This window comes from Cognatiluteimonas telluris (assembly GCF_011320095.1).
Classification (GTDB): domain Bacteria; phylum Pseudomonadota; class Gammaproteobacteria; order Xanthomonadales; family Xanthomonadaceae; genus Cognatiluteimonas; species Cognatiluteimonas telluris.
In genome coordinates, this window is the sequence record NZ_JAANOY010000006.1 from 57,672 (window position 1) to 101,365 (window position 43,694).

The 43,694-nt window shown below is 69.0% G+C and carries 32 protein-coding genes; 24 read left to right on the forward strand and 8 right to left on the reverse strand.

What is annotated here, in order from left to right:
* Positions 1-35 precede the first annotated feature (35 nt).
* From G7B67_RS05800 to G7B67_RS05835, 8 genes are all read left to right on the forward strand, one after another.
* A complete protein-coding gene (locus G7B67_RS05800; RefSeq protein ID WP_166209325.1) occupies positions 36-896 on the forward strand; it encodes a YicC/YloC family endoribonuclease in 861 nt (286 codons plus the stop codon).
* A 125-nt stretch (positions 897-1,021) separates the two neighbouring features.
* Positions 1,022-1,633: a guanylate kinase gene (gene gmk / locus G7B67_RS05805; RefSeq protein WP_166209328.1), complete on the forward strand. Its 612-nt coding sequence runs from the start codon at positions 1,022-1,024 to the stop codon at positions 1,631-1,633.
* Between the two features lie 257 nt (positions 1,634-1,890).
* The gene (rpoZ, locus tag G7B67_RS05810) at positions 1,891-2,190 is read left to right on the forward strand and encodes a DNA-directed RNA polymerase subunit omega (RefSeq protein ID WP_166209331.1); all 300 of its coding nucleotides are present in this window, start codon (positions 1,891-1,893) and stop codon (positions 2,188-2,190) included.
* A 190-nt stretch (positions 2,191-2,380) separates the two neighbouring features.
* Positions 2,381-4,555: a RelA/SpoT family protein gene (locus G7B67_RS05815; protein WP_166209334.1), complete on the forward strand. Its 2,175-nt coding sequence runs from the start codon at positions 2,381-2,383 to the stop codon at positions 4,553-4,555.
* A 145-nt stretch (positions 4,556-4,700) separates the two neighbouring features.
* Positions 4,701-5,081, forward strand: a complete 381-nt coding sequence (locus tag G7B67_RS05820) for a RidA family protein (protein WP_166209337.1) — start codon at positions 4,701-4,703, stop codon at positions 5,079-5,081.
* 3 nt (positions 5,082-5,084) lie between these two features.
* Positions 5,085-7,193 (forward strand): ATP-dependent DNA helicase RecG, encoded by a 2,109-nt coding sequence (recG, locus tag G7B67_RS05825; protein ID WP_166209340.1) that lies wholly within the window; start codon positions 5,085-5,087, stop codon positions 7,191-7,193.
* An 80-nt stretch (positions 7,194-7,273) separates the two neighbouring features.
* Positions 7,274-7,516 carry a type B 50S ribosomal protein L31 gene (locus tag G7B67_RS05830; protein WP_166209343.1) on the forward strand — a complete coding sequence of 81 codons (243 nt, stop codon included), beginning with the start codon at positions 7,274-7,276 and terminating at the stop codon, positions 7,514-7,516.
* 191 nt (positions 7,517-7,707) lie between these two features.
* On the forward strand, positions 7,708-9,024 hold the full coding sequence (locus G7B67_RS05835; protein ID WP_166209346.1) for a citrate synthase: 1,317 nt from the start codon (positions 7,708-7,710) through the stop codon (positions 9,022-9,024).
* 249 nt (positions 9,025-9,273) lie between these two features.
* Here G7B67_RS05835 and G7B67_RS05840 read toward each other — a convergent pair whose 3' ends face one another.
* Both G7B67_RS05840 and G7B67_RS05845 read right to left on the reverse strand, forming a co-directional pair.
* A complete protein-coding gene (locus G7B67_RS05840; protein WP_166209349.1) occupies positions 9,274-9,924 on the reverse strand; it encodes a hypothetical protein in 651 nt (216 codons plus the stop codon).
* A 205-nt stretch (positions 9,925-10,129) separates the two neighbouring features.
* A complete protein-coding gene (locus G7B67_RS05845; RefSeq protein ID WP_166209352.1) occupies positions 10,130-12,667 on the reverse strand; it encodes a penicillin-binding protein 1A in 2,538 nt (845 codons plus the stop codon).
* A gap of 244 nt (positions 12,668-12,911) precedes the next feature.
* Here G7B67_RS05845 and G7B67_RS05850 point away from each other — a divergent pair, with 244 nt between their 5' ends.
* The 11 genes from G7B67_RS05850 to G7B67_RS05900 all read left to right on the forward strand — a co-directional run bounded on the left by G7B67_RS05850 (position 12,912) and on the right by G7B67_RS05900 (position 25,077).
* Positions 12,912-13,970: a pilus assembly protein PilM gene (locus G7B67_RS05850; RefSeq protein WP_166209355.1), complete on the forward strand. Its 1,059-nt coding sequence runs from the start codon at positions 12,912-12,914 to the stop codon at positions 13,968-13,970.
* A 1-nt stretch (position 13,971) separates the two neighbouring features.
* Positions 13,972-14,715, forward strand: a complete 744-nt coding sequence (locus tag G7B67_RS05855) for a PilN domain-containing protein (protein WP_166209358.1) — start codon at positions 13,972-13,974, stop codon at positions 14,713-14,715.
* 5 nt (positions 14,716-14,720) lie between these two features.
* Entirely contained in the window at positions 14,721-15,371 is a 651-nt protein-coding gene (locus G7B67_RS05860; protein WP_166209419.1) for a type IV pilus inner membrane component PilO, read from the forward strand.
* A 7-nt stretch (positions 15,372-15,378) separates the two neighbouring features.
* Positions 15,379-15,933 carry a pilus assembly protein PilP gene (locus tag G7B67_RS05865; RefSeq protein ID WP_166209422.1) on the forward strand — a complete coding sequence of 185 codons (555 nt, stop codon included), beginning with the start codon at positions 15,379-15,381 and terminating at the stop codon, positions 15,931-15,933.
* Between the two features lie 14 nt (positions 15,934-15,947).
* Entirely contained in the window at positions 15,948-17,894 is a 1,947-nt protein-coding gene (locus G7B67_RS05870) for a type IV pilus secretin PilQ (protein ID WP_166209361.1), read from the forward strand.
* 147 nt (positions 17,895-18,041) lie between these two features.
* On the forward strand, positions 18,042-19,034 hold the full coding sequence (locus tag G7B67_RS05875) for an AAA family ATPase (RefSeq protein ID WP_166209365.1): 993 nt from the start codon (positions 18,042-18,044) through the stop codon (positions 19,032-19,034).
* A gap of 65 nt (positions 19,035-19,099) precedes the next feature.
* Complete coding sequence (locus G7B67_RS05880) at positions 19,100-20,032, forward strand: DUF58 domain-containing protein (protein WP_166209367.1); 933 nt, start codon at positions 19,100-19,102, stop codon at positions 20,030-20,032.
* Complete coding sequence (locus G7B67_RS05885; RefSeq protein WP_166209370.1) at positions 20,029-20,499, forward strand: DUF4381 domain-containing protein; 471 nt, start codon at positions 20,029-20,031, stop codon at positions 20,497-20,499. The genes G7B67_RS05880 and G7B67_RS05885 overlap by 4 nt, the downstream gene beginning before the upstream one ends.
* On the forward strand, positions 20,496-21,521 hold the full coding sequence (locus G7B67_RS05890; RefSeq protein WP_166209373.1) for a vWA domain-containing protein: 1,026 nt from the start codon (positions 20,496-20,498) through the stop codon (positions 21,519-21,521). Before G7B67_RS05885 ends, G7B67_RS05890 begins: the two co-directional genes overlap by 4 nt.
* Positions 21,518-23,401, forward strand: coding sequence for a VWA domain-containing protein (locus G7B67_RS05895; protein ID WP_166209376.1), 1,884 nt, complete (start codon positions 21,518-21,520; stop codon positions 23,399-23,401). The genes G7B67_RS05890 and G7B67_RS05895 overlap by 4 nt, the downstream gene beginning before the upstream one ends.
* The gene (locus tag G7B67_RS05900; protein WP_166209379.1) at positions 23,401-25,077 is read left to right on the forward strand and encodes a BatD family protein; all 1,677 of its coding nucleotides are present in this window, start codon (positions 23,401-23,403) and stop codon (positions 25,075-25,077) included. The genes G7B67_RS05895 and G7B67_RS05900 overlap by 1 nt, the downstream gene beginning before the upstream one ends.
* A 135-nt stretch (positions 25,078-25,212) precedes the next feature.
* Here G7B67_RS05900 and G7B67_RS05905 read toward each other — a convergent pair whose 3' ends face one another.
* The 3 genes from G7B67_RS05905 to G7B67_RS05915 are packed head-to-tail and all read right to left on the reverse strand — an operon-like array spanning position 25,213 to position 33,433.
* On the reverse strand, positions 25,213-25,839 hold the full coding sequence (locus G7B67_RS05905) for a sensor histidine kinase (protein WP_166209382.1): 627 nt from the start codon (positions 25,837-25,839) through the stop codon (positions 25,213-25,215).
* A gap of 17 nt (positions 25,840-25,856) precedes the next feature.
* A complete protein-coding gene (locus G7B67_RS05910) occupies positions 25,857-27,959 on the reverse strand; it encodes a hybrid sensor histidine kinase/response regulator (RefSeq protein ID WP_166209385.1) in 2,103 nt (700 codons plus the stop codon).
* On the reverse strand, positions 27,956-33,433 hold the full coding sequence (locus G7B67_RS05915) for a HAMP domain-containing protein (RefSeq protein ID WP_243412266.1): 5,478 nt from the start codon (positions 33,431-33,433) through the stop codon (positions 27,956-27,958). The genes G7B67_RS05910 and G7B67_RS05915 overlap by 4 nt, the downstream gene beginning before the upstream one ends.
* Positions 33,434-33,587: 154 nt before the next feature.
* On the opposite strand from G7B67_RS05915, the gene G7B67_RS05920 reads away from it, so the two are divergent.
* Complete coding sequence (locus G7B67_RS05920) at positions 33,588-34,925, forward strand: dicarboxylate/amino acid:cation symporter (protein WP_166209388.1); 1,338 nt, start codon at positions 33,588-33,590, stop codon at positions 34,923-34,925.
* A gap of 30 nt (positions 34,926-34,955) precedes the next feature.
* On the opposite strand, the gene G7B67_RS05925 is transcribed toward G7B67_RS05920, so the two are convergent.
* Genes G7B67_RS05925 through G7B67_RS05935 form a run of 3 tightly spaced genes read right to left on the reverse strand, consistent with a single transcriptional unit; the run spans position 34,956 to position 39,222 of the window.
* Positions 34,956-36,638: a DUF4231 domain-containing protein gene (locus G7B67_RS05925; protein ID WP_166209391.1), complete on the reverse strand. Its 1,683-nt coding sequence runs from the start codon at positions 36,636-36,638 to the stop codon at positions 34,956-34,958.
* A gap of 12 nt (positions 36,639-36,650) precedes the next feature.
* On the reverse strand, positions 36,651-37,067 hold the full coding sequence (locus G7B67_RS05930) for a hypothetical protein (protein WP_166209394.1): 417 nt from the start codon (positions 37,065-37,067) through the stop codon (positions 36,651-36,653).
* Between the two features lie 22 nt (positions 37,068-37,089).
* Positions 37,090-39,222, reverse strand: coding sequence for a toll/interleukin-1 receptor domain-containing protein (locus tag G7B67_RS05935; RefSeq protein WP_166209397.1), 2,133 nt, complete (start codon positions 39,220-39,222; stop codon positions 37,090-37,092).
* Positions 39,223-39,493: 271 nt separating this feature from the next.
* On the opposite strand from G7B67_RS05935, the gene tkt reads away from it, so the two are divergent.
* The 4 genes from tkt to G7B67_RS05955 all read left to right on the forward strand — a co-directional run.
* Positions 39,494-41,500, forward strand: coding sequence for a transketolase (gene tkt, locus G7B67_RS05940; protein WP_166209400.1), 2,007 nt, complete (start codon positions 39,494-39,496; stop codon positions 41,498-41,500).
* A 16-nt stretch (positions 41,501-41,516) separates the two neighbouring features.
* A complete protein-coding gene (locus G7B67_RS05945) occupies positions 41,517-42,116 on the forward strand; it encodes a DNA-3-methyladenine glycosylase (protein ID WP_166209404.1) in 600 nt (199 codons plus the stop codon).
* Positions 42,117-42,291: 175 nt separating this feature from the next.
* Complete coding sequence (locus G7B67_RS05950; RefSeq protein WP_166209407.1) at positions 42,292-42,678, forward strand: BlaI/MecI/CopY family transcriptional regulator; 387 nt, start codon at positions 42,292-42,294, stop codon at positions 42,676-42,678.
* The coding region (locus G7B67_RS05955; protein WP_243412267.1) for a M56 family metallopeptidase at positions 42,671-43,694 on the forward strand (1,024 nt) is incomplete at its 3' end. The genes G7B67_RS05950 and G7B67_RS05955, both read left to right, overlap by 8 nt.

The following is a 43,694-nucleotide window of genomic DNA, read 5'->3' on the forward strand; positions in this document are numbered from 1 at the left end:
ACCATCGCGTCTTCGCCGGCCCCGCAGGAAACCCGATGATCCGCAGCATGACCGCCTTCGCGTCGGGCGAGCGAAGCACCCCCTGGGGCACGCTGGGGTGTGAGCTGCGCGCGGTCAACCATCGCTTCCTGGAACTGGGCGTGCGCCTGCCCGACGAGCTGCGCGTGCTGGAGCCGGCCCTGCGCGAGCGCGTGGCCTCGCGCGTGGCGCGCGGCAAGCTGGACCTGACGATGCGCCTGCGGCCGCCGGAAGGCGGTGACTCGCTGCACCTGGATCCGCGCGTGCTCGACCAGCTTTCCACCCTCGCCGGCGAGCTGCAGGCGCGGTTTCCCTCGCTGCAGGTGCAATTCACCGACCTGCTGCAGTTCCCCGGCGTGTTGCAGAGCGGGGCGACCGATGCCGAGGCCCTGCAGGCGGCGGCGTTGTCGCTGCTGGACCAGGTGCTGGCGGACTTCGTCGCCGCGCGCGAGCGCGAGGGCGCCAACCTGGCGACGGTGATCGGTGAACGGGTCGAGGCGATCGCCCGTCGCGCCTGCGACGTGCGCGCGTTGATGCCGGCGATCCGTGCCGGCCAGCGCGCGAAGCTCGAGGCGCGGCTGGCGGATCTCGCGCAGCCGGCCGATCCGGGCCGCCTGGAGCAGGAGCTGGTGCTGTCGCTGCAGAAGCTCGACGTGGACGAGGAACTCGACCGCCTGGACAGCCACGTCACCGAGATCCGCCGCGTGCTGGTGCAGCAGGAACCGGTCGGCCGCCGCCTGGATTTCCTGCTGCAGGAATTCAATCGCGAGGCGAACACATTGGGTTCCAAGTCCATCGACACCCGCACCTCGCAGGCGGCGGTCGAGCTCAAGGTGCTGATCGACCAGGTGCGCGAACAGATCCAGAACATCGAATAAGCTGCGGCCGCGTCCGGACGCCGGGGTGCGGGGATGCACCGGGGCGATGGCGTTCCGGTGGCTCCTCCCCCGCCCTTCGGGCCCCTTCTCCCGCCGGGAGAAAGATCAGCAACGGCGATACGACCATGCGCGGAACCCTTTACATCGTCGCGGCACCTTCCGGCGCGGGGAAATCGAGCCTGGTCAATGCCTGCCTGGCGCGCGACCCGGCGATCGCGTTGTCGATTTCGTTCACCTCGCGCGCGGCGCGACCGGGTGAGCGGCATGCCGAGCACTACCACTTCGTCAGCGTCGACGCGTTCGAACGCATGGTCGCGGCCGGAGACTTCTTCGAGCATGCGCTGGTGCACGGCGACTGGAAGGGCACGGCGCGGCAGTCGGTCGAGCCGCAACTGGCCGCCGGCAAGGACGTGCTGCTGGAAATCGACTGGCAGGGCGCGCGCCAGGTGCGCGACAAGGTGCCCGAGGCGGTGAGCGTGTTCATCCTGCCGCCGTCGCGCGCGGCCCTGGAGCAGCGCATGCGGGCGCGCGGGCAGGACAGCGAACAGGTGATCGCCCAGCGGCTGGCCGCGGCGCGCGAGGAGATGTCGCACTACGACGAGTTCGACTACGTCGTCTTCAACGAAGACTTCGATACCGCGGTGGATGAGATGTGCAGCATCTTCGCCGCCAGCCGCCTGCGCCGCGAGGTGCAGGTGGCGCGCCACGCGGAGCTGATCGCACACCTTCTGGCGTAGGGCGGGTGCGACGTTCCGCCCGGGGGACCGCCCGGGCGCTCGTCTTGAACGCGTCGCGTGTTGGACCCGGGGGATGCGCCAATCCGGCCGGCGGCGTCGGAGCGCGTCGCAATCCGGCCCGGCGTGACCGCTGTGGCGGCCCCGGTGAGTCATAACTGACTGATTTAAAAGGCGCCTGTTGCGCCAAGGGACGCTGCGCCGCTACAATCCACGCCCCCTCGAACCAGAGCGACGGCCGCCAGGCCGCCGGGAGCCCCATGGCCCGCATTACCGTTGAAGATTGCCTGGAAGTGGTCGATAACCGCTTCGAACTCGTGATGATGGCCGCCAAGCGCGCCCGCCAGCTGGCCAATGGCGTCGAGCCGCAGCTGGACAACAGCGAGTCCAACGACAAGCCGACCGTGCTTGCCCTGCGCGAGATCGCCGCGCGCCGCATTGACCAGCCGTACATCGACGCCGTCGACAAGGCCGAGCGCGAGCGCAAGGAGCGCGAGGCGCTGGAGTGGGCCGCGGCCGAAGTGGTCGCCGACGACGACCTGTCCAAGGGCGACGACTGAGCCCCTGCGTCGTGCATTGCGGGATCCGGCCAGCCGCCGGCATCCCTGGTCAGGACGGCTCCGCCTTGGCGGGGCCGTTTTCGTTCCGGGCATCGGCGATCCCCGGCGGCCGCCACGGCGCTGCCCGGCGCGCGTCGCCCATCACGACGGGCCGCTTTCCGATTCCCGCGTCCCGGCTTAGTCTCGCGCCATGAGCGCCGGAGAACCCGCCTACGCCACGCCCGCGCCCGCACCCGTCGACGCGGCGGTGCCGGACTACGTGCGCGAGCTGCAGCAGGCGGCCGATTACCTGCCCGAGGACCAGCAGCGCCAGTTGCTGCGGGCCTGGTCAGTGGGTGCGGCGGCGCACGCGGGCCAGACCCGGCGCTCGGGCGAGCCCTACATCACCCATCCGATCGCCGTGGCCGCGGTGCTGGCCGAGCAGCGGGTCGACGTCGAAACCCTGATCGCCGCGATCCTGCACGACACCCTCGAGGACACGCCGCTGGCGCGCGAGACCATCGCCGGCGAATTCGGCGAGACGGTCGCCGAGCTCGTCGATGGCGTCACCAAGCTGGACAAACTGCAGTTCCAGGACCGCCAGGAAGCCGCCGCCGAAAGCTTCCGCAAGATGCTGCTGGCGATGGCGCGCGACCTGCGCGTGATCCTGATCAAGCTCGCCGACCGCCTGCACAACATGCGCACGCTCGCCGCGCACACGGCCGAGGCGCGCGGCCGCATCGCCCGCGAGACGCTGGAGATCTACGCGCCCATCGCCCAGCGCCTGGGCATGAACCTGATCAAGTCCGAGCTGCAGGATTTGGGATTCCGCTCGCTGCATCCGTGGCGGCACGCGGTGCTGGAAAAACGCATCCGCACCCAGCCCTTGCTGCGACGCGAGGCGCTGGCCCGGATCGAAGCGCAGGTCGCGCAGCGGCTGACCAAGGAAGGCCTGCAATACCGGCTGATCAGCCGGGTGAAATCACCCTGGAGCATCTATTCGAAGATGCGCGCCGAAGGCAAGTCCTTCGACCAGGTGATGGACGTGTTCGGTTTCCGCATCGTGGTGCGCTCGGTGCCCGAGTGCTACCACGCGCTGGGCATCGTGCATTCTGTGTTCAAGCCGCTGGACGGGCGCTTCCGCGACTTCATCGCGATCCCGAAGGCCAACGGCTACCAGTCGTTGCACACGGTGCTGTTCGGGCCGTACGGATCGCCGATCGAAGTGCAGCTGCGCACCGAGGAGATGGACCTGATCGCCGAGCGCGGCATCGCCGCGCACTGGGCCTACAAGCACGGTGGCGCGGGCAACAGCGCGCAGAGCCGCGCCCATACATGGATCGCCGACCTGCTGGAGAGCCAGCGCGCCACCGGCTCGTCGCTGGAGTTCCTGGAAAACGTCAAGGTCGATCTGTTCCCCGACGAGGTCTATCTCTTCACGCCCAAGGGCGACATCCTTTCCCTGCCGCGCAACGCCACTGCGCTGGACTTCGCCTACGCCGTGCACACGGACGTCGGCAACCACGCGGTGGCCGCGCGCGTGGACAAGAAGCTGGTGCCCCTGCGCAGCAAGCTCGCCAGCGGCCAGAAAGTCGAGATCATCAGCACGAAATCGGCTGCACCCAAGCCACAGTGGCTCGAATTCGTCATCACCGGCAAGGCGCGCACCGCGATCCGCCACCAGCTCAAGAGCCTGGAACACGAGGACGCGGTGCAGCTGGGTCATCGGATGCTGGACCGCGCGCTGGAGCAGCTTGAAACCTCGCTCGACCGGCTGCCGCCCAAGCGCCTGGACGCCTACCTCGCCGAGAACCGCTTCCCGCGCCTGGAAGCGCTGCTGGCCGAGATCGCGCTCGGCAACCGGATGCCGGCGCAGGTCGCGCAGTCGCTGGCGCGCGAGAAGAACGCCGTGCAACCGTTGCGCGTGGCGAAGGACCGCGTCCCCGGCGACCGTATCCTCATCACCGGCCACGAGCGCGGCGTCGTCACCTTCGCCAACTGCTGCCTGCCGATTCCGGGCGACGACATCATGGGCTACCACACCGCCGGGCGCGGCGTGGTGGTGCATCGCATGGACTGTCCCAATGTTGCCGATTACCGCAAGTCGCTCGAACGCTGGGTGGCGATCGGCTGGGACCGCGACATCAGCGGCGACTTCCACAGCGCCTTGCTGATCCAGGTCGACAACCGCCCGGGCGTGCTGGCGCAGGTCGCCGCGGCGATCGCGCAGGCCGAGTCCAACATCGATGGCGTCGAATACGTCGAGCGCGGCAGCAATGTCGCCTCGATCCGGTTCGCGATCGAAGTGCGCGACCGCAAGCACATCGCCGACGTAATCCGCCGCGTGCGGCGGCTGAACGTCGTGCATGGGGTGCAGCGGAGCTAGGCGCTGGACTCCGGCATCCCCGGTTTTCGCGCCGGGCCTGCACGCCGCCGCGGCAATTTCGCTGCATGGCCGCGGACCACGCGACACGCGCGGCCGCGTGCCGTTGCCTTTAGGATTCCATCTCCCGACTTCCGATGATGCCCGCATGCGCCAGCCGATCCATTCCGACAATGCTCCCGCCGCCATCGGCCCCTATTCGCAGGCCATCCGCGCCGGCAACACCGTGTACCTGTCGGGGCAGACCCCGATGGATCCCAAGACCGGCCAGCTGGTCGAAGGCGACATCGCCGTGCAGGCGCGACGCGCACTCGACAACCTGAAGTCAGTGTGCGAGGCGGCGGGCGGCTCCTTCGACCAGGTCGTGCGCATCGGCCTGTACCTGACCGACCTGGGCGATTTCGCGACCGTCAACGCGGTGATGGCCGACTACTTTTCCGCGCCTTATCCGGCGCGCTCGACGATCGAAGTCGCCGGCCTGCCCAAGGGCGCCGACTTCGAGGTCGACGCCATCATGGTGCTCGCCTGACCGATGCCGCGCGTGGCGCGGCCCGCACCTGCCTTCGCGGCGGTGGGTGACACACCGCTCGCCGCGCTGGCGGGCGTCGGCCCGCGGGTGGCGGAGAAACTCGCCGCCCGCGGCCTGCTGACGCTGCAGGACCTGTGGCTGCAACTGCCACGGCAGTACGAGGATCGCACCCGCATCAGCCCGATCCGCAGCCTGCAGCCGGGCGCTGCGGCCCAGGTCGAAGGCGTGGTCGAGGCGGTCGAACGCGGCTTCCGTTACCGGCCGGTGCTGCGCGTGGCGATCAGCGACGAGTCGCGCGCGACGCTGGTGCTGCGCTTCTTCCACTTCCGCGCCACCCAGGTCGCGCAATTCGCGCCCGGCGTGCGCGTGCGTTGCTACGGCACCCTGCGCGCGGGACAGCATGGGCTGGAGATCGTGCATCCCAGCTATCGCGTTCTCGATGCCGACGAACACGCGCTGGGCGAGCAGCTCGATCCGGTGTATCCCGCGATCGAAGGGCTGGGGCCGGTCAGCCTGCGGCGCCTGATCGCGCAGGCGCTGGACCGGCTTCCCGAGGCGGAGGCGCTGGAACTGCTGCCCGCGCCGATGCGTACATCCCTCGCGTTGCCCTCCCTGCGCGAGGCGCTGCTGACCGTGCATCGCCCGCCGCGCGATGCCGATGTCGGCGCGCTGCTCGCCGGCACCCATCCGGCGCAGCAGCGGCTGGCGCTGGAGGAGCTGCTTGCCCACCACCTGAGCCTGCGCCGGCAACGGATCGCGCTGCAACGCGATCGCGCGGCCATGCTCGCTGGTCCCGGCGTGCTCGCCCAGCGCCTGCGCGAGGCCTTGCCATTCGCGCTCACCGGCGCGCAGCAGCGGGTGTTCGCGCAGGTGCGCGCCGACCTGGCCAAGCCGATGCCGATGCTGCGGCTGGTGCAGGGCGACGTCGGCAGCGGCAAGACCGTGGTCGCCGCACTGGCCGCGATGCTGGCGGTGGAGTGCGGCCGCCAGGCGGCGTTGATGGCGCCGACCGAACTGCTGGCCGAGCAGCACCTGGGCAACATGCGCGCCTGGCTCGAGCCGCTCGGGGTGCAGGTGGCGTGGCTGGCGGGCAAGGTGACCGGCAAGGCCCGCGCCAGTGCGCTCGATGCCGTCGCCAGCGGCGCGGCCCAGGTCGTCGTCGGCACCCACGCATTGATGCAGGAAGGCGTGCGCTTCCACGACCTCGCGCTGGCGATCGTCGACGAGCAGCACCGCTTCGGCGTGCACCAGCGCCTCGCGCTGCGCGACAAGGGCGCGCGCAAGGACAGCGTTCCGCACCAGCTGGTGATGACCGCGACCCCAATCCCGCGCACGCTGGCGATGACGGCCTACGCCGATCTCGATGTCTCGTCGATCGATGAACTGCCGCCCGGGCGCACGCCGGTGCAGACCGTCGCGCTCAGTGCAGAACGCCGTCCGGAACTGGTCGAGCGCATCCGCCGCGCCTGTGCCGAAGGCCGCCAGGCGTACTGGGTGTGCACGTTGATCGACGATTCGGACGAAGTCGTCGCGCAGGCGGCGCAGTCGACCTTCGAAGCGCTGTCCGCGGCGCTGCCGGAACTGCGCATCGGCCTCGTGCACGGGCGCATGAAGCCGGCACCGAAGCAGGCGACCATGCGCGCCTTCAAGGACGGCGCGCTCGACCTGCTGGTCGCCACCACGGTGATCGAGGTCGGCGTCGACGTGCCCAACGCGTCGCTGATGATCATCGAGAATGCCGAGCGCCTGGGCCTGGCGCAATTGCACCAGTTGCGCGGGCGGGTCGGGCGCGGGCAGGCGGCGTCGAGCTGCGTGCTGCTGTACCAGCCGCCACTGTCGGGATTGGCCCGCGAGCGGCTGGAAACGATGCGACAGACCCACGACGGCTTCGTCATCGCGGAAAAGGACCTCGAGCTGCGCGGCCCCGGTGAGCTGCTGGGCACCCGACAGACCGGGTTGGCTGCGTTCCGGGTCGCCGACCTCGCCCGCGACGCGGCGCTGCTGCCACAGGTGCGGGCGCTGGCCGACCAGCTGCTCGCGCAATCCCCGGATCTTGCCGACCGCATCGTCGCCCGCTGGGTGGGCGGGGCGGCCCAGTACGCCGGGGCCTGAGCCCGATCCGGCGCCGGCTTGCGCCTCGCTCGGCGGCCGGGCTAAAATGCCGCTCTTTCCCTGCAGAAACTGGCGCCGCGATGAAGGCCGACATCCATCCCGATTACCGCGAAGTCGTGTTCCAGGACATGACCTCGGATTTCAAGTTCCTCACCCGCTCGACGCTCTCCAGCAAGGAGACGATCAAGTGGAAGGACGGCAACGAATACCCGCTGCTGAAGGTCGACATCTCGTCGGCGTCGCACCCGTTCTACACGGGACAGAACAAGATCATGGACACCAGCGGCCGGGTCGACAAGTTCCGCAAGCGCTACGCGAAGTAAGCGCGACGGTGTCTCCGCGACGGCTGCCCCAGGGCAGCCGTTTGCGTTTGCGCGGCCCGCTGGCATGACCTCCGGCGACTGCGGCGCGAGTAGTCGCTATGCGATAATGGCCGCTTGCCGCGCTGCGTTCGCGTGCTGCCCCCTCCGTGCCCGTCGTCACCCGTGGGCGCGCATGACTTGAGGAATGCCCCGTGCCGTCAGACACCCCCTCGTCCGACCAGACCGCCTTCCAGCAGGCCACGCTGACCGCAGGCGGATCGTCCGTCGCCTTGCCGGTGGACCGCGGCACGCTCGGCAATCCCTGCATCGACATCGCGAAGCTGCCCAAGGAAACCGGCTGCTTCACCTACGACCCCGGATTCACCGCGACCGCGGCCTGCAAGTCGGCGATCACCTACATCGACGGCGACGCCGGCGTGCTGATGTACCGCGGCTACCCGATCGAGCAGCTGGCCAAGCAGTCCAGCTTCCTCGAGGTCGCCTACCTGCTGATGCACGGCGAGCTGCCGAGCGCGGCGGAATTTTCCAACTTCGACAACGAAGTCACCCACCACACGATGATGCACGAGGCGTTCCGGACGTTCCTGTTCGGCTTCCGCCACGACGCGCATCCGATGGCGATGCTGGTCGGCATGCTCGGCTCGATGGCGAGCTTCTACCACAACACGCTCGACCTGGATGATCCCGAGCAGCGCCGGCTGGCCGCAGTGCGCCTGATCGCGAAGGTGCCGACGATTGCGGCCGGCTGCTACCGCTATTCGATCGGCTGGCCGATGCGCTATCCGAAGAACAACCTCGAGTACGTCGACCGCTTCCTGCACATGATGTTCGAGGTGCCCAGCGAACCGCTGGCGCTCAAGCCGGTCGCGGCGCGCGCGCTGGATTTGCTGTTCATCCTGCATGCCGACCACGAGCAGAACGCGTCGACCTCGACCGTGCGCCTGGTGGGTTCGACCGGATCCAATCCCTACGCCTGCGTTGCCGCCGGCGTCGCTGCGTTGTGGGGTCCGGCGCACGGCGGCGCCAACGAGGCCGTGCTGAAGATGCTCGGCGAGATCGGCAAGCCCGGCAACGTGCAGTCGGCGATCGACAAGGCCAAGGACAAGGAGTCGGGCTTCCGCCTGATGGGCTTCGGCCACCGCGTCTACAAGAATTTCGATCCGCGCGCGAAGATCATCCGCGAGATGACCCACCAGGTGCTGGGCGAACTGGGCGTCAGCGATCCGATGCTGGAAGTCGCGCTCAAGCTCGAGGAAGCGGCGCTGAAGGACGATTACTTCATCCAGCGCAAGCTGTATCCGAACGTCGATTTCTATTCCGGCATCATCTACAAGGCGCTCGGCATCCCGACCGAGATGTTCACGGTGATGTTCGCGATCGCGCGCACCGCCGGCTGGGTCGCGCACTGGCTGGAGCAGCAGACCGATCCGGACGCCAGGATCGGCCGCCCGCGCCAGATCTATACCGGCTATGCCGAGCGTGACTACGTGGGCATCGACAAGCGTTGACCCGTCGCCACGTGCGCGGCCGATGCCCGCGCAAGCGCCCCTCGTAGGAGCGGCTTCAGCCGCGAGCTTTCAGCCAAACGCCAGCAAGGCGGCAGGATTGCGCGCTGTACCGGGTCGATCCATGACTGGCGCAGGAAGGAGGCCCGGTCGTAGTGACCGCGGGACCAGGTCGTGCGTTAGCTCGCGGCTGAAGCCGCTCCTACGACGAGCCGAATTGTCGCGTCGGGCCGGGCGGAACGTTTCGCGGGCTCAATCCGCCGCCGATTCGTAGCCTTCGATCTCATCGGCCGCCAGCAAGGCGCGCAATTGCGACAACGATGCCCGCGGCATCGGTTTCTCGTCGACGAGCGAGAGGGGCGCCTGCCGCAGCGCAGTCTCGGGCAGCACCGTCAGGTCGAAGCTCAGGTCCTCTGCGCTGAAGACCCACACCGGGAATTCGCCGCTGCGCTCGCGGTCCAGGCGGACGCGCCGGCTGCGCGATTCGCTGGGGATGGCGTGTTCGTCGAGGAAGCGCGCGACGGCATCGGCGTCGTCGCTGTACAGCTGCAATGCCACCGGGGCATTGGCATCGGCGGTGCCGTCGAGCACCGGCCCGACCAGGCGCGCATCGAAAGGCCGGAAGAATTCCAGCGCGCGTAGCGCAGCCTCGCGCCGCGCGCGCAGGCCGGCAAGCTGTGCATCGCCCTGGAACAGCCGTTGGTACTCGCGCAGCGCGTCCTCGATCTCGCGATTGCGGGGCAACGAGGCGTCGTCGACGATCCCCAGGCGCTCGGCGGCCTTGAGCTTGGCTTGGTGGTAATCGCGGATGCCGCCTTCGGCCATCAGCCGCGCGGCTTCATGGGCGAGTCGATGGCGGCGTTCGCGGATGCGGGTCTCGGCGTGCTGGCGGGCGTGGTGCATGTCAGCCTCCCTCTCGGACCCGGCCCGACTGTACCGCAAGCGTGCGATGGCCCGGTGAGCCACACCCGCCATCCGTCCGGCGACGGCATCGCGACCAACCAGCCACTGGCCATCGCGAGGCCCGTCCTGCCGGGAATGCCGACGAGCGCCCCGCCGCCCCGCCATGCATGGGCGGGTCCGGCGCAGCACGGGCCCCGGACCGGCTTCAGAAGATGTCGAAGGCCTGCTCGTCCTGCGATTGCTGCTGCGGGTTGGCGTCGATCTCGCTCTGCATCCGCTCCAGGTCCTCGGCCTTCACCCACTCGGTGATGCCGCCCGTGGACGTGGTGGGGAGCAGCTGGCCACCCGCGCCGACGCTGACCTTGACCATGCCCGGCGGCGGGATGTTCTGTGCAATGGGCTGGTCCTTCAGCGCCACGCGCATGTATTCGATCCAGATCGGCAACGCGGCCTTGCCGCCGTACTCGCGATAGCCCAGCGAGCGGAAGTCATCGCGGCCGACCCAGACGGTGGTGACGTAGTTGCCGCCGTAGCCGGAGAACCAGGCGTCGCGATGGTCGTTGGTCGAGCCGGTCTTGCCGGCGACGTCCTCGCGCCCCAGCACCTTGGCCGCGGTGCCGGTGCCGCGCTGGACCACGTCGCGCATCATGGACACCAGCTGGTAGGCCACGCGGGCGTCGATCGCGCGCGGCGCGAGGACGGTGTCGGCGGACAGGGTTGCCGGCTTCGCGGCAGCTGCGGACGCCGTCGCATCCGGTGCCGCCGCCCGCGTCGAGGTGCTGGCGGCGGCGGGTGACGCCGCCGGGCCACCCGGGCCAAGGTCGAACCCGGCGACCACGTTCGACGCCGGCACGGCGGCACCGTTGACCATCTGCACGCCGCACGACGGGCAGGCCGTTGCCGGCTTCTCCTTGAAGACGAGCTTGCCCGTATGGTCGCGGACTTCATCGATGAACCACGGCGTGATCCGGAAACCGCCATTGGGGAAGGCCGCATAGCCGCGGGCGATCATCATCGGTGCCAGCGAGGCGGTGCCCAGGGACATCGACAGGTTCGGCGGCAGCAGCGACTCGTCGATGCCGAAGTGGCTGATGTAACGGCGTGCGTAATCCACCCCGATCGCATCGAGCAGCCGCACCGAGACGAGGTTGCGCGACTGCACGAGCGCTTCGCGCAGGCGCATGGGACCGGCGAAATTGCCGCTGTCGTTCTGCGGCCGCCACATGTGGCCGCGGCGATCGCGGAACACCACCGGTGCGTCGAGCACGATCGAGGCGGGATTGAAGCCGCGCTCGAACGCCGCCGCATACAGGAACGGCTTGAAGCTCGAGCCGGGTTGCCGTCGCGCCTGGGTGGCGCGGTTGAACTTGTTGCCGGCAAAACTGAAGCCGCCGACCAGGGCGCGCAGGGCGCCGTTGTCCGGCTGCAGCGATACCAACGCCGACTGCGCGCGCGGCAGCTGGTCAAGGAGGTAGCGCGGGGCGGAGTCGGGTGAGGGAACGGCAGGCTTTGCGTCGGCATCAGGCACGACGCGGCGCACGCGCACCAGGTCGCCACGCTGGACCAGGGCCGAGGGGCTGCGGCCGGTCCAGCGGCTGCTGGCGGCATCGAGCGTGAGCGTGCTGCCGTCGGTCAGCACGACATCGGCGGTGCCATCGCCGCTGCGCAGCACGATGGCAGGCATGCGGTCGCCCTGGGTCGGGATCGTCCTCAGCCGCGCCGCGGCGGTGGCGGCGGTTTCGTCGGGAGCCAGATCGAAGTGCTGCTCCACCTTCTTGTTCCAGCCATGGCGATGGTCGTACTCGGTGAGGCCGTCGCGCACGGAGCGGATCGCAGCCTCCTGCAACACCGGGTCGATTGTCGTGGTGACGTGGTAGCCCTTGGTCAGCACGTCGCCGCCGTAGCGGGCGATCATCTCGCGACGGACCATCTCCGCCACGTAGGGAGCATTGACCTCGATCGGACGTTCGTGCGGGGTGGCGTGCATCGGCACCTGTTGCGCGGCATGCTCCTCGTCGCGATTGATGAAGCCCAGTTCGCGCATGCGCTGGAGCACGTAGTCGCGACGGATCCGCGCCCGCTCCGGGTTGCTGATCGGGTTGCCGCTGGAGGGGAACTTCGGGATCGAGGCCAGCGTCGCCATCTCGTCCAGGTCGAGCTGGGCGAGCTTCTTGCCGTAGTAGTACTCGGCGGCGGCGCCGATGCCGTAGGCGCGATTGCCGAAGAAACTCTTGTTGAGGTAGAGCTGGAAGATCTCGTCCTTGCCCAGTTCGCGCTCCATCTTCATCGCCAGCAGCATCTCGGCGAACTTGCGCGTGTAGCTGTATTCGGAACTCAGGAAGAACTGGCGGGCCACCTGCTGGGTGATCGTCGAGCCGCCGGGCACGCGCTTGTCATGGGTGGTGGCGAGCAGCCAGATCGCCCGCGCTACGCCTTGGTAGTCGACGCCGTGGTGCTGGTAGAAGCGGTTGTCCTCGATCGCGATGAAGGCCTGCTTCTGCCGCAGCGGGACCTGGGCGATGTCGATCGGGTAACGCCGGGTCTCCCCGAACAGGGCCATCAGCCGCCCGTCGCGGGCGTAGACGTACATCGGCTCCTGCATCTCGACGTGGCGCAGGGAGTCCACGTCCGGGAGCTTGGAGGAGATCAGGAAGTAGACGGTGCCCAGCGCCAGCAGGCCAAGGATGGAAACGGCGGCAAAGGCAAGCAGCCCCCAGCGCAGCAGGCGACGAAGACGGGGCATCGGGCGGAATCCTTGCAGATGAAGTACTTGCAGTTGAATTGTTGCAGGTGCGCAGGGCCCGGAGTATAGAGGAGGCGCCTTCGGCAGCGCCGACGGCGATCGCAGATCACCCCACGCGGGGCGGGGCGACCGGCAAAACGGGGACTTGGCAGGCCGGGGGGATTGCCATGTAGTGAAAAGTCCGTTATTTAATGCCACGGGGCACGATGTGCGCGTAAGCGCCCGTGACATAAGGGGAGAAATCGTGGGACTGATCACAAAAAGCCAGCCGCCCTTGGTCGGTGTCGATATCAGTTCGACCGCGGTCAAGCTCCTCCAGCTGTCCAGGACGGGCAATCGCTACCGGGTCGAGCACTACGCGGTCGAACCGCTGCCTCCCAATGCCGTGGTCGAGAAGAACATCGTCGAGGTCGAGGCGGTGGGCGAAGCCATCCGCCGGGCCATGGCCCGTTCGGGCAGCCGTGCCAAACACGCGGCCGCCGCGGTCGCCGGTTCGGCGGTCATCACCAAGCTCATTCCGATGCCTGCCGGGCTCGATGAAGAGGACATGGAGTCCCAGATCGAACTCGAGGCGGTCAACTACATCCCGTACCCGATCGAGGAGGTCAACCTCGATTTCGAAGTTCTCGGGCCGATGCCCGGCAACGCCGAGATGATGCAGGTGCTGCTGGCGGCGTCGCGGACCGAGAACGTGGACACGCGCGCTTCGGCCCTGGATCTGGGCGGCCTGACGGCGCGGGTCATGGACGTGGAAGCGTTCGCGATCGAGAACGCGTTCGCGTTGCTGGCCGATTCGCTGAGCGTCGCGCGCGATGGCGTCATCGCGATGGTCGACGTCGGCGCGACCATGACCACGCTCAACATCCTGCGCAACGGTCGCAGCCTGTACAGCCGCGAACAGGTGTTCGGTGGCAAGCAGCTCACCGACGAGGTCATGCGCCGCTACGGGCTGAGCTACGAGGAAGCGGGCCTGGCCAAGCGCCAGGGCGGGCTTCCGGAAAGCTACGAGATCGAAGTGCTCGAGCCCTTCAAGGAGGCGCTGGTCCAGCAGATCAGCCGCCTGCTGCAGTTCTTCTACGCCGGTAGCGAGTTCAACCGCGTGGACCACGTAGTGCTGGCCGGGGGCTGCGCGTCCATTCCCGGCCTGGCCGAAATGGTCGAGGAGCAGCTGGGCGTCCCGACGGTCGTTGCCAATCCGCTGGCACAGATGACGCTCGGGCCCCGGGTCCAGGCGCATGCGCTGGCACAGGATGCGCCGGCGCTGATGATCGCGTGCGGCCTGGCCTTGAGGAGCTTCGACTGATATGGCACGGATCAACCTGCTCCCGTGGCGCGCCGAGCGCCGCAAGCTGCGCCAGAAGGAATTCCTCACCCTGCTCGGCCTGTGCGCCGCGGCCGGCGTTGTGCTGTGGTTCCTGCTCAACAGCTACTACAACGGCCAGATCAGCGGCCAGAACGACCGCAACAACTACCTCAAGGACCAGATCGCCCAGGTCGACAAGCAGATCGCGACGATCGACGAACTGGACAAGAAGAAGGCGAAGTTGCTGGCGCGCAAGGAAGTCATCGAGCAGCTGCAGGCCAACCGCTCGCAGATGGTGCACCTGTTCGATTCGCTGGTGCGGACCATTCCCGACGGCGTGATCCTGACGTCGATCAAGCAGGAAGGCGACAAGCTCACGCTCGAAGGCCGCTCCCAATCGAACGCGCGGGTCAGTACCTACATGCGCAACCTGGAAGGGTCGGGCTGGATGACCAAGCCGGACCTGTCGATCATCGAAGCCAGGGCGGGCGACCCGGCACTGCCTTACGCCTTCACCCTCAGCGTGCTGCTGGCCAACCCCAATGCGCCGAAGGACGAAAACGGCGATGGCGTGCCTGACGCGCCTGCCGCGGACGCCACGGCCGCGCCTGCCGCGACGACGCCCTCCATCGATCCCACGGCAACACCAGTCGCCACGCCAGCCGCCACGGCGCCGGCCGCAGCGGCACCCGCCGCCGACACGCCGGCGCCGGCGACGCCGGCCAGCGGAGGAGCTTCGCTGTGAAGAAAATGTCGCTGAAGGAACTCAACTTCAACAATACCGGCAGCTGGCCGCGCGAATTCAAGGTCGGCTTCGGGATCGTGGTCGGACTGCTGATCTTCGGACTGCTGTGGTGGCTCTTCATCCGTGACAAGGCGACCGAACTCCAGGGCCTCGAACAGACGGAAACGAGCCTGCGCCAGGAATTCGAGACCAAGCAGGGTCGGGCCGCGAACCTGGAGCCGCTGACCCTGCAGCTGGCGCAGATGGAACAGCAGCTGCAACAGATGCTGCGCCAGCTGCCTAGCAAGACTGAAATGCCCGACCTGATCGTCGATGTTTCTCAGACGGCGCTCGCGACCGGCATTTCCAACGAGCTGTTCCAGCCTGGCCCGGAGACGCCCAAGGAGTTCTACGCCGAGAAGCCGATCGCACTTCGGATGGTGGGTACCTACCACCAGTTCGGGGCATTCGTCAGCGGCGTTGCCTCCCTGCCACGCGTGGTGATCCTGACCATGCACGACATTTCGCTCAAGCCGAAAAACCCCGACAAGTCGGGGATCAAGGTCAATACGCCGCTGGAGCTGGCGGGTACGGTGAAGACCTATCGCTATCTCGACGCCGAGGAGGCCGCCGAGCAGGAAAAGGCCACCGCAACGACCGGCAAGGGGAAGGGCTGACATGCAGATGCGAATCTCCCAGCTCGCCCACGGCGGCCCCGGCGTGCGAACCATCCTTCTCGTTGCCCTCGTGGCGTGCGTGTCCGCTTGCGGCCGCGGGGTGACCAGCACGCCGGGTGATGAACCCAACCTGGAAAAGTGGGTGGCGGAGGTCAAGAACCGGCCGGCGCCGCCGCTGGATCCCCTGCCGGTGATGCAGCAGTTCGAGACGTTCGAATACGACGCCCAGAACCTGCGTGATCCCTTCAGCAATGCCTTCAGCGACGATAGCGGCGGGAGCGGCCCACGGCCTGATCCAAACCGGCCGAAGCAGACGCTCGAGCAGTTTCCGCTGGACAGCCTGAACATGGTCGGGACGATCGGCAGCGGCTCGTCGCTGGTCGCCCTGGTGATGGCGCCGGACAAAGTGACGTATCGCGTCCGACCTGGCGTGTACTTGGGACAAAACGATGGCCGCGTGACGGCGGTTCATGAAGACCGGATCGACCTTGTCGAACTGGTGCCGGACGGCGCGGGCGGATGGCTGGAACGCCCGGCATCCGTTGCGCTCGCAGACCAATGATTGGGGATAGGACGATGACCGTATTCGAAGCCACAAGCCTGCGGCCTGCCCGGCGCCCCCTGGCCCTGCGGCCAACCTCCAGGCGCGCGATGCTGGTTGGTTTGGCCACCGGCCTGCTCGCCGCATTCAGCGCGGTCAATGCGGCTCCGCCGGCTGCCATGGCACCGGGGATGCTCGCCACCGCCCAGGTGGCGGCCGCCGCGGGCATGGATCCCGCGAAGCAGGTACCGGGCGCGCTCAGCGTGGCCGACATCGATTTCAAGCGTGGCGATGGCGGCGCCGGTCGCCTGATCGTGCATTTCAGCGGCAACGGAGCGGTTCCCGACCTGCGCAACCAGGGGTCGTCGGTCGTCATCAGCGTCGGCAACGCGCAACTGCCTGCCTCGCTGCAGAAGCCGCTGAACGTGACCGACTTCGCTACCCCGGTCCAGCGCATCGACGCCAGCCCGAGCGGAAACGGCGCCCAGATCGTGCTCAGCACCAGTGGTCCCTATCAGTCGATGGCCTACCAGACCGGCCGGGACTACATCGTCGAGATCGTGCCCAAGGCGGCCGTCGCGGCCGGAACGGGCGCGACGAATGCCACCGCCCCGACGGCAATGGGCGCAACGGCGTCGACGACGACCACCCGCGGCTACACGGGCCATCCGGTCACGTTCAACTTCCAGGACGTGCCGGTCCGCACCGTGCTGCAGCTGATCGCCGAGGAATCCAACCTCAATATCGTGGCCTCGGACACAGTGTCCGGCAACGTGACGCTGCGGCTGATCAATGTCCCCTGGGACCAGGCGCTGGACATCGTCCTGCAGGCGAAGGGACTGGACAAGCGCCGTAGCGGGAATGTGGTGTGGATCGCTCCCCAGGCCGAGATCTCGAAGTACGAGCAGGATCGGGAAGATGCCCGCATCGCGATCGAAAACCGCGCCGAAATGGTGACCGAGTACATCCCGATCAGCTATGGAAACGCCGAGGACCTGGCGAAGCTGCTGACCGAGGAAGCGAAGAACGGTCAGAGCGGCGGTGGCGCATCCACCGGTGGTCAAAGCCGCGGATTCCTGTCGCCGCGCGGCAGCATCAGCTTCGATCGCCGCACCAATACGCTGCTGGTCATCGACATTCCCCAGCGCGTGGCGTCGATCAAGGACCTCGTGCACGAGCTCGACAAGCCGGTCGACCAGGTCGTGATCGAAGCCCGGATCGTCATTGCCAACGAATCCTTCGCACGGGAAATCGGTGCCAAGTTCGGCATCACCGGGACCCAGCAGAACACGCTGTTCAGCAACAGCATCTCCACCAACATCGCAAACCAGAATGCACTGGTGACATCGGCGGTGAACGGCACGATCCCGACCATCACCCGCGGTCTCAACACCAACCTGCCTTCGACCCTCGCGGGCGCCGGATCGCTCGCCCTGTCCATCCTCAATGGTGGCTACGCGCTTGACATGGAGCTCTCCGCGCTCCAGACGGAAGGACGCGGAGAGATCATCTCCAACCCGCGCATCGTCACCAGCAACCAGAAGGAAGCGACGATCACCCAGGGCCAGGAGATCGGCTACCTGACCACCACCGGCGGCGCCAACGCCAATGCGCCGACCGTGCAATTCAAGAACGCCGTGCTGATGCTGAAAGTGACGCCGACGATTACCGCCGACGGCCGCGTGTTCCTCAACATGGACGTCACCAAGGACGACCTGCAGGGTTACATCGATACCGGCGCAGGCCAGGTCCCGACCATCGCCAAGCGCGAAGTCACGACTGCCGTGCTGATGGAGGATGGCCAGACCGTCGTCATTGGTGGCGTGTATGAGTTCAAGAACAGCCAGGACATGTCGAAGGTGCCGTTCCTGGCCGACATCCCGATCCTGGGCAACCTGTTCAAGAAGAAGAACCGGACCAACAGCAAGGCCGAGCTGCTGATCTTCGTGACGCCGAAGGTGCTGCGCGTCGCCCAGCGCTGAGACTCCTGGCGGCAATACAACGAAAGGGCCTTCGGGCCCTTTCGCATTTCACGCGTGCATGAATGCGAAGGGTGCGGGGCTTGAACCAACCGCCGCCGGGTCGGTCAAACTGCGGCCTGCTCCTGGCGCAACGGGACCCGCCCACCGATGGATAGCCGCACCGAAGACGCCACGCGCCTGTTCGACGCCTTCCGCGCTCTGCGTGAAGACCTGTCGACGCAAATCGTCGGCCAGGCCGCCCTGGTCGAGCGATTGCTGATTGCATTGCTGGCCGACGGCCATCTGCTGGTCGAGGGCGCGCCGGGCCTGGCCAAGACCACCGCGATCCGCGCCCTGGCGGCACGGCTGGAAGCCGATTTCGCCCGCGTCCAGTTCACCCCCGATCTGTTGCCTGCCGACCTGACCGGAACCGAGGTATGGCGGCCGCAGGATGGCCGCTTCGAGTTCCAGCCCGGGCCGATCTTCCATCCGGTGCTGCTGGCCGACGAGATCAACCGTGCCCCGGCCAAGGTGCAGTCGGCGCTGCTCGAGGCGATGGGCGAGCGCCAGGTAACCGTGGGCCGGCAGACGTATCCACTGCCACCGCTGTTCCTGGTGATGGCAACCCAGAATCCCATCGAGCAGGAAGGCACGTTCCCGCTGCCCGAGGCCCAGCTGGACCGGTTCCTGATGTACGTGCGCATCGGCTATCCGGAAGCGGCCGCGGAGACCGAAATCCTCCGCCTCGCCCGCGACCGCGCGCGCGCGGCAATGCATCCCGAGCCGGACAAGCATGAGCGCCTGCCACTGGCCGACGTCTTCGCCGCACGCGCGCAGGTGCTCGACCTGCACGTGGCGCCGCAGCTGGAACGCTATCTGGTCGAACTGGTGCTCGCCTCGCGCGACGCCAGCAGGTACGACCAGGCACTCGCGCGCCGCATCGCCTGGGGCGCGAGCCCACGCGGTTCGATCGCACTGGAGCGCTGCGCGCGCGCGCGGGCCTGGTTGAGCGGCCGCGACTACGTCACGCCCGACGACATCCGCGCGGTCGCCCCGGATGTCCTGCGCCACCGCGTCCTGCCCAGTTACGAAGCCACCGCCGAAGGCTGGGATGGCGAACGCCTGGTCGGCGCCTTGCTCGATAAGGTGCCGGTGCCGTGATCCGTGATGGGTGAGCCGTGATCGGCAACCGAAAACGTGGCGTGGCGACAGCCGGATCGGATCGGATGCGCGCGGCCCCTGCATCCTCCGGCGGCGTCGGAGCAGAGCAGGGAATCGCCCCGTCGCTCGCCGAGCTGGTGGCATTGCGCGGTCTCGCCCAGGGCGCGCGGCCGCCGCGACGGGGGCGGCTCGGCGTCAGCGGGCAGGGCCTCTCGCCCTTGCGGGGGCGCGGCATGGAGTACGCGGAGTCGCGCGAGTATGCGATCGGCGATGACGCCCGCCACATCGACTGGCGCCTGACCGCGCGCAGCGGCAAACCGCATACCAAGCTGTTCCAGGCCGAACGCGAGCGCCTGACGCTGGTCATCGCCGACACCGCGCCGTCGCTGTATTTCGGCACGCGCGTGCGCTTCAAGTCGGTGCAGGCCGCGCGCGCGGGCGCGATCGCCGTGTGGGCCGCGATCCGCGACGGAGACCGCGTCGCCGCATTGCGCGGCAGCCATCGTGATCCGCCGGTACCGCCCGCCGCCGGGCCCCGCGGCGCCTTGCGCGTGCTCGACGCCCTGGTGCGCTGGTACTCGGCCCCGCCTGCGGACGACGCCGGCCTGGTCGTGGCGATCGAACACGCGCGCCGCCTGCTGCGCCCCGGCTCGCGCGTCGTCCTGATTGCCGATCCGGCCAGCGTCGCCGCGGTGCCGGCCGAACGCTGGCCGGCTCTTTCGATGCACAACGAAGTCATCGTGCTGCTGCTCACCGATCCGCTGGAACTCGACCCGCCGCAGGCCGCGTTGCCCTTCGTGACCGCGGCACACCGGGTCGAACTCGACCTGGCGACGGCAGCACAGCGCCAGCGCTGGAAACGCACGTTCGTGCTGCCCGTGGACCAGGCCTGCGCGCAGCTTCCAGCACGTGGCGTACGCGTGCACCGGTTGTCCACCGATGCGCCGAGCCAGGCATGGCTGCCGCTGCTCGGGCGGCAGGGTGCGGTGCGGGCATGAGCCGGCTCGCCAGCCCCGGCGCGACGCTGCAGCTGCGCGACATCCACCAGGCGCCGCCGCCGTCCTGGTGGCCACCGGCGCCGGGCTGGTGGCTGCTGGCGGCGATCGTGCTGCTCGTGATCGGCGCGATCGCCTGGCGACTGTGGCGACGGCGCCAGCGCGCACGCGCACTCTCGCGGCTGTTCGACGATGCCCTGGCGCGCGCAGCGACGCCACAGGCGCAGGTTGCCGCGATGTCGGAGCTGCTGCGCCGCGCCGCGCGCAACATCGATCCGGGCGCCGATGCGTTGCCCGGCGACAAGTGGCTTGCCTTCCTCGATCGCAGCCTGCCGTCGCCGGTCTTCGTCGGCCGGCTTGGCGACGTGCTGCTCGAGGGCGGCTTCCGCCGCAGCATTTCGCAAGACGACGCCGACGCCCTGCGCGTGGCAGCGCGCGCACGGTTCCTGGACTGGATGGCGGCGCGATGACGGCCTTGCTCGCGGCGCTGCACCTGGACGGCTTCGCCTGGCCGTGGCTGCTGCTCGCGTTGCCGCTGCCGTGGCTGGCCCGCTGGCTGTTGCCACCGATGCGACGCGCGGATGGCGCGCTGAAGGTTCCCTATGGCGACCGCCTGGATGCGATCGCGATCCGCGGCGGCCATGCCGGCGCGCGCGGCATCGGTGTGCTTGCCTGGGTCGCATGGGCGCTGTTGTGCGTGGCCGCGGCGCGCCCGCAGCAACTGGGCCCGGTGGCCAGGCCGCCGCAATCCGGCCGTGACCTCATGCTCGCGGTCGACCTGTCGGGCAGCATGAGCGAAGAGGACATGTCGCTCGGCAACCAGTCCGTCGATCGCCTGACCGCGGCCAAGGCGGTGCTCGCCGATTTCCTCGACCGGCGCGCGGGCGATCGCGTCGGGCTGCTGGTGTTCGGCGACAAGGCGTACATGCTCACGCCGCTCACCGCGGACCTGGATTCGGTCCGCGCGCAACTGGGCGACAGCGTGGTCGGCCTGGCGGGACGCGCGACCGCCATCGGCGATGCGATCGGCCTGGCGGTGAAGCGACTGAAGGCGCGACCGCACGACCAGCATGGCCCACGCGAACACGTCCTGGTCCTGCTCACCGACGGCGTCAGCAACGCCGGCATGCTCGATCCGCTCAAGGCGGCCGAACTGGCGCGCGACGCCGGCGTGCGCATCCACGCGATCGCGTTCGGCGGCCAGGGCGGGGGCATGTCCGTTTTCGGCATCCCACTGCACATGCCCGGCGCCGATGAAGACGTCGACATGGCCACGCTGCAACGCATCGCCAAGCTGACCGGCGGACAGGCGTTCCGCGCGCGCGATACCGAACAGCTCGCGGGGATCTATGCCGCGATCGACCGCCTCGAACCGGTGGAGCGTGCCGGGCAGGCGGTACGACCGCGCATCGAACGCTATCCCTGGCCGCTGGGCGCGGCGATCGCGTGCGGCCTGCTGGCCCTCGCCTGGCCGCGACGGGGGCGCGCATGATTCCCGCGGACGTTCCTGCGGAGCTGCTGCGGCTGGCATCGCCGCACTGGCTGCGGCCGCAATGGCTCTGGTGCCTGCTCGCGCTGCCGGGCCTGGCGTGGTGGTGGCGAACGCGCCAGCACGTGCGCAGCGCCTGGCGCGCGCATGTCGATCCGCACCTGTTGTCCCGCCTGCTCGAGGAAGCCGGGACGCGTCGCGCAGCAGGCGGATGGCTCGCCCTGCTCGGCGGCGTGCTCGCGATCTGCGCGCTGGCCGGCCCGGCGTGGGAGAAGTCGCCGCAGGCCCTGTGGCAGACCCGCACGCCGCTGGTGGTCGCGCTCGACCTGTCCAGCGCGAGCCTGGCGCCTGATCTTCCGCCCTCGCGGCTGTTGCAGGCGCGGGGCAAGATCGCGCGCCTGCTCGCCACGCGTGCCGGCGGCCAGGTCGGCCTGGTGGCCTTTGCCGACGATGCCTACACGGTCGCGCCGCTGACCGAGGACGCCGCCAACGTCGCGCTGTTCCTGGATGCGCTGTCCCCGGACGTGATGCCGGTCGACGGCAGCCGCGCCGATCGCGCGGTCGCGTGGTCGGCGCGATTGCTCAGGCAGGCGGGATTCGCGCACGGGGACATCCTGTTGCTGACCGACCACGCCGACGGGGACGCGCGCGCGGCGGCGTCGGCGGCGCATCGCGATGGCTATCGCGTCTCGGTGCTCGGCTTGGGCACGCCGTCGGGCGCCGCCTATCGCGACGCCGACGGCCGCATCGGCCAGGCGCACCTGGATGCGCCGTCGCTGCGCGCGCTCGCCGCTGCCGGCGGTGGCGCCTACGCGGCGCTGGAGCCGGGCGCTGGCGATCTCGTCGCGCTCGGCGTGCTCGATCCGCAGCGCGCCGATGCGCAGGCGGGCATGCATGGCGGCGCCGCGCTTTGGCACGACCAGGGCTACTGGCTGCTGTTGCCGTTGCTGGTACTGGCGCTGTTTGCGTTCCGACGTGGCGGCGCGCTTGCGACGTTGCTGCTGCTGGCATGGCTGCCATGGCAACCAGCGCAGGCTGGGCCGATCGACTGGTGGCAGCGTCCGGATCAACGGGCGCATGCGCAATTCGAACGCGGCACGCAGGCGTATCGCCAGCACGATTACGCCGCCGCGGCCGACCGGTGGCGGGCGCTGCCCGGCGCCGATGCCGCCTACAACCTGGGCAATGCGCTCGCCGAACAGGGCGACTACGACGGCGCGATCGCCGCGTACGACCGTGCGCTGCGCCTGCGCCCGCGCATGGCCGACGCCATCACCAATCGCGCGCGTGTCCTGCAGGCGAAGCAGCGCCGGCAGCCATCGCAGCCCGGGCAGGAACAGGATCGACCTTCGTCCGGCCAACCCCGATCCGGGCCATCGCAATCTTCCTCGAAGGGACAGCAGGAGTCGAAGCCGGGCGCGCCGAATGATGCGCACGACGCCTCCGGCGCCCCCTCTCCGCCGCAACCGCAACCGCCGCGTGACGGCGATCCGCAAGCGCAACCCGGATCGCGGGAGACATCGCCGAAAACGTCGTCATCGCCGTCGCAATCCGGGAAACCTCCGGGCGAGCCCAGCCCGGCCGCGCCCGAAACGCCGGCCGATGCAAAAACGCAGCAGCAGGCCGATGCCGCGCAGCGACAGCGGATGGAGCGCGCGCTGCGCGACACGCCCGCCGAACGACCGGGCAAGGAGCAGCCCGGCAAGGACGCGCCGCCTGGCAACGAGCCAACCGCCGAAGCGGTCGAAACCCCGCAACAGCGCGAACGCCGCATCGCCAACGAAGCCTGGCTGCGGCGGGTACCCGATGATCCCGGTGGCCTGCTGCGCGCGAAGTTCCGGCTCGAATACGAACGTCGCCAACACGAGGGAGACGGCCGCTGATGGCTGACCTGCATTCCAATGCCGTTGTCCGCCTGGCGGTCGGCCTGCTGCTGTCCTGCTGCGCATTCGCCGCCTGCGCGCAGGCGCGCGCGTGGCTGGACCGCGACCACATCGCGCTGGGCGAAACCACCACCCTCAACATCCAGACCGACCAGGCCACCGCGGACGCCCCGGAGTACTCGCCGCTGCTCGCCGACTTCACCCTCAGCGGCAATACCAGCCGTCGCGAGTACCAGGTGGTCAATGGCGTTGGCAGCGCGCACGTGCTGTTTGCCGTGGCGCTGCGGCCCCGGCGCGATGGCGTGATCGCGGTCCCGTCGCTGCGCGTGGGCAACCAGCAGACGCCCGCGCTGACGCTGACGGTCGCGCCGCGGTCGTCGGCGCCGGCGCATGACGGCTCGGTCTTCATCGAAACGCAGGTCGATGCGCCATCGCCCTACGTGCAGCAGGCGGTTGGCTACACCGTGCGGCTGTATTCGCAGACGCCGCTCGTCTCCGGGCAATTGGACCAGGCCCCGCCCGCCGGTGGCTCGCTGCAACGCGTCGGCGACGACACCCAGTACGAGCGCGACATCGGCAACCGCAGCTACAACGTGATCGAGCGCCATTACCTGCTGATCCCGGAGCGCAGCGGGCCGATGACCATCCCCGGCGCGCATTTCCAGGGCAATGCCGCGGGCGGATTCTTCGACGACTTCCTCGGCGACGGCAGTGGCGGGATCGATGTCTCAAGCCCGTCGCGCGCGCTGCAGGTGCGCCCGGTGCCGGCCAATGCACCGCAGCCCTGGCTGCCGCTGCGCGGACTGCAACTGCGCTACCTGTCCACCCCGCAGCGCGCGCGTGCCGGCGAAGCGGCGACCGTCACCATCGAGGCCGTCGCCGACGGGGCCACCGCCGCGCAGTTGCCGGAACTGCAGCTTGAGGCCGACGACGGCGCGCAGGTCTTCGCCGATCCGGTGCAGAGCGACGATCGCTTCGACGACGGCCGACCGCACGTGCGCGAGGTACGGAAGTTTTCGATCGTGCCTGCGCATGCAGGCACCCTGCACTTGCAGGGGTCGCGCGTGAGCTGGTGGGATGTGCAGGCGGGCGTGCGACGCACCGCGTCGCTGCCGGATCTCGTGCTGCAGGTCGCGCCCGGTGCCGGCGGCGCCGGGGCGACGGCCGGCGCGACGCCAGGCACGGACTCCGATGACGGCAACCTGGACGGCACCCGGGCCGCGTCGACGGCCGCCACTGGCACGCGGCCCTGGGCGCTGGCGACGGTGGCGTTCGCGGCGCTGTGGCTGGGCACGCTGGCCTGGGCGCTGCAGCGCCGGTCCAGCGTGGGCGATGGCCAGGGAGTCGGCGCGACACCCGTATCGCAGGCGCCCGATGGCGGCGCATCGCCCGCCGACCTGAAGCGGGCACTGGAGCGCGGCTCGCTCGGCGACGTGGCGGAGATCCTGTGCGCGATGGCTGGTCCAGCGGCCGAACTCGACGCCGTGCGGGACCGGCTGGCCGATCCACGCCAGCGCGATGCGGTCGATGCCTTGCAACGGGCGCGCTGGGGCGATGGCGACGGCGGCGCCGCGCGGACCGCGCTGCGCGACGCGTTCAAGGGAGGCCCGCGTTGGCGCGAACGTGGCCCGGCGGCCGCGAAGGAGCCATTGCCGCCCCTGTATCCGCACGGCTGAGTTTGTTCAAACACATTCCCCGTAGAGCGGCTTCAGCCGCGGGCCCTGCCATCATGGCTCGCAGGGACAGCGCTGCCCGCCCCGGGTTTGCCTTCAACCGATGTGCGCCCGCAGGCGCAGGCGAATCGAACCCTCTCAGCCGTGCGCCAGCGGCAGTTCGCAGCGCAGCAGCAGCCGGCCATCGCTGGCCATCGCAAACAGGCTGCCGGCATGGGCCCGGGCAATGGCGCGGGCGATCAGCAACTGCAGGCCGAGGCCTTCGTCGTAGGCATCGGCCTGCGGCAGATCGAACAACGCATCCAGCTGCCTCGGATCCGGCGCAGGCGCCTGGCTGTGGATGTCGATCCGCAATCGCCCATCGACGGCCTGGAGCGTGACCGCGGCCGCGACGCTGGCGCGTGCGGTGGCGAACTCGATCAGCACCCGCAGCAACTGCGTCAAGCGCACCGGATCGCCGGCGACCATCACGCCGTCGACGTGGTTTTCGATCGTGACCAGGGCGCTCGCGCCGCTGTTGGTACGGGCGTAGTCCAGCAGCATCGCCGGATCGCAGGGCTCGGGCGTATTGACGAGGCGATCATTGCTGGCGCGGGTCCAGTCGCCGAGTTCGTCGATCATCCGCACCAGCTGTCGCGTCTGGCGCTCGATCAGGGCGAACAGCTCCTGCTGGCGTTCAGGCGCGACCTGACCGCTGCGCAACAGGTATGCGGCCGTCTGCAACGGCGTCAATGGCCCGCGCAGGTCGTGGGCGATGCGATCCATCCATGGAACGCTGGCGATCACGCAGGCGTACCGCGGGTGTCGAGCAGCGTGCAGATCGACTGGATCGCCGGCAGTTCCGGCGGTTTGACCAAGTGGTGGTCGAAGCCGGCCTCGCGGGTCCGGCGCCGATCCTCCGGCTGGCCCCAGCCGGTGACCGCGACCAGTACCACGTCGTCGCCTCCCGGCGCGGCGCGCAGCGCGCGGGCCACGTCGTAACCGCTGCGGCCGGGCATGCCGACATCCAGGAACACGATCTGCGGCTGGAATTCCGCGAAGCCGGCCTCGAAGCCTGCTGGCTCGTACAGGCAGCGGACTTCCAGCCCGAGCAGTTCCAGCATCATCGCCAGGGTATCGGCCGCGTCGCGGTTGTCGTCGACCACGAGCGCGCGATGGTGGACCGCGTCGGCGCGACCGGTGTCGACCTCGCGTGCGATGGCGGCCTGCGGTGCCGGCACGTGCATCGCCAGTGCATCGCCACCGGCCGTGCGTGGCAGCCGGACCAGGAACTGGCTGCCGCGCCCGAGGCCGTCGCTATGCACGCTGACCTCGCCGCCATGCATCTCCGTCAGCCGGCGCACCAGCGTCAGTCCGATGCCGAGCCCGCCATGCGCGCGTTCGATCGCGGTGTCGGCCTGGGAGAAAAGTTCGAAGATGTCGCGCGTCTGCTCGGCGCTCAAGCCGATGCCGCGGTCGCGTACGGCGACCTCGATGCACTGGTCGTCCAGTTCCGCGACGAGCTCGATCAGGCCGCCGGCATCGGAATACTTCGCCGCGTTGTTGAGCAGGTTGGCGAACACCTGCGACAGGCGCAGGCCGTCGGCGTGCAACGGCACGCGCGTATCGGGCAGCTGCATCCGCAACTCGTGCCGGCCCTGCTCGATGAGCGGCATCGCCGTCTCGACCGCGGACTCGAGCACCGCCTGCAGCGTGGTGGGCGCCTGGCGCAACTCGAGCTTGCCGCGGGTGATGCGCGCTATGTCGAGCAGGTCGTCGATCAACCGGACCAGCAGCGCGAGCTGGCGTTCCATCAGGTCCTGCAGTGGCTCGGGAGTGCCGCCGGGAGCAGCCAGCCGGCGCACGTTGAGGGCATTGAGCAGCGGCGCGAGCGGATTGCGCAACTCGTGGGCGAGGGTGGCGAGGAACTCGTCCTTGCGCTGGTCGGCCTCGCGCAGGCGTTCCATCAACTGCTTGAGCTGGTCGATGCTGGTGGAGATGCCGAACCAGGACACCAGCTTGCCGGCCTCGTTGCGCCATGGCACCGCGCGGGTCATGAACCAGCAGTAGTCGCCTTCCTCGTTGCGATGACGGGCCTCGAACTCGAACTTCTCGCCCGCCGCCAGCGACGCCACCACCAGGTCGTGCACCGCCTGGCTGTCGTCCGGATGCAGCACCAGCCTGGTCAGGTCGCTGGGTCCGTCGCCCTCGGCCGCGTGGCCGTAGTACTCGAACCAGTTGCGGTTGGCGTAGGTGATGGTGCCGTCCGGCGCGCAGGTCCAGACGATCGATGGGATGGTGTCGGCGAGGAAGCGCAGTCGCTGCTCGGCGTTGGCGCGCTCGGCGACTTCCTCGCGCAGTTCGCGGTTGCGCTGTCCCAGCTCGTCGTTGGCGCGGCGCAGCGACTCGTTGAGCTGCTCCAGTTCGCGGGCCTTCTCGGCCTCCAGCGCGAGGTTGGCCTGCTGCAGCTGGCGCCGCTTGCGGAACAGCTCGGCCAGCACCACCACCTTGCTGCGCAGGATCTCCGGGATCACCGGCACCATCACGTAATCGACGGCGCCAAGCTTGTAGCCGCGCAGCCGGTCCATGTCGGTCACGTTGACCGCGGTGACGAAGATGATCGGGGTGTTCTCGAAACGCGGGTGCTGGTGGATCAGGCTCGCGGTCTCGAAGCCGTCCATGCCCGGCATGTTGACGTCGAGCAGGATGACCGCGAACTCCTGGTCCATCAGCCGCTGCAGCGCCTGCATGCCGGAACTGGCGTCGACGAGGTTCTCGCCCAGCGGCTCCAGGATCGCTCGGTACGTCAGCAACCGGCCCGGCTGGTCGTCGACCAGCAGGATGTTCACCGGCGCCAGCGCCTCGTCCGCCGGAGGCGGCGGCGCGGTGTCTTCGCTGTGGCTCAACGATGCAACCACTGTCGCAGCACTCCCAGCAACTGGTCGGTGACGACGGGTTTGGCGAGGTAGTCCGAGGCGCCGGCCTCCAGGCATTTCTCACGATCGCCCTTCATCGCCTTGGCGGTCAGCGCCACGATGGGCAGCGCGCGCGACTCGGGGTCCGAGCGGATCGCGCGCATCGTATCGTAGCCGTCCATGCCTGGCATCATGATGTCCATCAGCACCAGGTCGATGTCGCTGTCGCCGGCGACCTTCTCGATCGCCTCCTGACCGGTCCCGGCGGTGACCACGTCCATGCCGTGGCGCTCGAGCACGCTCGACAGCGCGAAGATGTTGCGCACGTCGTCGTCCACCACCAGCACGCGCTTTTCACGCAGCGCCTCGTCGGATTCATGCAGGCGCTGGACCATGCGGCGCTTGGCGGGCGGCAATTCGGCGACCACGCGGTGCAGGAACAACGCGGTCTCGTCGAGCAGGCGTTCGGGCGATTCCACGCCCTTGATCACCACCGACTTGGCCACCTTCTTCAGCCGCTCGCTTTCGGCGGTGCTCAGGTCCTTGCCGGTGAACACCACGATCGGCAGGTCGCGCAGTTCGGGCACGCCCTGGATGCGGTCGAGCAGGTCGAAGCCGCTCATGTCGGGCAACCGCAGGTCGAGCACGACGCAGTCGAATTCGCCCTGCGCCAGCGCCGCCATCGCATCCTCGCCGGACCCGACCGTGGTGATTTCCACGTCGTCGTGGCGGATGAGTTCATCGATGCTCATCCGTTCGACGGCGTCGTCCTCAACCACCAGCAACCGCTTCACCCGCGGCAGGGTGTACTGCTTTATGCGCTCCAGCGCGGCGGAAATCGTCTCGGTCGTCGCAGGCTTTGCGAGGTAAGCGAACGCGCCGCGCTCGATGCTGTGGTGGCGCTCCTCTTCGACGGTCACGATCTGCACCGGGATATGGCGCGTCGTCGAGTCCTGCTTCAGGCGCGCCAGCACCGTCCAGCCGAGCATGTCGGGCAGGAAGATGTCGAGCGAGATCGCGCTGGGCTTGTACTCGCGCACCAGCCGCAACGCTTCGCTGCCACGGTTGGCGACCAGCACCTTGAAGCCCTGCGTGCGGGCGTGGTCGCGCAGCACGGTGGCGTAGCGGGCGTCGTCCTCCACCACCAGCAGCGATGGTTCGCCGGGGGCGAGCTCGAGGCGGTCGTCGGCGATTTCCTCCAGCACCACCGCGTTGGTTTCGGTCGCGGCGGCATGGGCGAGTTCGGCCGGCGTCGGTCGCGATCCACGGTCGTTGCGCTCGTGGTTGCTGTCGGCGCCCATGTAGTTCAGCGGCAGGTAGAGGGTAAAGGTGCTGCCCTTGCCGGGGGCGCTGACCAGGCGCAGTTCGCCGCCCAGCAGGCCGGCGATCTCGCGACTGATCGCGAGGCCGAGGCCGGTACCGCCGTACTTGCGCGAGGTGCCGGCGTCGGCCTGCTGGAAGGCCTCGAACACGATGCGCTGCTTCTCGGGCGAAATGCCGATGCCGGTGTCGGTGACCTCGAACGCGACCACGGTCGGGGCGACATCGAGGATCTTGTGGCCCACGGTCCAGCCGGCGCGGGCGACCCGCGCCGACAGCCGCACGCTTCCGGCTTCGGTGAACTTCAGCGCGTTGGACAGCAGGTTCTTGAGGATCTGCTGCAGGCGCTTGGGATCGGTGTTGAGCGCGCGGCCCAGGTCGGCGGAGAAATCCACCGAGAAATCCAGGTGCCTGCGTTCGGCATCGTGGCGGAAGCCGCGCTCGATGTTCTCGCGCAGGTGCGAGAACGGGATCTCCTCGCTGTCGACGGTGACGGTGCCCGACTCGATCTTCGACAGGTCGAGGATGTCGCTGATCAGGTGCAGCAGGTCGGTGCCGGCGGCATGGATCGTCTTGGCGAACTCGACCTGGCGCGGGCTGAGGTTGGTCTCGGGGTTCTCGGCCAGCTGCTGGCCCAGGATCAGGATCGAGTTCAGCGGCGTGCGCAGCTCGTGCGACATGTTGGCCAGGAACTCGGACTTGTAGCGCGAGGTGAGCGCCAGCTCGGCGGCCTTGTCCTCCAGCGCGCGGCGGGCGTGCTCGATCTGCTGGTTCTTGTGCTCGACCTCGGCCTTCTGCTCGGCCAGCAGTGCCGCCTTCTGCGCGATCTCCTCGTTGGTTTCCTGCAGCTCGTTCTGCTGCGTCTGCAGTTCCACCGCCAGCTGCTGCGGCTGCGCGAGCAGGTGCTCGGTGCGCATCGTGGCCTCGATCGTGTTCAGGACGATACCAATGCTCCGGCTCAGCTGCTCCAGGAACGTGCGTTCGGTGGGGCTGAATTCGTACAGCGACGCCAGCTCGATCACCGCCTTGACCTGGTCCTCGAACAGCACCGGCAGCACGATCACGCTGCGCGGAACGGCGTTCAGCAGTCCCGACTCGATCTGCGCGGTCCCCGGCGGCACGTCCTTGACCAGGATCAGCGACTGCTGCGCGGCGCACTGGCCGATCAGGCCTTCGCCGAACTGCAGCGTGCGCGTCATCGGCGAGCGGTTGGCGTCGGCATAGCCGGCGAGCTGGCGCAGGCGGCGATCCTCCGGCGCATCGCCGACGGTCTCCACCATGTACATCAGGCCCTGCTGCGCATTGACCAGCGGCGCCAGCTCGGACAGCAGCATGTGGCCCAGCGTGATCAGGTCGCGCTGGCCCTGCATCATCCCCGAGAACTTGGCCAGGTTGGTCTTCAACCAGTCCTGCTCGCGGTTGGACTCGGTGGTCGCGCGGAGGGTGCCGATCATCGCGTTGATGTTGTTCTTCAGGTCCGCGACCTCGCCGCGCACGTCGACCTGGATCGACCGGGTCAGGTCGCCCTGGGTCACCGCGGTCGCCACTTCCGCGATCGCGCGCACCTGGGTGGTGAGGTTGGCCGCGAGCTGGTTGACGTTGGCGGTGAGGTCTTCCCAGATGCCGGCGGTGCCGGGCACGTTGGCCTGGCCGCCAAGGCGGCCTTCGACACCGACCTCGCGCGCGACGGTGGTCACCTGGTCGGCGAAGATCGCCAGCGTCTCGGTCATGTTGTTGATGGTGTCGGCCAGCTCGGCGATCTCGCCCTTGGCTTCCACCGTCAGCTTCTTCTGCATGTCGCCGTTGGCGACCGCGGTCACGACCTTGGCGATGCCGCGCACCTGCGTGGTGAGGTTGGACGCCATCGAGTTGACGTTGTCGGTCAGGTCCTTCCACGTGCCGGCGACGCCGGGCACCTGCGCCTGGCCGCCGAGCTTGCCCTCGGTGCCGACCTCGCGCGCCACGCGCGTGACTTCCGCGGCGAAGCCGTTGAGCTGGTCCACCATCGTGTTGAGGGTGTCCTTGAGCTGCAGGATCTCGCCCTGCGCATCGACCGCGATCTTGCGCGACAGGTCGCCCTTGGCCACCGACGTCGCGACTTCCGCGATGTTTCGCACCTGCGTGGTCAGGTTGGACGCCATCGAGTTGACGTTGTCGGTGAGGTCCTTCCAGGCGCCGGTGACGCCCGGGACCTGCGCCTGGCCGCCGAGCTTGCCTTCGGTGCCGACTTCGCGCGCCACGCGCGTGACTTCCGCGGCGAAGCTGTTGAGCTGGTCGACCATCGTGTTGATGGTGTCCTTGAGTTCCAGGATCTCGCCCTTGACGTCCACGCCGATCTTGCGCGACAGGTCGCCCTTCGCGACCGCGGTGGTCACCTCGGCGATGTTGCGCACCTGCGCGGTGAGGTTGGACGCCATCGAGTTGACGTTGTCGGTGAGGTCCTTCCAGGTACCGGCGACGCCCGGGACCTGCGCCTGGCCACCGAGCTTGCCTTCGGTGCCGACCTCGCGCGCCACGCGCGTCACTTCGGACGCGAAGCCTCGCAGCTGGTCCACCATCGTGTTGAGGGTGTCCTTCAGCGCCAGGATCTCGCCGCGCACGTCCACCGTGATCTTGCGCGAGAGATCGCCGCGCGCCACCGCGGTCGCGACCTCGGCGATGTTGCGCACCTGGGTCGTCAGGTTCGATGCCATCGAGTTGACCGAGTCGGTCAAATCGGCCCACGTACCGGCGACGCCCGGCACCACGGCCTGGCCGCCGAGCTTGCCTTCCGAACCCACCTCGCGCGCCACGCGCGTGACTTCCGCGGCGAAGCCGTTGAGCTGGTCGACCATCGTGTTGATGGTTTCCTTCAGCTGCAGGATCTCGCCGCGCACGTCCACCGTGATCTTGCGCGAGAGGTCGCCCTTGGCCACCGCGGTGGTCACGTCGGCGATGTTGCGCACCTGCAGCGTCAGGTTCGACGCCATCGAGTTCACGTGGTCGGTCAGGTCCTTCCAGGTGCCGGCGACGTCGGGCACGACGGCCTGGCCGCCGAGCTTGCCCTCGGTGCCGACCTCGCGCGCCACGCGGGTCACCTCGGCGGCGAAGCCGTTGAGCTGGTCGACCATCGTGTTGATGGTCTCCTTCAGCTGCAGCACCTCGCCGCGCACGTCCACCGTGATCTTGCGCGACAGGTCGCCCTTCGCCACCGCGGTCGTCACTTCGGCGATGTTGCGCACCTGCGAGGTGAGGTTGGACGCCAGCGAGTTCACCGAATCGGTCAGGTCCTTCCAGGTGCCGGCGACGCCAGGCACGATCGCCTGGCCGCCGAGCTTGCCTTCGGTGCCGACCTCGCGCGCCACGCGCGTGACTTCCGAGGCGAAGCCGCGCAGCTGGTCGACCATCGTGTTGATGGCTTCCTTGAGCTGCAGGATCTCACCGCGCACGTCCACCGTGATCTTGCGCGAGAGGTCGCCGTTGGCCACCGCGATGGTGACCTCGGAAATGTTGCGCACCTGCGCGGTCAGGTTGTTGGCCATCTGGTTGACCGAGTCGGTCAGGTCCTTCCAGACGCCGGACACGCCTTTCACCTTCGCCTGGCCGCCGAGCAGGCCGGCGGTGCCGACCTCCAGCGCGACGCGCGTGACCTCGGACGAGAACTCGCCCATCTGCTCGATCATGCGGTTGACGATGTTGGCCGAGCGCAGGAACTCGCCCTGCAGCGGGCGGCCGTCGGCTTCCAGCGGCACGGTGCGGGTCAGGTCGCCCTTGGCGACGCCGGCCATCGCCTCGGTCATGGTTTCGACCGGACGCACGAGGTCGTCGATCAGCCAGTTGACCGAATGCTCCATCCCGGCCCACGCGCCCTGGCGGTCGGCGGGCACCACGCGCTGGCGGGTCTGGCCCTCGCGGCCGACCTTCTGGCCCACGCGCGCGAGCTCCTCGGCCAGGCGGCGGTTGGAGGTCACGATGCGGTTGAAGACGATCGCCAGCTTTCCCGGCACGCCGTCCCAGTGCAGCGGCAGGCGCACGTTGAAATCGCCGGCATCGACGTCCTGCATCGCCGCCAGCAACTGCAGCAGCGGATCGATCTCGGCGTCGGCGGGGGGTGGAAGGCTGGCAGCCGCGGCCTTGCGGCTGCGGCGGGTGGTGGTCTCGTTCACGCGGGGCCCCTGAAACGTGACGGCGCAGTGCCGGCATTAGGACAAAGTAGCCCATCGGCAGGGGTGACGACCTACACAGGATCTTCACGCCGCGGGCGGGGTTTGGACGGCCTCGTGTACGCTTGCCGGCCACTCGGGGGAGCCTACCGATCCAATGCTTAACTCCTCGTTGCGTCCGGTGAAAAAAGGCGTGCCGCTGCACGTCAAGGTCCTGCTGGGTTTCGTGCTCGGCGCGCTGCTCGGATTGGCCGCCCACGTCTACGGCGCCGACGCGCCTCTGACCGAGGCCGTGATCGCCTACGGCACCAAGCCGCTGGGGCAGATCTTCCTCAACCTGCTGTTCATGCTGGTCATCCCGCTGATGTTCTCGGCGCTGGTGCTGGGCGTGGGCGAGCTGGGTGACATCGCCAGCCTCGGGCGGCTGGGCTGGAAGACGCTCACCTACACCGCGGCGGTGACCGGCATGGCGGTCGCGATCGGCCTGGTGATGGTCAACCTGCTGCAGCCGGGCCTGCACATGGATCCGGCGCTGGTCGAGCAGGCGATGGCCAGCAATGCGGCCAAGGCGGGCGACATCGTCACCAGCGGGCGGCACCTGGACGCGATGCAGCTGCTGGTCAACATCGTGCCGCATAACGTGTTCGCCGCGGCGGTGGACGACAAGCAGATGCTGGGCGTGGTGTTCTTCGCACTGATGGTCGGCATCGGCCTGGTGCTGACGCCGAGCCCGGCGACGGCGGCGTTCAAGCACGCGTTGCAGGGGCTGTTCGAGATCGCCATGCGGCTGATCGGCCTGATCATCCTGCTGGCGCCCTACGCGGTGGCCTGCTTCATGTTCACCCTGTGCGCGCAGCTGGGCTGGGACGTGATCGTCGGCCTGAGCTGGTTCGTGGTCACCGTGGTGGTCGCGCTCGGGTTGCACATGTTCGTGGTGCTGCCGCTGTGGGTGCGCTTCATGGGCGGCATGCCGGTGCGCACGTTCTTCCGCGGCAGCCAGGAGGCGACGCTGACCGCATTCGCGACCGCATCGTCGACGGCGACCTTGCCGGTGACGCTGCGCGTGGCTGAAGAAAACCTGCAGCTGCCGCGCAAGGTGTCGCGCTTCGTGCTGACCGTCGGTGCCTCGGCCAACCACCATGGCACGGCGCTGTTCGAAGGCGTGACGGTGCTGTTCCTGGCGCAGGTGTTCGGCCTGCACCTGCCGCTGCCGGAGCAGCTGATGGTGCTGGCGCTGTGCATCCTTGGCGGGATTGGCACCGCCGGCATCCCGTCGGGCTCGCTGCCGGTGATCGCGATGATCTGCGGCATCATCGGCATCCGCCCGGAAGGCATCGCCATCATCATCGGCGTCAACACCTTCCTGGACATGTGCCGCACCGCGCTCAACGTGACCGGCGACCTCGCCACCGCGGTCGTCGTCTCCCATCGCAGCGGCGAGCGCGACATCCCGGTCGTGGACCTGGAGCGCGCGCAGGCGCAGGAAGACCTGTAGGCATCGGCTGCCGGCGGCGGTCGCGGCCGGCTAGATCTTGCTGTTCTGCAACGGGCGCTCGCGATGCATCAGCGTCCATTCGGCGTGCTCGGCCAGCGCGGCCTCGCCCAGCACGCGCAGGATCTGGCGCTTGGCCGCCAGGCTGGTCGAGGTCGACAGCCGATGGCGCGCCGCGGCGAAGATGTGCCCCATGAAGCGGTACTGCTTGATCAGCTCCTTGTCGGCCTTCTTGTACGCGTACGCCTCGTGCACGGCGACGGCGACCGACAACACGCCCATCATCGCCACCAGCAGGTTCTGCAGCGAGCCGTCGATGTGCCGCGCGGCGGCGGCCAGGACCGCGCTGATCGCGATGCCGATCCAAAGGCAGCCATCGGCGATCACGGTGTCGCGGCGGTGGAGCCGGCTGCGTCGCGCGGCGGTACGCGTGTAGTACTCCAGCTGTCCCGGCGACGTCGCGCTGCCGACCCACTCGTCGATCACCTGGTCCACCTGCCGTGGCCCCGTGTCCACCGGCGCCAGGATGCCGTCCAGGCTGGCGCCGCGCATCGCGTTGCGGATCCAGCCCAGTTCGACGTCCTGCTTCTGCAGGAAGTTGTCGTGCGCGAACGCCGGGGTGGCGATGTCGACGATGCCTGCCCGGCGCCAGAACGACTGCACGCGCAGCCCCTCGGCCAGCGCCCGGTAGTCGATGTATTGCCGGTGCCACTGCCGGCGCGTCGCGACGGCGGTGACGACGATGCCGGAGGCGAAGAACAGCAGGAACAGATACAGCATCGCGTCCTGGTTGGTGACGTCGGCATACAGCACGAACGAAAACCCCATCAGCGCCGCGAGCACATAAGTGACCAGCAGCACCTTGGCGATGCGCCGCTGGTAGGTGCGCGCCAGCCAGTCGGCGACCTCGAACAGGCCATCGATGGGGCATCCCGGCCGCTCGTCCGGCAACGCCTGCGGTGTCGAGCCGATCCGGTCGGCGTACTTAATCCAGTCCTGGTTGAATTCGCAGTGCCTGCGGAACATGGCATCGAACTCCGCCGGCATCCGCGCATGCGCGATGACGTCCTGGTCGCAGGTCAGCCAGCGGGCGCGCGGCGGATGCGCGCCGCTGGTGCCGTGGCGCAGCACCGGGATGTGGTGGACCAGGGTTTCCTCCCCCAACCCCAGCATCCCGAGCGCCGCGCGCCGGCGTTCGATCGGCACCGGCATCTCGCCGCGCAGGTGGAAGTCGACGACCTGCGCGGTGCCGCCGACGAGCTCCGACGGCTGCCCGTCCCAGAGCGCCAGCAGGATGTGGCAGTGGCTGGAAACGAAAATGCCCGCCTGCGCGTACTGCACGTCGCGCGCCGGGCCCGCACTGCCGATGGACGCGGCGCTTGCACCGGGCGCCAGCGGCAACTCCAGCACGTCGACCTGCTGCAACTGCTCGTCCAGATGGCGCAGGGTGGCGCAGGTGCTGAAGTCGTCGCGGAACAACGATGGCGGCAGCGGCAGCGGCGCCACCACGCGCAAGCCCATTTCGAGCGCGACATCGGTCACCAGCTGGTCGCTGCCTTCGGCCAGGGACGACAGGACGCTGATCGGCAGGTCGGGATAGCGCGAGCGCAGGTCCTGGAAAAACTCCCGGACCTGCGCCCGCAATGCGCCGGTGTCGCAATCGCGCAGGTTGCGGTGGCCGGTGACGCCGACGATCAGGGTCGAGGCGAGCAGCATGCGCGGGATCCGTCAGCGCGTGGGCTGGTTCCTGATCACCGGATCGCAGGCGATGGTGGTGTTCGCGGTCGAGTCCGTCACCTGGACCTTGAACGAGCCATCCAGCTCTGCGCTGCAGCTGTCATTGATCACCCGCGTGCGACCTGCGTTGCCGTGGGTGCTGAGCTGCGATTGCGGATCGTTCTGGAACGACAGGCAATCGCCGACGAACTGGTAACGGGTGTCGGTGGTGCTGGCGAAGGTGAGCGTGACCGCCGCATTGCCGCCGCCGACGCCGAAGACCACCGAGCCGTTGTTGCCTGGCTGGTTGCCGCCGGTATACAGGTAGCTGTAGGGCGCGCCGTTGGCCGCGGCGACATTGACCCAGCCGCCGCCGTTGCTGGACGAGTTGCGGACATCGAGGGTGACAGTGGTTGGATTGTTGGGCACGTCAGCACTCCAGTCATGACCATTACGGCCGGGGGATGGTGGGGGCGGGCCGGCGCGACGGCCCATCGCGCTGGGCCAATGCCACGGCGCGGGCGTCGTGCGGTGCGTGCGCGAACGCGACCAGCGGGACGAAGCCGGAAGCCTTCAACGTGGCCAGGTAAGGCGCCGCTTCGTCGTCGCGGCCCTGCGCAAGCAGCACCCGGACCAGCAGCTCGAGCCGGTTGAATGCAGGCGGCGTACCCAGACCGTCCCGCAGCAGGCGTTCGCAGCCCGCCCATGCCGCGCGTGCGGCTGCGGCGTCGTTGCGCGCCGCGTTGGCGTCGCCTTCGCGCAGGGCGCTTTCGGCCAGCAGCAGCCGCAGCTCGTCGGTGGGATGGCCGGTCCAGGCCGGCACGATCAGCGTGCGTGCCTCGTGCGCCAGCGCAAAGGCCTGGGCGGGATTGGATTGCGTTTCCAGTTGCGAACGCAGCAGCAGGTTGGCGGCCAGCGAGCGCAGGAAGCGCAGGTCATCGGGCTGCGCCAGGTAGGCGGCGCGCAAGGCACCTTCCGAGTCGCGCGCCAGCCGCGCGGCCAGCGCGGGATCCTCGGCGGCCAGCAACGGCGCCTTCTGCGAACGGCTCAGTGCACTGAAATGCTGCCAGGACACGTTCTTTGGATCAGCCGCGGCCAGCTGGTCGGCCAGGGCAATGGCCTGGTCGAGATTGCGGCGGGCCGCGGCGGTTTCGCCGCGCGCGATCTGGGTCTGGACCAGCAGGACCTGCGCATTGAGCCAGTTGGTCTTCCAGATGGCGTTGTCGGGTTCTTCGGCGCGATTGCGCGCCGACAGCGCCACCTGTTGCCGGAAGCGCGATTCCGCCTCGGCCAGGCGGCCGTCGTCCTTCGCCAGCGAGCCCAGGAACGAGGCGACGTTGGAGGCGGTATCGCGCAACCCGCGGTCGTGCGGATGCCAGCGCATCCATCGCTGGTACAGCGCCCACTCCTTGCGGAATGCCGCCTCGGCCACGCGGTGCTGGCCCCGGCTCATCGCCAGCGTGGCGAGGTTCTCCTGCCCGTACGCGACTTCCTGCTGCCAGGCGAAATTGCCCGGGTCCATCGCCGCCAGTTTCAAGGCGCTGTCGCGATAACGGGTGAGCCACAGGCCCGCCTCGTCGTACAGCCCCTTGCGCCAGTACACCAGCCCGACCCAGTACTCGGCCTGCGCGCGGTCGAACAGCCGCTGGCCGTTGCCGGGATCGCGTTCGACCAGCGCGTGGCTGCGATCGTAGGCCTCGCGGAAGGCGTCCATCGCCTGGGCATATTTGGCTTCGTCCAGGCGCACCTGGCCGATGCCGGTGAGCGATCGCGCCTGGGCCTCGAGCGAGCGATCGCTCAGGTCGCGTGGATCCAGGGTGGCGAAGTAACCCGTCGCCTTGTCGTCGACCGCCCGCATCAGGTCCAGGCGGCCGACGGTGGTCAGCTTGTCGCGCAGGTCGCCGAGCATGAAGCCGAGCAGGTCCTCGGCCTGCGCCTGCCGGCGCTGCGCATCGTTGCGCGCCACGTAGGCGGTGGCCGCCAGCGCGATCGCGACCGTCATGCCGGCGATCGACGCCGCGGTGACGGCGAGCAGGCGGCGGTGCCGGCGTTGCGCCTCGCGCCGGGCCAGGGCGTCGTAGCTGACGCCCAGCAGGCCGGCCACCAACCGCAGGAACGCGCGCTCGCGGCCGTCGCCCTGCAGCCGCGCATCGGCCGCCAGCGGTTCGGCCGGCGTGCCATCGGGGCCCGGAGCGACCAGCGCGGGCGGAAAGCAGGCATCGGCGCCGCTGCTGGCCGGATCGCCGGCGACCACGAAACACGCGATCCGGTCGCCGCGCCCCAGCGCCTGGAAGGATTCGACTTCGCGGTTGGCCCAGCGCGAATGCGCCGCCGCCGGAGAGCAGATGACGACCAGGGCGGCAGATTCCTGCAGCGCCTCGCGGATCGTCGCGCCCAGGTCGCCGGCGGTGGGCAATTCGTCGCGGTCGCGGAACACGGTCCCCAGGCGTGGACCGATCGGGCCGTCGGGACCCGGCGTCCCCACCAGCGCCGCCGGCACGCGATACGCCTCCAGCCGCCGATGCAACCATTGCGCCCATCGCGAGTCGGCATGGCTGTAGCTGAGAAACGCTGCGTAATGCATGCGCACCTCCCCGGCGCCGGGTCACGCAAAGGGTACGCCGCCACCCGCCGCCACCGGCCACGATTTTGCGCTCCCGGCCAGCCGCTTTCCGCGTGCGCGCAGGCGTGCGCGCAGACAGGTTGGCGCGCGTCCCGGCGCGCCGCAGCGCCGGGGGACCGGATCCGGGCCGCAGCTCGGCGGCCTGCCGCGCCGCCGGCCTGCGCGACAGCCCCCGGACCGGATGGGACAATAGGCCCGCCCGCGGTTCGCCGGGCGCCTCCTGACGGTTCCCATGACGACGCCTGCTTCCAAGCAACCCGGCCGCCGCGACCTTGCCAACGCCATCCGTTTCCTCGCCATCGATGCGGTCGAGGCCGCGAAGTCCGGCCATCCCGGCATGCCGATGGGCATGGCGGACATCGCCGAGGTGCTCTGGAACGACTACCTCAACCACAACCCGGGCAACCCGAAGTGGTTCAACCGCGACCGCTTCATCCTGTCCAACGGCCACGGCTCGATGCTGCAGTACGCGCTGCTGCACCTGTCCGGCTACGACCTGCCGCTGGAGGAACTCAAGCACTTCCGCCAGCTCGATTCGAAGACCCCCGGGCATCCGGAAAACTTCATGACCCCGGGCGTGGAAACCACGACCGGCCCGCTCGGCCAGGGCTTCGCCAACGCCGTCGGCATGGCGATGGCGGAGAAGCTGCTGGCGCAGCGCTTCAACCGGCCCGAGCTTGCGATCGTCGACCACCGCACCTGGGTGTTCATGGGCGACGGCTGCCTGATGGAAGGCATCTCGCATGAAGCCGCCTCGCTCGCCGGCACCTGGGGCCTGAACAAGCTGGTCGCGTTCTGGGACGACAACCGGATCAGCATCGACGGCGACGTCGCCGGTTGGTTCACCGACGACACTCCGGCGCGGTTCGAGGCTTACGGCTGGAACGTCATCCGCGGCGTCGACGGCCATGACGCCGACGAGATCAAGACCGCGATCGAGACCGCGATGAAGTCGGCAGACAAGCCGACGCTGGTGTGCTGCCGCACCACGATTGGTTTTGGCTCGCCCAACAAGGCCGGCAAGGAGTCCAGCCACGGCGCCGCGCTGGGCAAGGACGAGGTTGCCGCCACCCGCGCCGCCTTGAACTGGCCGCACGCGCCGTTCGAGATCCCGGACGACATCCGCCTGGCGTGGCGCGCACGCGATGCGGGCCTGGTCCGCGAACACCAGTGGGGCCAGCTGTTCGACCTGTATGCGTCGCGCTATCCGGAACTGGCCGATGAGCTCGTCCGTCGCTCGCGCGCGCAACTGCCCGACGACTTCGCCACCGCCGCCGACGCGTACGTTGCCAAGTTGCAGGCCGACGGCCCGGTGGTCGCCTCGCGCAAGGCCTCACAGATGGCGATCGAGACCTTCGCACCGCTGCTGCCGGAACTCATCGGCGGCTCGGCCGACCTCGCGCATTCCAACCTGACGCTGTGGAAGGGCAGCAAGTCCGTCGCCAGCGAGGACGCCGACGCCAACTACGTCTATTACGGCGTGCGCGAATTCGCGATGACCGCGATCAGCAACGGGCTGGCGCTGCACGGGTGCTTCATCCCCTACGACGCGACGTTCCTCGTCTTCAGCGACTACGCGCGCAACGCGGTGCGCATGAGCGCGCTGATGGGCGCGCACGCGATCCACGTGTACACGCACGATTCGATCGGCCTGGGCGAGGACGGCCCGACCCACCAGCCGGTCGAGCACCTGGCCTCGCTGCGCTACATCCCGCACAACGACGTCTGGCGTCCGTGCGATGCGGTGGAGTCGGCGGTGGCGTGGCGGGCGGCGATCGAGCGTCGCGACGGCCCCAGCTGCCTGGTGTTCTCGCGCCAGAACCTCGCCCACCAGCCGCGCAGCGAGGCGCAGCTGCACGACATCGGCCGCGGTGGGTACGTGCTGCGCGACAGTGTTGGAGCGCCGACCCTGATCCTGATCGCGACGGGCTCGGAAGTCGGCATCGCGATGCAGGCGGCCGCGCAGCTGGGCGACGGCGTGCGCGTGGTGTCGATGCCGTCGAGCGACGTGTTCGATCGGCAGGAAGCGGCGTACCGCGAATCGGTACTGCCGCGCGCCTGCCGCAGGCGCGTCGCGATCGAGGCCGGCGTCAGCGATTTCTGGCGCAAGTACGTCGGCCTCGATGGCGCCGTCGTCGGCATCGACGGCTTCGGCGCGTCGGCACCGATCGAGGCGCTGATGCCGCACTTCGGCTTCACCGTCGAGCGCGTGGTCGCGACGGCGCGGTCGCTGGCGTGAGCCGGTTGCCCGGGCGATGAGTGCAAGCGCGCGGGCCGGGACACGTCTGCCGCGCGCGTTCTACCGGCGCGACCCGCGCGAGGTCGCGCCGGACCTGCTCAACAAGGTCCTGGCTTCGGCCGACGGCCGCCGCGCGCGGATCGTCGAGACCGAAGCCTATTGCGGCCCGATCGACGCCGCCGCGCACACCTTCCGTGGCCAGACCGCGCGCAACGCGGTGATGTTTGGCAAGCCGGGCCTGCTGTATGTCTATTTCACCTACGGCATGCACTTCTGCTGCAACGCCGTCTGCGGCGAGGAAGGCGAGGGCGTGGCCGTGCTGCTGCGTGCCGCCGAGCCGCTGGCGGGACTGGCGCTGATGCGCGAATCGCGGCCCGCGGCCCGGCGCGACCGCGAGTTGTGCAGCGGCCCGGCGCGGCTGTGCCAGGCGTTCGGCATTGCGCGCGCGCAGGACGGCGTGGATCTCGTCACCGGCACGAGCGGCTTCAGCATCGTCGACGACGGCACGCCGCCGCCGGAAGAGCCCATCGTCACCACCCGGGTCGGCATCCGCCACGCCGCCGAGGAGCCGTGGCGCTGGTACGTGGCGGGCAACCCGCACGTCTCCAAGCGCTGAGCATTGCTGCCGTGGGAGCGGCTTCAGCCGCGAGGTCGCGTAGCGTCCACCCGGGCGCCGCCCGCAATCCACCCGCTCCCGATGCGCCAGCCACAAGCCCGCGACGGCCACCGCGTGCCCGCTTGACACTGTCGATTACGCATGTAATCTAGGCAAAAGTTTACGGGTGTAATCGATGCAGATCAGCGAAGCCGAATCGGCGGTGATGGACGTGCTCTGGCGCGCGTCGGCGCAGCGGGGCGAGCCGTTGGCGGCCGAGGACGTGGTCGCCGCGCTGGCGCAGTCGCGCCAGTGGCAGGAGCCGACCATCAAGACCCTGCTCAACCGCCTGTTGAAGAAGGGCGCGATCCGCGCCAGCAAGGACGGACGCCGTTATCTGTACACGCCCGTGCTCAAACGCCAGGACTGGCTGCTCGGCGAAAGCCAGGGCCTGCTCGAGCGCCTCTTCGACGGCCGCGTCGCGCCGCTGGTGGCGCACTTCAGCCAGCACCGCAAGCTCAGTCCCAAGGACATCGCCGAACTGCGGCAACTGCTCGACGAGCTGGATGATGACCATGCATGAGCTGATCTCCGCGTTGCCGCGCGTCCTGGTCGCCACGACGCTGTCGTCGAGCTTCGCGATCGCCATCGTGCTGCTGCTGCGCCGCGGCTTGCGCGCGCGCTGCGGCGCTGGCGTCGCCTATGCGGCGTGGCTGCTGGTCCCGATCGCGCTGGCCAGCGTGCTGCTGCCGCGCGGGGATGGCGAGGCCAGCGGCGCGGTCAACGCCGCGGTTGTCGTCGTCGCGCCGATCCGCGCCATCGCCAACACCTCCGGCAGTGTGGGTGCCAGCCATGGCCTTGCCGTGGTTGCGTGCTGGGGCGTGGGACTGCTGCTCGCCGCCGTGTGGCTGGCGTTCCAGCAACGCCGATTCGTGCGCCGCTTTGGATCGCTGCGCCGACGTGGCGATGGCGCCTGGCAGGCCGATGCCGTCGAAGGCCTGCCGGCGGCGGTGGGATTCCTGCGTCCCAGCGTGGTGGTGCCGGCCGATTTCGACCGCCGCTACACCCCGGCGCAACGCGCGCTGATGCTCGCCCACGAGCGCGCGCACATCGTCCATGGCGACCTGCAGGTGAATGCCTGCATGGCCGTGCTGCGCTGCGTGTTCTGGTTCAACCCGCTGGTCCACATCGCGGCGCGCGCGCTGCGACAGGACCAGGAGCTGGCCTGCGATGCGCGGGTGATCGCGCAACGCCCGGCGGGTCGCCGCAGTTACTGCGAAGCCATGGTCGCGTCCGGTCTGGCCGGCACCGCCTCACCCCTGGGATGCCACTGGGGCCTGCACCACCCACTCAAGGAGCGAATTTCCATGCTGACCAGACCCGCACCCTCTCAAATACAGCGCCGTTTCGGCATTGCCATCGTGATCGCGGCTTCGATGCTGACCGGCGTGGCCGCGTGGGCCTCGCAACCGGCGACCACACCGCCGACGCCGCCCGCCCCACCGCTGCCGCCCGCAGCCCCGATGCAGGTTGCCGCGGCGGGCGCTTTGCTGCCGCTGCCGGCGCTGGCCCCGATGCCCGCCTTGCCGCAAAGCAAAG

What these genes read in the sequence shown, in the direction of transcription:
- G7B67_RS05800 (WP_166209325.1), top strand. Translation starts at nt 36, where the DNA reads ATGATCCGCAGCATGACCGCCTTCGCGTCGGGCGAGCGAAGCACCCCC.
- gmk (WP_166209328.1), top strand. Translation starts at nt 1,022, where the DNA reads ATGCGCGGAACCCTTTACATCGTCGCGGCACCTTCCGGCGCGGGGAAA.
- rpoZ (WP_166209331.1), top strand. Translation starts at nt 1,891, where the DNA reads ATGGCCCGCATTACCGTTGAAGATTGCCTGGAAGTGGTCGATAACCGC.
- G7B67_RS05815 (WP_166209334.1), top strand. Translation starts at nt 2,381, where the DNA reads ATGAGCGCCGGAGAACCCGCCTACGCCACGCCCGCGCCCGCACCCGTC.
- G7B67_RS05820 (WP_166209337.1), top strand. Translation starts at nt 4,701, where the DNA reads ATGCGCCAGCCGATCCATTCCGACAATGCTCCCGCCGCCATCGGCCCC.
- recG (WP_166209340.1), top strand. Translation starts at nt 5,085, where the DNA reads ATGCCGCGCGTGGCGCGGCCCGCACCTGCCTTCGCGGCGGTGGGTGAC.
- G7B67_RS05830 (WP_166209343.1), top strand. Translation starts at nt 7,274, where the DNA reads ATGAAGGCCGACATCCATCCCGATTACCGCGAAGTCGTGTTCCAGGAC.
- G7B67_RS05840 (WP_166209349.1), bottom strand. Translation starts at nt 9,924, where the DNA reads ATGCACCACGCCCGCCAGCACGCCGAGACCCGCATCCGCGAACGCCGC.
- G7B67_RS05845 (WP_166209352.1), bottom strand. Translation starts at nt 12,667, where the DNA reads ATGCCCCGTCTTCGTCGCCTGCTGCGCTGGGGGCTGCTTGCCTTTGCC.
- G7B67_RS05855 (WP_166209358.1), top strand. Translation starts at nt 13,972, where the DNA reads ATGGCACGGATCAACCTGCTCCCGTGGCGCGCCGAGCGCCGCAAGCTG.
- G7B67_RS05860 (WP_166209419.1), top strand. Translation starts at nt 14,721, where the DNA reads ATGTCGCTGAAGGAACTCAACTTCAACAATACCGGCAGCTGGCCGCGC.
- G7B67_RS05865 (WP_166209422.1), top strand. Translation starts at nt 15,379, where the DNA reads ATGCGAATCTCCCAGCTCGCCCACGGCGGCCCCGGCGTGCGAACCATC.
- G7B67_RS05870 (WP_166209361.1), top strand. Translation starts at nt 15,948, where the DNA reads ATGACCGTATTCGAAGCCACAAGCCTGCGGCCTGCCCGGCGCCCCCTG.
- G7B67_RS05875 (WP_166209365.1), top strand. Translation starts at nt 18,042, where the DNA reads ATGGATAGCCGCACCGAAGACGCCACGCGCCTGTTCGACGCCTTCCGC.
- G7B67_RS05880 (WP_166209367.1), top strand. Translation starts at nt 19,100, where the DNA reads ATGCGCGCGGCCCCTGCATCCTCCGGCGGCGTCGGAGCAGAGCAGGGA.
- G7B67_RS05885 (WP_166209370.1), top strand. Translation starts at nt 20,029, where the DNA reads ATGAGCCGGCTCGCCAGCCCCGGCGCGACGCTGCAGCTGCGCGACATC.
- G7B67_RS05890 (WP_166209373.1), top strand. Translation starts at nt 20,496, where the DNA reads ATGACGGCCTTGCTCGCGGCGCTGCACCTGGACGGCTTCGCCTGGCCG.
- G7B67_RS05895 (WP_166209376.1), top strand. Translation starts at nt 21,518, where the DNA reads ATGATTCCCGCGGACGTTCCTGCGGAGCTGCTGCGGCTGGCATCGCCG.
- G7B67_RS05900 (WP_166209379.1), top strand. Translation starts at nt 23,401, where the DNA reads ATGGCTGACCTGCATTCCAATGCCGTTGTCCGCCTGGCGGTCGGCCTG.
- G7B67_RS05905 (WP_166209382.1), bottom strand. Translation starts at nt 25,839, where the DNA reads ATGGATCGCATCGCCCACGACCTGCGCGGGCCATTGACGCCGTTGCAG.
- G7B67_RS05920 (WP_166209388.1), top strand. Translation starts at nt 33,588, where the DNA reads ATGCTTAACTCCTCGTTGCGTCCGGTGAAAAAAGGCGTGCCGCTGCAC.
- G7B67_RS05925 (WP_166209391.1), bottom strand. Translation starts at nt 36,638, where the DNA reads ATGCTGCTCGCCTCGACCCTGATCGTCGGCGTCACCGGCCACCGCAAC.
- G7B67_RS05935 (WP_166209397.1), bottom strand. Translation starts at nt 39,222, where the DNA reads ATGCATTACGCAGCGTTTCTCAGCTACAGCCATGCCGACTCGCGATGG.
- tkt (WP_166209400.1), top strand. Translation starts at nt 39,494, where the DNA reads ATGACGACGCCTGCTTCCAAGCAACCCGGCCGCCGCGACCTTGCCAAC.
- G7B67_RS05945 (WP_166209404.1), top strand. Translation starts at nt 41,517, where the DNA reads ATGAGTGCAAGCGCGCGGGCCGGGACACGTCTGCCGCGCGCGTTCTAC.
- G7B67_RS05950 (WP_166209407.1), top strand. Translation starts at nt 42,292, where the DNA reads ATGCAGATCAGCGAAGCCGAATCGGCGGTGATGGACGTGCTCTGGCGC.